This is a genomic window from Burkholderia sp. WP42, assembly GCF_000745665.1.
GTDB lineage: Bacteria > Pseudomonadota > Gammaproteobacteria > Burkholderiales > Burkholderiaceae > Burkholderia > Burkholderia vietnamiensis.
In genome coordinates, this window is sequence record NZ_JQJT01000017.1 from 1 (window position 1) to 57,671 (window position 57,671).

The 57,671-nt window shown below is 66.8% G+C and carries 43 protein-coding genes (1 of these 43 running past the window's edge); 22 read left to right on the top strand and 21 right to left on the bottom strand.

Annotation, left to right across the window (positions count from 1 at the left end):
• Nucleotides 1-375 precede the first annotated feature (375 nt).
• Nucleotides 376-2,097, top strand: coding sequence for a gamma-glutamyltransferase (gene ggt, locus EX20_RS10205; RefSeq protein WP_034193457.1), 1,722 nt, complete (start codon nt 376-378; stop codon nt 2,095-2,097).
• Between the two features lie 107 nt (nt 2,098-2,204).
• Nucleotides 2,205-3,155 carry a polyphosphate kinase 2 gene (gene ppk2, locus EX20_RS10210; protein WP_014725030.1) on the top strand — a complete coding sequence of 317 codons (951 nt, stop codon included), beginning with the start codon at nt 2,205-2,207 and terminating at the stop codon, nt 3,153-3,155.
• Between the two features lie 33 nt (nt 3,156-3,188).
• Here ppk2 and EX20_RS10215 read toward each other — a convergent pair whose 3' ends face one another.
• A complete protein-coding gene (locus tag EX20_RS10215) occupies nt 3,189-3,776 on the bottom strand; it encodes an IMPACT family protein (protein ID WP_011882035.1) in 588 nt (195 codons plus the stop codon).
• A gap of 646 nt (nt 3,777-4,422) precedes the next feature.
• Between EX20_RS10215 and EX20_RS10220 the strand changes: the two genes are divergently transcribed.
• On the top strand, nt 4,423-6,063 hold the full coding sequence (locus EX20_RS10220) for a methyl-accepting chemotaxis protein (RefSeq protein ID WP_034193458.1): 1,641 nt from the start codon (nt 4,423-4,425) through the stop codon (nt 6,061-6,063).
• Between the two features lie 189 nt (nt 6,064-6,252).
• On the opposite strand, the gene aroE is transcribed toward EX20_RS10220, so the two are convergent.
• The 5 genes from aroE to EX20_RS10245 are packed head-to-tail and all read right to left on the bottom strand — an operon-like array spanning nt 6,253 to nt 10,105.
• The gene (gene aroE / locus EX20_RS10225) at nt 6,253-7,086 is read right to left on the bottom strand and encodes a shikimate dehydrogenase (RefSeq protein ID WP_034193459.1); all 834 of its coding nucleotides are present in this window, start codon (nt 7,084-7,086) and stop codon (nt 6,253-6,255) included.
• The gene (locus EX20_RS10230) at nt 7,086-8,306 is read right to left on the bottom strand and encodes a CaiB/BaiF CoA transferase family protein (protein ID WP_034193460.1); all 1,221 of its coding nucleotides are present in this window, start codon (nt 8,304-8,306) and stop codon (nt 7,086-7,088) included. The genes aroE and EX20_RS10230 overlap by 1 nt, the downstream gene beginning before the upstream one ends.
• Nucleotides 8,306-8,764 (bottom strand): MaoC family dehydratase, encoded by a 459-nt coding sequence (locus EX20_RS10235; RefSeq protein ID WP_034193461.1) that lies wholly within the window; start codon nt 8,762-8,764, stop codon nt 8,306-8,308. Before EX20_RS10235 ends, EX20_RS10230 begins: the two co-directional genes overlap by 1 nt.
• Before the next feature lies 1 nt (nt 8,765).
• Nucleotides 8,766-9,158: a VOC family protein gene (locus tag EX20_RS10240; RefSeq protein ID WP_011882041.1), complete on the bottom strand. Its 393-nt coding sequence runs from the start codon at nt 9,156-9,158 to the stop codon at nt 8,766-8,768.
• The gene (locus EX20_RS10245) at nt 9,155-10,105 is read right to left on the bottom strand and encodes a ketopantoate reductase family protein (RefSeq protein ID WP_034193462.1); all 951 of its coding nucleotides are present in this window, start codon (nt 10,103-10,105) and stop codon (nt 9,155-9,157) included. Before EX20_RS10245 ends, EX20_RS10240 begins: the two co-directional genes overlap by 4 nt.
• 95 nt (nt 10,106-10,200) lie before the next feature.
• Between EX20_RS10245 and EX20_RS10250 the strand changes: the two genes are divergently transcribed.
• Complete coding sequence (locus EX20_RS10250; protein WP_034193463.1) at nt 10,201-11,106, top strand: LysR family transcriptional regulator; 906 nt, start codon at nt 10,201-10,203, stop codon at nt 11,104-11,106.
• A gap of 70 nt (nt 11,107-11,176) precedes the next feature.
• Here EX20_RS10250 and EX20_RS10255 read toward each other — a convergent pair whose 3' ends face one another.
• Genes EX20_RS10255 through EX20_RS10265 form a run of 3 tightly spaced genes read right to left on the bottom strand, consistent with a single transcriptional unit; the run spans nt 11,177 to nt 17,109 of the window.
• A complete protein-coding gene (locus EX20_RS10255; protein ID WP_034193464.1) occupies nt 11,177-12,604 on the bottom strand; it encodes an efflux transporter outer membrane subunit in 1,428 nt (475 codons plus the stop codon).
• Nucleotides 12,601-15,813: an efflux RND transporter permease subunit gene (locus EX20_RS10260; protein ID WP_034193465.1), complete on the bottom strand. Its 3,213-nt coding sequence runs from the start codon at nt 15,811-15,813 to the stop codon at nt 12,601-12,603. The genes EX20_RS10255 and EX20_RS10260 overlap by 4 nt, the downstream gene beginning before the upstream one ends.
• Before the next feature lie 12 nt (nt 15,814-15,825).
• Nucleotides 15,826-17,109 (bottom strand): efflux RND transporter periplasmic adaptor subunit, encoded by a 1,284-nt coding sequence (locus tag EX20_RS10265; RefSeq protein WP_034193466.1) that lies wholly within the window; start codon nt 17,107-17,109, stop codon nt 15,826-15,828.
• A gap of 327 nt (nt 17,110-17,436) precedes the next feature.
• On the opposite strand from EX20_RS10265, the gene EX20_RS10270 reads away from it, so the two are divergent.
• The 3 genes from EX20_RS10270 (at nt 17,437) to EX20_RS10280 (ending at nt 21,319) form a co-directional block, all read left to right on the top strand.
• On the top strand, nt 17,437-18,195 hold the full coding sequence (locus EX20_RS10270) for a response regulator (protein ID WP_034193467.1): 759 nt from the start codon (nt 17,437-17,439) through the stop codon (nt 18,193-18,195).
• A complete protein-coding gene (locus EX20_RS10275) occupies nt 18,179-19,423 on the top strand; it encodes an ATP-binding protein (protein ID WP_034193468.1) in 1,245 nt (414 codons plus the stop codon). The genes EX20_RS10270 and EX20_RS10275 overlap by 17 nt, the downstream gene beginning before the upstream one ends.
• A 327-nt stretch (nt 19,424-19,750) precedes the next feature.
• A complete protein-coding gene (locus EX20_RS10280; protein WP_034193469.1) occupies nt 19,751-21,319 on the top strand; it encodes a methyl-accepting chemotaxis protein in 1,569 nt (522 codons plus the stop codon).
• Between the two features lie 195 nt (nt 21,320-21,514).
• Here the strand turns inward: EX20_RS10280 and EX20_RS10285 are convergent, their stop codons facing one another.
• Nucleotides 21,515-23,716, bottom strand: a complete 2,202-nt coding sequence (locus EX20_RS10285) for a glycoside hydrolase family 3 C-terminal domain-containing protein (protein ID WP_034193546.1) — start codon at nt 23,714-23,716, stop codon at nt 21,515-21,517.
• A 1,016-nt stretch (nt 23,717-24,732) separates the two neighbouring features.
• On the opposite strand from EX20_RS10285, the gene EX20_RS10290 reads away from it, so the two are divergent.
• The 3 genes from EX20_RS10290 to EX20_RS10300 all read left to right on the top strand — a co-directional run bounded on the left by EX20_RS10290 (nt 24,733) and on the right by EX20_RS10300 (nt 29,332).
• Complete coding sequence (locus EX20_RS10290) at nt 24,733-26,508, top strand: serine aminopeptidase domain-containing protein (RefSeq protein WP_034193547.1); 1,776 nt, start codon at nt 24,733-24,735, stop codon at nt 26,506-26,508.
• A 342-nt stretch (nt 26,509-26,850) separates the two neighbouring features.
• Entirely contained in the window at nt 26,851-28,041 is a 1,191-nt protein-coding gene (locus EX20_RS10295; protein ID WP_034193470.1) for a glycosyltransferase family 4 protein, read from the top strand.
• A gap of 37 nt (nt 28,042-28,078) precedes the next feature.
• Nucleotides 28,079-29,332, top strand: a complete 1,254-nt coding sequence (locus tag EX20_RS10300; protein WP_034193471.1) for an oligosaccharide flippase family protein — start codon at nt 28,079-28,081, stop codon at nt 29,330-29,332.
• A gap of 127 nt (nt 29,333-29,459) precedes the next feature.
• Here the strand turns inward: EX20_RS10300 and EX20_RS10305 are convergent, their stop codons facing one another.
• Nucleotides 29,460-30,641, bottom strand: a complete 1,182-nt coding sequence (locus EX20_RS10305) for a polysaccharide biosynthesis/export family protein (protein WP_034193548.1) — start codon at nt 30,639-30,641, stop codon at nt 29,460-29,462.
• A gap of 590 nt (nt 30,642-31,231) precedes the next feature.
• Between EX20_RS10305 and EX20_RS10310 the strand changes: the two genes are divergently transcribed.
• The 4 genes from EX20_RS10310 to EX20_RS10325 all read left to right on the top strand — a co-directional run bounded on the left by EX20_RS10310 (nt 31,232) and on the right by EX20_RS10325 (nt 37,815).
• Complete coding sequence (locus EX20_RS10310; protein ID WP_034193472.1) at nt 31,232-33,547, top strand: GNVR domain-containing protein; 2,316 nt, start codon at nt 31,232-31,234, stop codon at nt 33,545-33,547.
• Nucleotides 33,548-33,695: 148 nt separating this feature from the next.
• A complete protein-coding gene (locus EX20_RS10315) occupies nt 33,696-35,120 on the top strand; it encodes a DUF6418 domain-containing protein (protein WP_011882057.1) in 1,425 nt (474 codons plus the stop codon).
• A 220-nt stretch (nt 35,121-35,340) separates the two neighbouring features.
• Nucleotides 35,341-36,486, top strand: coding sequence for an acyltransferase family protein (locus EX20_RS10320; protein WP_034193473.1), 1,146 nt, complete (start codon nt 35,341-35,343; stop codon nt 36,484-36,486).
• Nucleotides 36,487-36,582: 96 nt separating this feature from the next.
• On the top strand, nt 36,583-37,815 hold the full coding sequence (locus EX20_RS10325) for a right-handed parallel beta-helix repeat-containing protein (RefSeq protein ID WP_034193474.1): 1,233 nt from the start codon (nt 36,583-36,585) through the stop codon (nt 37,813-37,815).
• Between the two features lie 91 nt (nt 37,816-37,906).
• Here EX20_RS10325 and EX20_RS10330 read toward each other — a convergent pair whose 3' ends face one another.
• Complete coding sequence (locus tag EX20_RS10330; protein WP_011882060.1) at nt 37,907-39,427, bottom strand: mannose-1-phosphate guanylyltransferase/mannose-6-phosphate isomerase; 1,521 nt, start codon at nt 39,425-39,427, stop codon at nt 37,907-37,909.
• Nucleotides 39,424-40,008, bottom strand: a complete 585-nt coding sequence (locus tag EX20_RS10335) for a GNAT family protein (protein ID WP_034193475.1) — start codon at nt 40,006-40,008, stop codon at nt 39,424-39,426. The genes EX20_RS10330 and EX20_RS10335 overlap by 4 nt, the downstream gene beginning before the upstream one ends.
• A gap of 278 nt (nt 40,009-40,286) precedes the next feature.
• Between EX20_RS10335 and EX20_RS10340 the strand changes: the two genes are divergently transcribed.
• Both EX20_RS10340 and EX20_RS10345 read left to right on the top strand, forming a co-directional pair.
• Entirely contained in the window at nt 40,287-41,519 is a 1,233-nt protein-coding gene (locus EX20_RS10340) for a glycosyltransferase family 4 protein (RefSeq protein WP_034193476.1), read from the top strand.
• Between the two features lie 689 nt (nt 41,520-42,208).
• Entirely contained in the window at nt 42,209-43,600 is a 1,392-nt protein-coding gene (locus tag EX20_RS10345; RefSeq protein ID WP_011882064.1) for a sigma-54 dependent transcriptional regulator, read from the top strand.
• A 45-nt stretch (nt 43,601-43,645) separates the two neighbouring features.
• On the opposite strand, the gene EX20_RS10350 is transcribed toward EX20_RS10345, so the two are convergent.
• From EX20_RS10350 to EX20_RS10375, 6 genes are all read right to left on the bottom strand, one after another.
• On the bottom strand, nt 43,646-46,102 hold the full coding sequence (locus tag EX20_RS10350) for a glycosyl hydrolase 2 galactose-binding domain-containing protein (RefSeq protein WP_374702166.1): 2,457 nt from the start codon (nt 46,100-46,102) through the stop codon (nt 43,646-43,648).
• Nucleotides 46,103-46,116: 14 nt separating this feature from the next.
• Nucleotides 46,117-47,172 (bottom strand): DUF1839 family protein, encoded by a 1,056-nt coding sequence (locus EX20_RS10355; RefSeq protein ID WP_034193550.1) that lies wholly within the window; start codon nt 47,170-47,172, stop codon nt 46,117-46,119.
• Nucleotides 47,169-48,149, bottom strand: a complete 981-nt coding sequence (locus tag EX20_RS10360) for an amino acid--[acyl-carrier-protein] ligase (RefSeq protein ID WP_011882067.1) — start codon at nt 48,147-48,149, stop codon at nt 47,169-47,171. Before EX20_RS10360 ends, EX20_RS10355 begins: the two co-directional genes overlap by 4 nt.
• Nucleotides 48,146-49,342 carry an acyl-CoA dehydrogenase family protein gene (locus EX20_RS10365; protein ID WP_014725002.1) on the bottom strand — a complete coding sequence of 399 codons (1,197 nt, stop codon included), beginning with the start codon at nt 49,340-49,342 and terminating at the stop codon, nt 48,146-48,148. The genes EX20_RS10360 and EX20_RS10365 overlap by 4 nt, the downstream gene beginning before the upstream one ends.
• Entirely contained in the window at nt 49,339-49,590 is a 252-nt protein-coding gene (locus tag EX20_RS10370; protein ID WP_011882069.1) for an acyl carrier protein, read from the bottom strand. The genes EX20_RS10365 and EX20_RS10370 overlap by 4 nt, the downstream gene beginning before the upstream one ends.
• 168 nt (nt 49,591-49,758) lie before the next feature.
• On the bottom strand, nt 49,759-50,499 hold the full coding sequence (locus tag EX20_RS10375; RefSeq protein ID WP_011882070.1) for a Crp/Fnr family transcriptional regulator: 741 nt from the start codon (nt 50,497-50,499) through the stop codon (nt 49,759-49,761).
• Nucleotides 50,500-51,456: 957 nt separating this feature from the next.
• On the opposite strand from EX20_RS10375, the gene EX20_RS10380 reads away from it, so the two are divergent.
• The 3 genes from EX20_RS10380 to EX20_RS10390 all read left to right on the top strand — a co-directional run bounded on the left by EX20_RS10380 (nt 51,457) and on the right by EX20_RS10390 (nt 54,984).
• Nucleotides 51,457-52,239, top strand: a complete 783-nt coding sequence (locus tag EX20_RS10380) for a Crp/Fnr family transcriptional regulator (RefSeq protein WP_011882072.1) — start codon at nt 51,457-51,459, stop codon at nt 52,237-52,239.
• Nucleotides 52,240-52,250: 11 nt separating this feature from the next.
• Nucleotides 52,251-53,657: an undecaprenyl-phosphate glucose phosphotransferase gene (locus tag EX20_RS10385; RefSeq protein WP_034193551.1), complete on the top strand. Its 1,407-nt coding sequence runs from the start codon at nt 52,251-52,253 to the stop codon at nt 53,655-53,657.
• 154 nt (nt 53,658-53,811) lie between these two features.
• Nucleotides 53,812-54,984 (top strand): glycosyltransferase family 4 protein, encoded by a 1,173-nt coding sequence (locus EX20_RS10390; protein WP_034193478.1) that lies wholly within the window; start codon nt 53,812-53,814, stop codon nt 54,982-54,984.
• 152 nt (nt 54,985-55,136) lie between these two features.
• On the opposite strand, the gene EX20_RS32495 is transcribed toward EX20_RS10390, so the two are convergent.
• Nucleotides 55,137-55,310: a hypothetical protein gene (locus EX20_RS32495; protein ID WP_014724999.1), complete on the bottom strand. Its 174-nt coding sequence runs from the start codon at nt 55,308-55,310 to the stop codon at nt 55,137-55,139.
• 34 nt (nt 55,311-55,344) lie between these two features.
• On the opposite strand from EX20_RS32495, the gene EX20_RS32830 reads away from it, so the two are divergent.
• Nucleotides 55,345-55,587 carry a hypothetical protein gene (locus EX20_RS32830; protein WP_043292200.1) on the top strand — a complete coding sequence of 81 codons (243 nt, stop codon included), beginning with the start codon at nt 55,345-55,347 and terminating at the stop codon, nt 55,585-55,587.
• Nucleotides 55,588-55,645: 58 nt separating this feature from the next.
• Nucleotides 55,646-56,038, top strand: a complete 393-nt coding sequence (locus EX20_RS10400; RefSeq protein ID WP_011882075.1) for a TraR/DksA family transcriptional regulator — start codon at nt 55,646-55,648, stop codon at nt 56,036-56,038.
• Between the two features lie 66 nt (nt 56,039-56,104).
• Here EX20_RS10400 and ald read toward each other — a convergent pair whose 3' ends face one another.
• Nucleotides 56,105-57,220: an alanine dehydrogenase gene (gene ald / locus EX20_RS10405; protein WP_011882076.1), complete on the bottom strand. Its 1,116-nt coding sequence runs from the start codon at nt 57,218-57,220 to the stop codon at nt 56,105-56,107.
• A gap of 322 nt (nt 57,221-57,542) precedes the next feature.
• On the opposite strand from ald, the gene EX20_RS10410 reads away from it, so the two are divergent.
• A protein-coding gene (locus EX20_RS10410) for a DUF3995 domain-containing protein (RefSeq protein ID WP_011882077.1) crosses the window boundary here: on the top strand, nt 57,543-57,671 show its 5' portion. 288 nt of this gene lie beyond the right edge of the window; the window shows 129 of its 417 coding nt (coding positions 1-129); its start codon is at nt 57,543-57,545; the stop codon falls past the right edge of the window.

Here is a 57,671-nt window from a genome sequence, read left to right on the forward strand (position 1 = left end):
CGGCAGACGGCACTCGGCAGACGGCAGACGGCACTCGGCAGACGGCACTCGGCAGATGGCACTCGGCAGATGGCACTCGGCAAACGGCAAACGGCAAACGGCAAACGGCAAACGGCAAACGGCAAACGGCAAACGGCAAACGGCAAACGGCACTCGCCCACCGCGCCCCGACCCGCCCCCACACTTCGCGCGCGCAGCCCCGCCAACATGTACCCAACCCCACACAGCCCATCGCAATCCGTAGCCACCGACGACTTCTTCCTGCATATTCCCATCTCGACTACGAAATCGACATATCGGCGCCGCCGCGGCTGCGGCTATAAGCGGATCAGGGCCTGATCCCGGCCCCCCGCAACTCAACATGGGGAACATCCAATGACTACGCTGAACCGGTTCAAATCATCCGCCGCGGTGCTGGTAACGGCAGCGGGCCTCGGCTTCGTGCCGGCCGCGCCGGCCTGGGCGAAGGCGCCCCAGCCGGCGCTGCTGACGAGCTCGGCGGTGGCGGTGGCCGACAAGTACAGCGCGGACGCTGCGGAGCAGATCTTCAAGGAAGGCGGCAATGCGATCGACGCGGCCGTGGCGATCGCCTTCACGCTCGCCGTCACGTATCCCGAGGCCGGCAACATCGGCGGCGGCGGCTTCATGACGATCTACAAGGACGGCAAGCCGTACTTCATCGACTACCGCGAGCGCGCGCCGCTCGCCGCGACCAAGGACATGTACCTCGACAAGAGCGGCAACGTCGTCGAGGGCATGAGCCTGTACGGCCCGCGCGCGGCCGGCGTGCCGGGCACCGTGGCCGGCATGTGGGAAGCGCAGAAGCGCTTCGGCAAGCTCAAATGGAAGCAGGTGCTCGCGCCGGCGATCCACTATGCGCGCGACGGCTTCGTCGTCGACGAGCAGCTCGCGCAGCGCGGCGTCGACGCGTCGAAGGAGTTCGGCGGCAAGACCAACTTCGACAAGTACTTCTCGACGATGAAGGCCGGCGAGAACTTCAAGCAGCCCGATCTCGCCGACGTGCTCGCGCGCATCGCGAACGACGGCGCGAACGGCTTCTACAAGGGCAAGACGGCCGAGCTGATCGCCGCGTCGATGAAGACGGGCGACGGCAACGGGCTCATCACCACCGAGGATCTCGCGCAATACCGCGCGGTGTGGCGCCAGCCGGTGCAGGCGAAATGGAACGGCTACGACGTGATCACCGCGCCGCCGCCGAGCTCGGGCGGCATCGGCCTCGTGCAGCTGCTGAAGATGAAGGCCGACCTGAAGCAGGACTTCGCCGGCGTGAAGCTCAACTCGCCGCAGTACATTCACCTCGTCGCCGAAATCGAGAAGCGCGTGTTCGCCGATCGCGCGCAGTATCTCGGCGATCCCGACTTCTACAAGGTGCCCATCGCGCGGTTGATCGACGACGCGTATCTCGCGAAGCGCGCGGCCGAGGTGAACCCGTCGCGGATCAGCGATACGAAGAGCGTCCAGCCGGGGCTCGGCACGTCAATGCCGGAGAAGGCCGAGACGACCCACTTCTCGGTCGTCGACAAGTGGGGCAACGCGGTGTCGAACACTTACACGATCAACGGCTATTTCGGTTCGGGCGTGATCGCCGACGGCACCGGCATCGTGCTGAACGACGAGATGGACGACTTCTCCGCGAAGCCCGGCGTCGCGAACATGTTCGGCGTGGTCGGCAGCGACGCGAATGCGATCGAACCGAACAAGCGCCCGCTGTCATCGATGTCGCCGACGATCATGACGAAGAACGGCAAGGTGTCGCTCGTGATCGGCACGCCGGGCGGCTCGCGGATCTTCACGTCGATCTTCCAGGTGATCAACAATATCTACGACTTCAGGATGCCGCTGAAGGACGCGGTGGCCGCGATGCGCTTTCATCATCAGCTGCTGCCGCCGAATACGATCTACTGGGAGCCGTATCGCCCGATCGAAGGCGAACTGGCGGCACAGCTCGAAGCGCGCGGCTATACGCTGAAGGGGCAGGATTTCAGCGGCGACATCCAGGTGATCAAGATCGACGGCAGGACGCCCGAAGCGATGGCCGACCCGCGCGGGCGCGGCGTCACGCGCATCATCCGCTGACGGCGCGGGCCGGTCCGCCGGCGGACCGGCCCCTTTTTCATCAATTTGACGCGCGACGCTGGGATAATGGAAGCGTTTGCTTGCGTCAATTGATGGAAGGAGGCCCCATGGGCGACAACGACAACCGCACCGAGACCGACGACTTCACCGCTCCGGAAGCGCGCGAGGACCGCCGCCGCCGTCTGGAGGAAGATCTCGTCGACGCGTACGACGAAGAGCTCGAAATGGAGCTCGACGATCGCCGCTTCGACAATGCCGACGATCTGCTGTTTTCGCCGGAGCGGCGCGAAGTACGCAAGCAGTATTTCCGCGAGCTGTTCCGGCTGCAGGGTGAGCTCGTCAAGCTGCAGGACTGGGTCGTCAGCACCGGGCACCGGCTCGTCGTGATCTTCGAGGGGCGCGACGCGGCCGGCAAGGGCGGCGTGATCAAGCGCATCACGCAGCGGCTGAATCCGCGCGTATGCCGCGTCGCCGCGCTGCCGGCGCCGAACAACCGCGAGCGCACGCAATGGTATTTCCAGCGCTACGTCGCGCATCTGCCGGCCGGCGGCGAGATCGTGCTGTTCGATCGCAGCTGGTACAACCGCGCGGGCGTCGAGCGCGTGATGAACTTCTGTACCGACGACGAATACGAGGAGTTCTTCCGCTCGGTGCCCGAGTTCGAGAAGATGCTCGTGCGCAGCGGGATTCAGATTGTCAAGTACTGGTTCTCGATCACCGACCCCGAGCAGGAGCTGCGCTTCCAGAGCCGCATCGAGGATCCGCTGAAGCAGTGGAAGCTGAGCCCGATGGATCTCGAGAGCCGTCGCCGCTGGGAAGCCTACACGGCCGCGAAAGAGGAGATGCTGCAGCGTTCGCACATCCCGGACGCGCCGTGGTGGGTCGTGCAGGCCGTCGACAAGAAGCGCGCGCGGCTGAACTGCATCCACCATCTGCTGACCCAGGTGCCGTATCACGAGGTGCCGCGCCCGACGATCGATCTGCCGCAGCGCGAGCATCACGAGGATTACATCCGTCGTCAGGTGCCGGACAGCATGATCGTCCCCGAGGTGTATTGAGCATTCGCAGGCCGCCGCGCGCGGCCGCCTGCGTCACAGCGCCGGGAAGCCCGAGCGGCCCTGCGTCAGGTCGAACAACGCCGTTTTGGCCGCGGCGGCGGCGGTTTCGGGGAGCTTGATGACGAGCCGCACCGTCATGCCGTACGCGCTGTCGACGAGCGTGTAACCGGCCTGTTCTATCCAGCGCCGCACGCGCGCCTCGTCCGGGTAGCCGATTTCGATCGCGAGCCGCGTGTAGTGAATCCGTTCGACGCGCTCGGCATCGAGCAGCGTCGATGCGATCGCATCGGTGTATGCCCGCACCAGGCCGCCCGCGCCGAGCTTCACGCCGCCGTAGTAGCGCACCACCGCCCCGAGCACGCCGTCCAGATCGTGATGGCGCAGCACTTCGAGGATCGGCCGGCCCGCGGTGCCCGACGGCTCGCCGTCGTCCGACATCCCCGACTGTCCGCCCGCGAGCAGCGCCCAGCAGACGTGGGTCGCGGCCGGATGCGCGTCGCGCAGCTGCTGCAGCGCCTGCATCGCGGCGTCGCGGTCTTCGACGGGAATCGCGAATGCGATGAAGCGGCTCTTGCGGATTTCGAGTTCCCGGGTGTAGGTGGTGGCGAGCGAGTAAGTCATGGTCCGGGACACGATGAAGGGGTGAAACGCGGCGAGACGGCGGCGCCGATGCACGGGGTCGTCGATCGTCGGAAAGCGGCGCCGGACGTCATGCCCGGTGCGGCGCCGCAATGCGGCGAGCACGAATTTTACCGTGCCGCGCGTCAGTGCCTTTCGTTGCGGCCGGATGCGTGTCGATGAGGGTAGGGATGCGCGCGTGTCGAGGGCGAAGCGGCGGGGGCCCACGAGGCGCACGAGCGCAAGAAGCGGCAGCAAGTTGTCGCGATGGGTGAGAGGCTTCGGATCGCGGCAAGGCTCGACGCTGCCAGCGGCAACTCGCGAAACTTCATTCGATGCTCCCAACGATGCGGCAGGCCTTAAGCCACACGCAATGATCGGGCTGAAGGACGTGGCCAAGTGTTGTCGCTCAAAGCAACGCGTCACGGTGTCGCAAGCGTTGGAAATCTCTCCGCAGTCGCCTATCACAACCGGTCAAGTCAACACATTGCAATCGTAGGAAGGCACTGTTCCTGGAGCGAGCGCTAATCCGGGCCGGCGTTCAAGCCGTAAATCAGTTGTGTCAGTGGGCGCCGCGTCGGCAGGCGCTGGCCCATGCCCGCTGCGCGGATTTTGCCGCTTGATCGATCACTCTCTCCATTCATTGCCCATGAAACTCCTTGCGCGATTCAGCCTGACTCATCGACTGTACGCAGTGTCGGCCACATTGATCGTTGCCTTGACGGCAGTTGCCGCCATCTCGTGGATCCAGTTGACCGACGCGCAGCGTATTGCAGCCGCTGCGGGCAATGTGCGAATGCAACAGCTGGAGCGCATTGCAAGCACTGAACTCAGCGTGACGCAGGTATTGCTGAATTTGCGGCACGCGATGCTGGTGTCGTCACCTGGCGACGTACTGGCCGCCGCGCAGAGCATCGATGCGGCGCGCCAACAGATTCGTCGCAACGATGATGCGTTCTTGAGCAACATTGCCACCGAGGAAGGAAGGGAAGCCTTTCGGAATGTCTGGCTCAAAATGCAAGCCGATGCATGGCCGGTGGCGGATGCCAATCTTCGGCTGGTTCAGGAGGGCCATCGTGATGAAGCGTTCCAGATGTTGACAGCGCAAACGGCCCCCACCTTCGCGCGTATTCAGAAATGGCTGGGCGAGGAGCGGGCGAGACAAGGCGAGAAACTCGGCGACCAGGTCGCGGCAATCGAGGGAGCCTTGCGGTCGATCCGGGTGCTGCTGGTGAGCCTGGTGGCGATAATCGCGAGCGGCCTCATTGCGTTCTCCTGGTATATCGGAAGCAGCCTTCGCAGCCGTATTGGCGAAGCGCAGAAAGTGGCTGAACGCGTTCGCGATGGCAACTTTACCGTTGCAGTCGTCGATTCCCATGCCGACGAAATCTCGCCATTGCTGGCTGCACTTGGCGCCATGCAACGTTCGCTCGCCGACGTCGTGCGCAGTGTCCGCAGCAATGCGGAAAGCGTGGCGACGGCCAGCGCGCAAATTGCGAGCGGCAACACCGACTTGTCCTCCCGCACCGAAGAGCAGGCAGCGTCACTGGAGCAAACGGCGTCGAGCATGGAAGAACTGGCCGGCACGGTTCGTCACAACGCCGATAACGCAAGGCAGGCGACCTCGCTGGCAAATACCGCGTCAGACATCGCGCAGCGCGGCGGCGAAGTGGTCGGGCGGATGGTCGAGACCATGCACGGCATCTCCGACAGCTCGGCCAAAATGGCGGAGATCATCACGGTCATCGAAGGAATCGCATTCCAGACCAACATCCTCGCGCTCAATGCGGCGGTCGAGGCAGCTCGCGCCGGTGAGCAAGGGCGGGGGTTTGCCGTCGTGGCAGGCGAAGTCCGCACGCTTGCCCAGCGCAGTGCCAGCGCAGCCAAGGAAATCAAGGATCTGATCGGCGACTCGGCGAGCCGGGTGGACGCGGGTTCGAAGCTCGTCGAGGAAACGGGCAGCACGATCAGCGAGGTCGTTCAGTCGGTGAAGCGCGTGACGGACATCATGAGCGAAATGGCTGCCGCCGCGGCGGAGCAGAGCACGGGTATCGAGCAGGTCAGTCAAGCGGTCAGCCAGATGGACCAGGTGACCCAGCAGAATGCCGCGCTGGTCGAGGAGGCATCGGCTGCTACGCAGTCGATGGCCCAGCAGGCCCAGGCGCTGCGTGACGCGGTGTCCGTCTTCAAGATCGACGACGTGAGCGCATCCGCGCCGCGCGTCGCTGCCCCCCAAACGGCAGCGCCTCGTTCGGCAACCGCCGCTCGCCCGCCCGCGGTTGCAGCGTAGACGGCGGCGACGTCCACGCCGACCGCAGTCATGAACACCCCGGTTGCGCGCGGCACGCGATGGCGAGGCCGGTTCACCACGAGTCGATTGCGTCATTGAATTCGCCCCGACCTGGGTTCGGACCCAGGTCATGGGGGAAATGCATCCGACGGATATCGAACGGGAGCGACTGCTGTCGATCGCGCCCGTTCAATCGAGCGGCACGGTCAGCCGGTCGATCACCGCGCGCGTCTCAGGCCGCACGCCGCGCCACCATGCGAATGCTTCGGCCGCCTGCTCCACGAGCATCCCGACCCCATCCGCGATACCCAGCACGCCGGCGTGGCGCGCGTGCCTCAGGAACGGGGTGAGACGCTTGCCGTAGACGAGCTCGTAAGCTGCTCCGCGCGGATCGAATACGCTCGGCGGCACTGGCGGGAGTTCGCCGCTGAGGCTCGCCGACGTCGCGTTGACGACGAGGTCGAAGCGTCCCATGGCTGCGAGGTCGTCGTACCCGCAAGCGACGAGAGAATTCCCGGTCGCGACTCGTGCGATCAGCGCCTCGACCTTCGCGACATCCCGGTTCGCGACGACGAGTTCCGCAGGACGCGCCGCGATGAACGGCAGCAGTGCGCCGCGCACCGCGCCTCCCGCGCCGAGCACCAGCACGCGCTTGCCGGCCATCGGGAGGTTCAGGTTGACTTCGATGTCGCGTACCAGGCCGACGCCATCGAAGTTCTCCGCGATGATGCGGCCGTCCCTGAAGCTCAGCGTATTCGCCGCGCCGGCGAGTGCGGCGCGCTCGCTGCGTTCGTCGGCCATCGCGAACGCCTTCAGCTTGAACGGGGCCGTCACGTTCATGCCCTTGCCGCCGGCGGCGAAAAACGACCGCACCGTCGCCGCGAAAGCGTCGTCCGGCTCCAGCGGTCCTTCGATCGCCGTGTACGAAATGTCCTGATGCGATTCTTCAGCAAACAACCCGTGAATCAGCGGCGATTTCGTGTGTCCGATCGGATTGCCGATCACTGCGTACTGGTCGCTCATCACGGCCTCGCTTTCGAATACAACACGCCATCGGTCTGCATGGCGTCAATCTCTGCCGCAGTGAAGCCCAGCGACGTTGCCACTTCCGCATTGTGCTGACCGAGGTCCGGCCCGACCTCGCGGATGGTCGTGTCGCAGTCGGAAAAGCGGAACGGCAGATTGGGCAGGCGCAAGGTGCCGAAGCGGGGGTGTTGCTGCTCGAGCACCATGCCGCGCGCGATGATCTGCGGGTCGGCGAGCACCTCGTCGATGCGCTGCACCTTCGCGCACGGTACGTCGATGCCGTCGAGCAGTTCCAACACCGCCGCGACCGCTCGTCCGGCAATCCACGGCTTCACCACCGACAGAATCTCGAGCCGGTTGGCATTGCGCCCGTTCAGCGTGTGGAACCGCGGGTCCGTACCGAAGCCGGCAGGCCCGCCATGCGCCTCCACCAGGGCCGCGAAGCGTTTCCACGCGTCGTCGACCTGGGCGGCGATCACGAGGTCGCCATCCGCCGCACGAAACACGCCGTAGAGCGTCGAGGCAGGCATGTCCTGACCGGTCTGTTCGGGAACGATGCCCTGCATCGTGTAGCACTGCACCGCGTATTCGTGCATCGAAACGAGCGTGTCGTACAGCGCCATGTCGATGTGCTGTCCCCGGCCGCTCTTCACGCGACCGAACAGCGCGGCATTGATGGCCGCCACCGCGTGAATGCCGGTGTACATGTCGCCGAGCGAGATGCGCATCAGCGGCGGCGGTTCGCCCGGATTCCCGATCATCTGCATGATCCCGCTCTTGGCCTCGGCAATCAGGCCGAAACCGGCGCGGTGCGCGTCCGGTCCGGTGTGGCCGTAGGCGGAGATCGAGCAGTAGACGAGGCCTGGATTACGCGCCGACAGTTCGTCGTAGCCGAGTCCGAGCCGGGTCAGCGCGCCGGGCCGGTAGTTCTCGACGAACACATCGGCCGAATCGCACAGGCGCTGCATGAACTCCTTGCCGCGCGGGTCGCGCATGTTGACGCTGACGCCGCGCTTGCCCATGTTCATCTGCAGGAAATAGGCGCTTTGCTCGTCATCGAGCACGGTCGCATGCTGACGCCCTGCGTCGCCGGTGACGGGGCGTTCAACCTTGATGACTTCGGCGCCGAGCGCCGCAAGACAGCGCCCGACATACGGACCGGCGAGAAAGTGGCTGTAGTCGACGACGCGAATACCTTCGAGCGGACGTACCTGCATCAGAATGCTCCCGGTCGGCGCGGCACCATCAAGCGGTGCTCGCCATGCTGGACGACCTGGCCGTCCTGATTGATCAGCTGCGACGGCAGCACGACGATGCCCCAGCCCGGACGGCTCTTGCTGGCCCGCATCGTGCCGACGCGGAATTTCACGTGCAGCACGTCGTTCACTTTGATCGGCAGATCGAAGTCCCAGGTCCAGCCGAGCGACATGCCCGGCAGAAAGCGGTACGCGCTTTGCGTCTTGAGGCCGTCCGCAATCGACAAGCCGAACAGGCCGTGCGCGACGATCGAGCCAAAGTGGCTCGCGTTCGCGTAGTCCTCATCGACGTGCACCGGCGTGTGATCGCCGGTCAATTCCGCGTAAGCCAGGATGCGCGCTTTGGTGACGGTGTAAGTCGGGCTGACGCACTCGTCGCCTTCGCGGGCGTCGTCCCAGAATTTGTCGACGATCGTCATCTCAAGCCTCCGCACGCGGGTCGATGGCCAATGCGCGCGCCACGCACGAGGCGGGCCTTGCCTGGATCAGTTCGATGGCGAGACCGTCAGGCAGTCGCAACCAGTTGCGTCCCTGCGGCATCTCGGTGACGCCGTACCTTTGCGCGGCGGCGAGCGCGGCTTCCATGTCTTCGCACATCACGCCGAGATGGCCGAGCCGGCCTTCCGGGGCATCGTGGTCGGGGGCGTGGATGAATTGCAGACCGCCGAGCGTCCAGTACTGGCGCGGTGCGTCGACGGTGCCGTCGACCTCGCGCATCGTCATGCCGAGCACGTCCTCGAAAAAGCGGATATGCCAGTGGATATCCTTGACCCAGATCGCCACGTGTTCCAGATAAGCCTTGCTGCCGTTCATGCGGTTGTCTCCTGTTTTTTCCGGTCGGCCATGCCGCGCTCGATGCCTTTGATGCAGGCGACCAGCGTCGCGTTGACCGGGGTCGGCACACCGTGCCGTTGCCCCCAGCGCACGACCGCGCCGTTGATGAAGTCGATCTCGGTGATGGATCCTTTCTCGAGGCTTTGCAGCATCGACGTCTTGAAGCCCGGCGAAAGCCCTTCGCCGGCGAGCGTCCAGGCGCGCTCGGGATCGTCCGTGGAAAGGGTCACGCCGGCGGCGTGGGCGACCGCCATCGCTTCTGCGACTGCTGCGAGTGCAGTCGCCTTCAAGAGCGGTTCGTCGTAAAGCTGGCCGTAGGTGAGGCCGGTCGTGCCGGTCAGTGCGCCGGTCGCGACGTTGACCAGCAGCTTGTCCCACATCGTGCCGACGATATTGGCGCTGACCGTCGTGTCCAGTCCGGATGCGTTGAACGTGTCGGCGATCGCGTTCGCGCGAGGGGTGATGCGACCGTCCAGCTCGCCAATGTGAGTGGCTTTGCCGGCGACGCCCGATTCGATGTGTCCCGGATTGCGCATGACGCCGCCGACATAGGTCTTGCCGGCCAGCACGCGTTCGCGCCCCACGATGTCGGCCAGCACATCTTCATGTCCAAGGCCGTTCTGCAACGACAGCACCAGCGTTTCCGGCCCGATCAGTTCGACTGCGCCGCGCATCGCGGCGTCGGTATCGAACGACTTGACCAGCACAATGACCAGATCGACGACACCGGCCTCAGCGGCCCGCGTCGTGGCGTGAACTTTCACGTGACGCGAGCCGTTCCTGTCGTCTACCCGTAGACCGTCGCGCCTCATTGCCTCGACGTGCGCCGCCGAGCGGTTCAGCAACCAGACTTCATTGCCGCCTTCGGTCAGCGCGGCCCCAATCGCACAGCCCAATGCGCCGGCGCCCAGAATTGCAATCTTCACTGCCGTCTCCTTAACGTGCAGATCAAGATACGAGCGGACGCCCATTCTCGCAATGCTATGATCGCAATGACGTCATTACGTAGAGCAATAGTGATATGAACTCGGCCCCACTTCCTGATTTGAAGCTGCTGCAGCTGTTCGATCTCCTCTACGATGTCCGCAGCGTGACGCGCGTGGCCGAACAGCTGGGACAAAGTCAGCCGACGATCAGCATCTGGCTGGGGCGTCTGCGGGAACATCTGCAGGATCCGCTCTTCATACGAACGCCGACCGGCATGGCGCCGACGCCGCAGGCCGATGCGCTGATCGGCCCTTGCCGGGAAATTCTGGAATCGCTGCGGCGCTTTGCGGCGTGGGAAATTGCGTTCGATCCGGTCACCGCGAAGCGGCGCTTCCGAATCTGCATGACCGACGCCAGTCACATCACGCTACTGCCGCGAATGCTGGCGCACGTGCGCGAGCAGGCGCCCGGTATCCGGCTGGAAGCGGCGCGTATCGACGGCAACACGGAACGGGCGCTGGAGTCCGGCGAAGCTGACCTGGCCATCGGTCACGTGCCCTGGCTTGGCGGCGGGATTTATCAGCAGCAGCTGTATCTGCAGGACTGGGTCTGTCTGACGAATCGCCATCATCCGCGGCTAAAGAGCCGACTGGGGCTGAAGCAGTACCGCACCGAGGGGCATGTCGCGATCACGGCCGGCACGGGCGCGCAGCTACTCGAACAGGCACTGTTGCGCGAGCAGATCGAGCGCGAAGTCGTGCTGGAGTTGCCGGGGTTCCTTGGGCTCGGTGCGATCATCGAAAGCACCGATCTGATCGCGACACTGCCGCGCCACATCGGCGAGACGCTGGCGAAAATCAACGATCTGACCGTGCACGCCTGTCCGGTTCCCGTCGATGGATTTGCGGTCCGACAGCATTGGCATGCCAGATATCACCACGAAGCGGGAAACCGGTGGCTGCGGAGTCTGGTCGCGCAGTTGTTTTGCAGTGGGGGGTGATCCGACGGGGCGTGCGGCCGAACGGAATGCCCCCTCGTCGACGCACGCGACCCATAGCCGATTCGCCCGACTACCGCTGCGCCACCGCGCTCGTCTCCGACCAGCCGCCGCCCAGTACCTTGTACAGCGTGATCAGGTTCGACTGCTTGGCGAGCATGTCGGTGACGAGCTGCTGTTGCGCCGTGTAAAGCGTGCGCTGCGCGTCGAGCAGGGTCAGGAAGCTGTCGGTGCCGCTGCGGTAGCGTGCCTGCGCGAGGTCGTAGTACTGCTGCGCCGAGCTCACGTAGTCGCGGTCCGCGGCCACCTGCGTGACGTACGTCGTGCGTCCCGCCAGCGCATTCGACACTTCCTTGAACGCCGTCTGAATGGCCTTTTCGTAGTTGGCGACGTCGATGTCCTTTTCGACTTTCGCCACGTCCAGCGACGCGCGGTTGTAGCCGAAGTCGAAGATGGGCACCGAGATGGACGGCGCAAACGCCCACGCGCCCGTGCCCGCCTTGAAGAGGTTCGAGAGGCCGCTGCTCGTGGTGCCCGCGGAAGCCGTCAGCTCGATCTTCGGAAAGAACGCGGCGCGCGCCGCGCCGATGTTGGCGTTGGCCGCCTTGAGCGTGTGCTCCGCTTCGACGATGTCGGGCCGGCGCGCGAGCAGATCCGACGGCACGCCTGCGCCGATGTCCGCGAGGGTGTGCTCGCTTTCCATCAGCGAAGGGCCCTGGGGCAGATCGTCGGGCAGCGGCGCGCCGATTTCGGCCACCAGGTCGTTGCGGTCCTGCGCCACCGCACGCGTGTACGAGGCGAGGCTCGAGCGCGCGCTCGCCAGCGAGTTTTCGGCCTGACGCACGTCCTGCAGCGACGCGCTGCCCAGCTTCATCATGTTCACCGTGAGGTCGTAGGTGTGCTGGTCGGCGGCCACGGTGTTCTGCGTGATCTGCAACGAAGCCTCGTCGGAGAGCAGTTGCAGATAGTCGGTGGCGACGGTCGCGATGAGGCTGATCTGCGTGCTGGTGCGCGCGGCATCCGTGGCGAGGTACTGTTCCAGCGCCTGGCGCTTCAGGCTGCGCAGGCGGCCGAAGAAGTCGATTTCCCACGACGTGAGGCCCACGCTCGCGCTGCTCGAACTGTATGCGCTCGTGGAGCCGGCCATGTGTTCGCGCGTGAGCGACCCCGACGCGTCGATGGCCGGCGCGAGGTTGGCGCGCGCGATGCGGTACTGCGCTTCGTACTGCGCCACGTTGAGCGCGGCCACGCGCATATCGCGGTTGTTCGCGAGCGCGAGTTCGATCAGCTTTTGCAGGCGCGGGTCCTTGAAGAAGTCGCGCCAGCCGAGGTCGGCACCCAGCGGTGCCGCAGCGGTGCTCTGCGTCGCCTGCGGCTGCGCCGGCGCGGCCACGGTGGACCACGTGTCGTCGATCGGCGCCGCGGGCCGCTGGTACGTCGGGTCCAGTGAGCAGGCGCCGAGTGCGCCCGCGCAAAGAAGGGCGATCAGTGTGCGTTTCATGCGTTGCCCTCGTTGATTTCAGCGGAGTCGGTGGCGTGACCGTGTTCCTTGAACAGCCTGCGCACCACGACGAAGAAGACCGGGACGAAGAAGATGGCGAGCACCGTGGCCGCGATCATGCCGCCCGTGACGCCCGTGCCGATCGCATGCCGCGCCCCGGCGCCGGCGCCCGTGCTGATGACGAGCGGCAGCACGCCGAACACGAACGCGAGCGAGGTCATGAGAATGGGGCGCAGCCGCAGGTGGGCGGCTTCGAGCACGGCGTCCACGAGGCCGTGCCCCTCGGCCTGCAGGTCCTTTGCGAACTCGACGATCAGAATGGCGTTCTTCGTGGAGAGGCCGATGGTGGCCAGCAGCCCGACCTTGAAGTAGATGTCGTTCGACAGACCGCGGCCGTGCGCGGCGAGCAGCGCGCCGAGCACGCCGAGCGGCACCACGAGCACCACCGCTAGCGGAATCGACCAGCTTTCGTAGAGACCCGCCAGGCACAGGAACACGACGACGAGCGAGATCGCATAGAGCGTCGTGGCCTGGGAGCCGGCCTGCTTTTCCTGGTAGGACTGTCCCGTCCATTCCAGGGCGAAGCCGGGCGGCAGTTTGCGCGCGAGCTGCTCCACGGCATTCATCGCTTCGCCGGTGCTGACGCCGGGCCGCGTGGCCGCCGAAATGCCCATGGCGAGCTGCCGGTTGTAGCGCTCGATCTGCGGCGGGCCGAACGTCCAGCGGCTCGTTGCGAACGACGAGAAGGGCACCATCGTGGCGTCGTAGCCGGTGGTGTTCGTCACGGTGCTCGTGCCCGTGGTGCTGCCCGAGGACGAAGACGACGAACCCGACGAGCTGCTGCCCGCCTTCACGTACCAGTCGCCGAGGTCGGAAGGCATCATGCGATACGGCGCATCCGCCTGCACATAGACCTTCTGCACACGCCCCGTGTCGATGTAGTTGTTCACGTAGGACGAACCGAACGCGGTCTGCAACGTGTCGTTGAGGTCGGCCACGGAAAGCCCCAGCGCGTTGGCCTTTTCGCGGTCGATGTCCACCTGGAGCTGCGGCGTGTCCTCGAGGCCGGACGGGCGCACCATCGCGAGCGTCGGCTCCTTCGACGCCATGCCGAGAAACTGGTTGCGCACGGCGAGCAGCTTGTCGTGGCCCGCGCCGCCGCGGTCTTCTATCTCGAAGTCGAGGCCGCTTTGGGTCCCGAGCTCCTGAATGGCGGGCGGGTTCAGCACGAAGATGCGCGCATCGCGATTCGCGGCGAAATGCTGGCTGGCGCGCGCGATGATGGCCTGCGCGCTGTCGCGCGAACCGCGCAGGCTCCAGTCCTTGAGCGTCACGAACGCGATGGCGTTGTTCTGTCCTTGGCCGTTGAAGCTGAAGCCGTTGATGGCGATCACCTGCTTGACGCCCGGTTCGTCCTTCAGCACGTACTGCTCCACGGCCTCCACCGTCTTCAGCGTGCGCGATGCCGGCGTGCCCGCCGGCGCGCTGATCGACACGATGAAGTAGCCCTGGTCTTCGTCGGGCAGGAACGAGGAGGGCAGCGTGACGTAGAGCAACGCCACGATGCCGGCGATCGCGCCGTAGACCAGCATGTAGCGCGCGGGCTTCGCGACCACGCGGGCGAGCGAACTGCTGTAGCCCGCGTTGCCTTTCGCGAAGCAGCGGTTGAACCAGCCGAAGAAGCCGCGCTTCTCGTGGTGCTCGACGTCCGCGCGCTTGAGCAGCGTGGCGCACAGGGCCGGCGTGAGCGTGAGTGCGAGCATGACCGACAGCAGCATCGCCGAGACGATCGTGATGGAGAACTGCCGGTAGATCGCGCCCGTCGAGCCGGAGAAGAACGCCATCGGAATGAACACGGCGGTGAGCACCGTCGTCACGCCGATCAGCGCGCCCGTGATCTGGCCCATCGCCTTGCGGGTGGCTTCCTTCGGTTCGAGCCGTTCCTCGCTCATGATGCGCTCGACGTTTTCCACCACCACGATCGCATCGTCCACCAGCAGGCCGATGGCGAGCACCATCGCGAACATGGACAGCACGTTGATCGAGAAGCCGATCATCGACATCACGCCGAACGTGCCGAGCAGCGCGACCGGCACGACGATGGTGGGAATCAGCGTGGCGCGCACATTCTGCAGGAACAGGTACATCACGAGGAACACCAGCACGACCGCTTCGAGCAGCGTCTTCACGACCTCTTCGATCGAGATGCGCACGAACGGCGTGGTGTCGTACGGATAGCTGATCGCCACGTCCTTCGGCAATTGCGGCTGCAGTTCCGCGAGCTTCGCGCGCACGGCGTTGGCTGCTTCGAGCGCGTTGGCGCCGGTCGTGAGCTTGATTGCGAGCGCGGATGCCGGCTTGCCGTTCAGACGCGACGACGTTTCGTAGCTGTCGCCGCCCACTTCGACGCGCGCCACGTCCTTGAGCAGCACGCGCGAGCCGTCGCTGTTCACGCGCAGCAGGATGTTGGCGAACTGGTCGGTGCTCGTGAGCAGGCTCGACGAGCGGATGGTCGCGTTGATGGCCTGCGAATCCGTGGCCGGCGCGCCGCCCACCTGGCCGGTGGAAAGCTCGACGTTCTGGTTCGTGATGGCCGTGGTGACGTCCGAGGTCGCGAGTCCGAAGCTGTGCAGCTTCACCGGGTCGAGCCAGATGCGCATGGCGTGCTGCGCGCCGAACAGCGTCACGTCGCCCACGCCGTTCAACTGCGAGAGCGGGTCTTCGATCTGCGTGGCGATGATGTTGCCGAGGTCCACCGAATTCCAGGTGCCGCCCGGCGACGACAGCGCGACGATCATGAGGAAGCTCGTCGACGCCTTCGCCACCTGCACGCCTTGCTCCTGCACCGTTTGAGGCAGGGTGGGCGTGGCCTGCGACACCTTGTTCTGCACCTGCACCTGCGCGATGTCGGGGTTGGTGCCGGGGTTGAACGTCAACGTGATGGTGGCCTGTCCCGCGGAACTGCTCGTGGATGACATGTACAGCACGTTGTCGATGCCGCTCAGTTTCTGCTCGATCACCTGGGTCACGGTTGCGGCCACCGTGTCGGCGGAGGCGCCGGGGTAGGTGGCCGTCACCTGCACCGAGGGCGGCGCGATGGTGGGGTACTGCGCAACGGGAAGGGTCGTCACCGCCGCCGCGCCCACCAGCATGATGACGATGGCCATGACCCACGCGAGGATGGGACGCTTGATGAAGAACTCTGCCATGCCGCTCTCCGCCTAGTGTTGCGCCGACACGGGCGAGGCCGTGCCGGCTGCGGATGTGTCGGTGGCAGCGGACGCCGCAGATGCCGCAGATACCGCGTTCCCCTGCGTCTGCGGCGTATCGGCGGCCACCTTGACCGGCGCGCCCGCATGCACGCTCTGCAGGCCGCTCACGATCACGCGGTCGCCGGCGTGCAGGCCCGAGGTCACGATCCATTGGTCGCGGAATGCGTTGTCGGCCGTCACCTGCACCTGCTGCGCGTTGCCGGCCGCATCCACCACGTAGACGCTCGCCTTGCCGTCCGACGCGCGTGTCACGGCCATCTGCGGCACGAGTATCGCGTCGTCGTTCTCGCCTTCTTCGAGGCGGGCGCGCACGAACATGCCGGGCAGCAATTCGCGTTCGGGGTTCGGGAACGTACTGCGCAGCGTGACCGAGCCCGTCGTGGCATCCACCGTCACGCCGGAGAACTGCAGCGTGCCGGCGTGGGCGTATTCAGTGCCGTCCTCCATCACGAGCGTGACGGCGGCGCTGTCGCTGCCCGTCTTCTTGAGGCGCCCCGAAGCGAAGGCCTTGCGCAGCTTCAGCCACTCCGTGCTGGGACGCGTGACGTCGAGATACATCTGATCGAACGCCTGGATGGTGGCGAGCGCAGTGGTCTGGGCGGACGTGACGAGCGCGCCTTCGGTCACGGTGGAGGCGCCGATGCGTCCTGAAATGGGCGCCCGCACGCGCGTGTATTCGAGGTTCACGCGCGCCGATTCGAGCGCGGCCGCGTCGGCCGTCACGGTGGCGGCGTCCTGGTGGACGGCGGCGACGGCGTCGTCGTAGTCCTGCTTGCTCACGGCGTTGATCTTCACGAGTTCCGTGTAGCGGTCCGCTTTCGTCTTCGCATCGGCCAACGTGGCGCGGGCGTTTTCGAGCGTGCCGCGCGCCTGGTCGTAGGCCGCCCGGTAGGTGGCCGGATCGATCTGGTAGAGCACCTGGCCGGCCTTCACGTCACCGCCTTCCACGAACAGGCGCTTGAGGATGATGCCGCTCACCTGCGGTCGGACGTCGGAGACCTTCTGCGAGGAAAGGCGGCCAGAGAGTTCGGTGGTTTCGACGATGCGCTGCGGCGCGAGCGTGAGCACGCCCACCTGCGCGGTCTGCGCGGCGGCGCCGCCGGGCGGCCCGCCTGCTTGCCTGTTGCAGCCGGCGGTGCCGACTATCGCCAGTATCGAGAGGGCGGCAAACAGCTGGCGCGGCCTGCACGTCATGCGGCGGTGCGCGTGGTTGGGGAGGATTGGCGTTTTCATCTTGGACCTGTTTGGACATCGCGACGTCGCGCGATGCGAGAACGGGACGGCACCGGACGCTTCCGGCGCACCTTGGTGGCGCCCCGACGGAACCGGTACTGGGCAAGGCGTAACGCTACCGACGGCGCATTTTTTCGTGCTTACGGAAACTTACTGTCCCGTGACGCGCGAATACGGCCGAAAGAGAACCGGGCTTTCGGCGTACGAACTACCGTCGCGGCCGGGTCTTCGTGCGGGTTTCGTCAGCGGGCGCAATTCTCGGTAATATTCCGAAAGCCAGCCGGGCCCTCTCCGGGCTACCATCATTTCGTCCTCACGCCGCCCTGAATGCCCGAAGTGCACGCACCTTCCATCCCCGACTCCGCGCTGCAAGTCCTGCTCGTCGACGACGACGCCGAACTGCGCGACCTGCTGCGCAAGTTCTTCCAGCAGCGCGGCATTGCGTTCTCCGTTCTGCACGACGCCACGAATCTCGCGCGGCGGCTGGAGCGCGAACGGCCGTCCATCATCGTGCTGGATCTCATGATGCCGGGCGTCGATGGCCTCACCGCGCTCAAGCAGTTGCGCGCGCGCGGCGACACGATTCCGGTCATCATGCTGACCGCGCGCGCCGAAGGCGTGGACCGCGTGCTGGGGCTCGAACTGGGCGCGGACGACTATCTGGGCAAGCCGTTCATGCCGCAGGAACTGCTCGCGCGCATCCATGCAGTGCTGCGCCGGCAGGGGCCGCCGCCGCCCGCCGTGGTCCAGGAGAAGCGCGCCCCGTGCCGGTTCGGCCGTTTCGAGCTGGATTTCTCGACGCGCACGCTGCTGTGCGAAGGCGCGCCCGTCAAGCTCACGGGCGGCGAGTACGCGCTGCTCGAGGTGCTCGCCTCGCATCCGATGGAAACGCTGTCGCGTACGCGGCTCATCGAGCTGCTCCACGGTCCGGACGCCGACGTGACCGAGCGCGGCATCGACGTGCCGGTATGGCGCCTGCGCCGCCTGATCGAGGACGACCCGTCCAATCCCCGACGGCTGCAGACCATGCGCGGCATCGGCTACATGTTCATTCCCGACAACCCGACCGATGAAGAATCCGTTTGATTCGATGTTCGGGCGGCTCGTCGTCACCACGGTGGGCCTGCTCGTGCTGGTTCACCTCACGTCGCTGCTGCTGATCGAGCAAAGCCGCGCGAGCCTTGCCGCCTTCCATATTTCGCGCGTCGTGGAGGCTGCCGCGAGCATGGGCGGGCGGGAGAGCGGCGGCGATCGGTCGGTGGCCGACATCCTCGGTATTTCGTTCGCGGACCTGAAGCAATTGCCGGCCGCCGACGCGCAGCGCTTTCGCGGCGACACCAATGGGCCGATCGAACGGCAATTGCGGCACGTGCTGCCGTCGGGCACCCACGTGGCAATGGACGGCGACGGCACGCTGCGCGTGCTCACCGCGGGCAGCGCGCGCGGCATCGTGCTGCCGCAGGCCGATGTGCCGCTCTACCGCTTCACCGGCGCGCTGGCGTTGACGCTGGCGTTTGCCGTCGTGGTCGCGGTGATGCTCGCGTGGCGGTTCAACGGGACGGTGCGCGACCTCGCTGCCGCGGCGCGCGAGCATCGTACGGGCGTTCATGCGAGCCTCGTGCGCAAGCGCGGACCGCGTGAAGTGCGCGAACTGATCGACGACTTCAACGACATGACGCGCGAACTGGCCGAGGCCGAACGCGAGCGCGCCGTGATGCTCGCGAGCATCGCGCACGACCTGCGTACGCCGCTCACGCGCATGCAGGTGCGTGCGGATCTGCTGACCGATCCGGGCGATCGCGACGGCTTTCTGCGCGACACCGAATCGATGTCGCGCGTCATCACGCAGTTTCTGGACTTCGCCCGCGAAAGCCCTGAAAGTTCGCCGCAGACGAGCGTGGACGCCCACTGCCGGCGCGATTACACCGACGCGCTCGTGACGCTCGATCTGCGCGCCGGGCCGGACTTCACGCTGCCCATCGTGGATATCGACCGCATTCTCTCGAACCTCGTCGAAAATGCGCTGACCTACGGCGAGCCGCCCGTGGAAATCGCCACGCGAGCGCATGACGGGCACTACGAGCTCGTGGTGCGTGATCACGGGCCAGGCGTGTCCGAGCCGGACCTCGACCGCTTGCTGCGTCCGTTCGTCCGGCTCGATCCGGCGCGCGGCGGCACCGCGCACAGCGGCCTCGGCCTCGCCATCGTGCGCCGCCTCGTTCGCCATCACGGCGGCACGCTGCAGATTGCCAACGCGGCCGACGGCGGGCTCGTCATCACGATGAGGTTTCCGAACAACAGTGGCGCGCGGTGATGCGTGATGAAGCGCCGCATGCGGTGCCTTCTCCCGTTTGCATGCCCGCCCGCGGCGGCTAGTCGAGCTTCCATGCGCGCATCGCGTCGGCAAGCGTGCGGGGCGCGTTCGTTGAGGTCCTCGGTGGTGCGGCAACCGATAAAAAGACTATACGTCGTGGATCGTTTGCGAGGACGGATAGTCACCGGATTCGACCCCGTGTCAGGGCGAGTTGACCAATATATTCAGACATCTTGAGGAATACTTCCTCAGGCACGGAAAGCGCGAATTACAGTAAGTCTTCCTGCTTGCCGACATAACGAAACAACACAAGGGGAGGAAGAACGTATGGGCTCCATGACAGTCGGCAGGAAGCTGGGCGCAGCATTCGGTATCGTCGTACTAATTGCGTTGATCGGCAGCGCCATCTCGATCGTCAATTTTCTGAAGCTGAACCAGGCGAACGGCTGGAACGTTCATAGTTATCAGGTTCTGCGAGCGAACGACGACATGTTGACCAGCATGGTCAACATGGAGACGGGCGTGCGCGGCTACGTGGCTGCGGGAGACGACCGGTTTCTGGAGCCCTATAAGGCCGGCCTCAGGCAGTTCGCCAAGTCGTTCGACGTCGTGCGCAGCCTCACATCGGACAATGCCGCGCAACAGCGCCGTCTCGAGACGCTGCGCGACATGCATCGGAAGGTGGCGGAGGTCGACGACAAGCTGATCGCGATGCGGCGTGACGTCAATGCCGGTACGCAGCCTGCCAACGTGCTGATCGACTACTTCAAGCAGGGCGACGACAAGCAGTTCATGGATCGCTATCGAGCGGTAGCCGCCGAGTTGAACGAGGCCGAGCAGTCGCTGCTCGATCAACGTTCAGGAGAGGTGGCCAGCTTGACCGCGTTGACCAAGGTGACGCTCGCGGCAGCGGGCGTCATCACCGTCATCCTGTCGATCGTGCTGGGAACCGTCATCACCCGCGGCATCATGCGGTCGCTGGGCGGCGAGCCTGCCGACGCCGCGGCCGTGGCCGGACGTATTGCCGAAGGCAATCTCGAAGCACCGGTGCCGGTCGCGCCGAATGATCGCGGCAGCCTGATGGCGTCGCTCGAATCGATGCGGCGGCAACTGAGCGGCATCGTGTCGGAAATTCAGTCGACCGCGGAATCGATCACGACTTCGGCCGGCGAAATCGCGCAGGGGAACCTCGATCTCTCGCAGCGAACGGAAGAGCAGGCGGCGTCGCTCGAGGAAACGGCGGCCAGCATGGAGCAGTTGACCGCGACGGTTCGTCAGAATACGGAAAACGCGAAGCAGGCGAATGCGCTTGCGGGTAGCGCCTGCGAGGTCGCGATGCGCGGCGGCGAGGTGGTGAACGAGGTGGTCGACTCCATGCGCGCCATTTCGAGCAGTTCCGGCAAAGTTGCCGAAATCATTGCCGTGATCGAAGGAATTGCGTTCCAGACGAACATTCTCGCGCTGAACGCGGCAGTCGAGGCCGCGCGTGCGGGCGAGCAGGGGCGCGGGTTTGCGGTGGTGGCCGGCGAGGTTCGCACGTTGGCGCAACGCAGCGCGAATGCGGCGAAAGAGATCAAGGACCTCATCACGGGTTCGGTCGAGAGCGTGGCGCTGGGGTCCCAGCAGGTCGAACGCGCGGGCTCGACCATGTCGGATATCGTGCAATCCGTGCGGCGAGTGACCGACATCATGAATGAAATCGCATCGGCCTCGGACGAGCAGGGAACGGGTATCGAGCAGGTCAATGTCGCCGTGGGCCAGATGGATTCGGTTACGCAGCAGAACGCGGCACTCGTCGAGCAGGCGTCGGCAGCCGCGCAGGCGATGGCGCAGCAAGCGACCACGCTGCGCGACGTGGTCGGGGTATTCAGGATCGGACGCGTCGCCGCGCGCTGAGGACTTGGCCCTCGGTGCTTCGCCGGAAGTCGATGCGAGCGGGAGCCGAGCCGCTCGCGTGGCGATGCTTTCGTAGATCCGCAGCGGCCGGTCCGCGCGGACCGGCCCTGCGCACGACGCACGGCAATCGCGCACGTCGGGGCGGGCAGTCGGACGCCGATCACCCCCCGGCGTCCGCCGCTGCCAGCCGCTTGCTCAACTGCCCTGCAAACGGATATCGCGCGACGACGCACCGACATACACCGTGCCGCGCGCGACGTAACGCCAGCCGTTGTGCGACGTGTCCCACACGCTCTGCATGCGCGGCGTCACGGTGATGCTGACGCGTCGCGCGTCGCCGGGGTTGAGCTGGACCTTGTCCCAGCCGACCAGGCGTTTCGGCGGTTCATCCTTGTACGGCACGCCGAGGTAGACCTGCGGCGTTTCCGTGCCGGCGACGCGCCCGTCGTTGCGCACGGTGAACGCGACGTTGAGCGAGCCGTCCGGCTGCCGCGACACCGACAGCCCCGAGTACGCAAAGTGCGTGTACGACAGCCCGTGGCCGAACTCGAACAACGGCGCGATGTTGTGCGCGTCGTACCAGCGATAGCCCATGTTCAGCCGTTCCGCGTACAAGGGATCGTTGTCGAACCCGCCGTTTTGCACCCACGCCGGCGAGTCCTGATCGCGCGCGGGGAACGTCACGGGCAGCTTGCCGGACGGATTCACCGCGCCGAACAGCACGTTCGCGATCGCATTGCCGCCGCCTTCGCCCGGATACCACGCTTCGACGATCGCCGACACGCGATCCTTCCACGGCATCAACACCGGATTGCCGCTCTCGACCACGACGATCGTGTGCGGATTCGCGCGCGCGACCGCTTCGACGAGCGCATCCTGATTCGACGGATTCGCGAGGCGCAGACTCTGCAGATCGCCGAAGTCCTCGCCGGCCGGCTGCGCGACCACGACGATCGCCACGTCGGAATGGCCCGCGAGCGTCGCGGCCTGATCGATTTCCTGCTGCGTGTAGGCGCGGAACGGCGACTGCTGATCGCTGTTGCCCGCGAACGTCACGCGTGCGGACGGCGCGAGCGCGCGGATCGCCGCGACGATCGGCACGTCGACCTTCAGCCACGGATTGCGCCACCAGCTGCAACCGGTCGAGGATCCGAACACCAGCCCGCCGCAGCCGGCGAACGAACCGGTGACGGGGTCGCGCGTGTTGCCCGAGCCGCCGCCGGACAGCACGGCCGCATCGGCGTGCCCGCCGATCACCGCGATGCGCGACAGCGCGGACGCCACCAGCGGCAACTGGTTGCCGTCGTTCTTCAGCAGCACGATCGACTGCTCGGCGACCCGTTGCGCGAAGCGGTTCGCGGCCGCGAAATCGATCGTGCCGCCGGCCTTCGCTGGGTCATCCATCACGCCGACGCGGATCATCACGGCCAGCTTGCGGCGCACCATGTCGTCGAGGCGCGCGGTCGATACCGAGCCGTTCGCGATCGCCTGCTTGACGGCCTCGGGCGTCAGGTAGACGGTCGGCCCGACGTCCTCTTCCTCGTCGAGCCCGGCGTTGATCGCGGCGGCGGTGCTGTGCGCCGCGCCCCAGTCCGATTGCACCTGCCCCTGGAAGCCCCATTTGTTCTTCAGCACGTCGTTGAGCAAATGGTTGTTCTCGCACGCATACGTACCGTTCAGGCGGTTGTAGCTGCACATCACGCTGCCGGGTTGTCCGCGTTTCGCGGCGATTTCGAACGGCAGCAGATAGAGCTCGCGCAGCGTGCGCTCATCCATCTGCGTGTTGCCGCCCATCCGGCCATGCTCCTGTTCGTTGCCTGCGTAGTGCTTGATCGTCGCGATCACCTTGTGCTGCTGCGTCGCGATCGTGCGTTCCGCGAGCAGCTCGCCGGCAAGCATCGGGTCTTCGCCGAGATACTCGAAGAGCCGGCCGCCGCGCGGCTCGCGGGCGAGATTCGTGCCGCCGCCGAGGCCCATGCCGAACCCTTGCGCGCGCAACTGAATCGCGACCTGCTTGCCGAAGTCGTACGACAGCCGGCGGTCCCAGCTCGCGGCGAGCGCGATCGTCGCGGGGAACGTCGTGCTCGGCTGCGACGTGCTGCCGGAGCCCGTTGCCGAGTCGACCATGTTCAGGTCGGGAATGCCGAGCCGCGGCACGCCCTGGATATAACCGGCGCCGCCGCCCGGCACCTTCGACATCTCGTACTGGGAATGGATGAACTGCAGCTTTTCGTCGAGCGTCATCTTGCGCACGAGCAGGTCGGCGCGCTGCTGCGCGGCCGACGACGCGAACGCGTCGGCTGCACTGCCCGGTGAATCGAAATCGGCGTTGGCCGCATAGACGCTGGTGCAGAGGGTCGCTGCCAGCACGGCGGCCGGCCAGAGTTTGTCCCGCATGTTGCTCTCCATGATCGTATTGCCGGTTGTTCGGATGATGTCTGGAGCTGCACACGTTCGATCGATTCGCATCGAACGCCTTCGGCCGGCGATGCACGGTGATTGCGCGTCGGCACGCCACGCCGGGCGGGGAATCGTTACGGCCGGTTGGGCGCGAACGGCACCGACGACGGCGACGCGGACCGTCGAACGCTGCCGAATCGTATGTAGCGATTCTCTGCAGCGACCAATCCTACGAATGTAGTTTGGCTACAGAATCGGTGTTTGTACCGATACGTACGATCTTTTTTTGACGCGGTCGTGCGGGGTCGCGAAAACGCGGTCATCGTTCCCGAGTGCCGCGATGCAGCGTCGTAACAACTACCTGCATTCCGGCGGTTGCGTCGAAAACGCTGCACATTGCCGCGCACTGAACCGGCCGCCGAAACGCCGTTGGTGCACTGCGACGAACGTAAGTGAGGTGGCTCACATACGCATCGCGCGGGACGGTATTCAATCGCGTGATGCCGCGTCGCCGTGTGCGCGCCGGAGGGCGTGTTTTGAAAATGTAATGTGCCGTACCGAATGCGGCGGCATCGAATGGCCTAATCGCCGCGTGGGAGCAGGCCGAGTGCCAGGCCTGCGACGCCGATTCCGCGAGCGCGTAACGGCCAGGTGGCGCAGCACGAATCAAACAATTGCAAAGACCAAGCTCAACCCAGAGGCGCCTGCACGTCAGGTGATGCTCGACAGACACGCGCGGCCCGCTCGGGCATGCGGGTGTTTTCATATACGGGTGTATTCGTGGGAACCCAAATCGATACGCAAGGACGGAGCCGGCTACGGGGATACGGCTCAACGCGTCGCAACGTCAGTCGTTCCCGATCCGTCGAATGCGGCCGCCCGGGCATGCGTGTGCGCTGCGCGCGCACGCTGCGGCTGCGCCCGCCGATGTACGTGCAATGCTTTTCGCAGTCCGGCTGCTCGCCCCGTGGCGGAGCGCCGGCGCATCGGGCGTTCAGCAGAAGGACCGCATCATGATGCCGATTCAGTTCGACGGATGTGTCGGCTGGCTTCACGCGGGCGATCGGTCGCATGGGATCGTGATCTGCGAGCCGCTCGGCCACGAGGCGCTGTGGCTTCACAAGCTCGTGCGCTCGCTCGCCGAGCACCTCGCGGAGCGCGGCTTTCCGGTGCTGCGATTCCATTACCCGGCGAGCGGCGACTCGCTCGGCGACGAACACGATGCCGAACGCTTCGACCGCATGCTCGCGAGCGTCCGGCATGCGGTCGACGCACTGCGCGAGCGTGTCGCCGTCGATACGCTGTCCGTCGTCGGCATGCGCGCCGGTGCCACGCTGGCGTTGCTGGCCGCGGACGGCATTCCCGAATTGACGCGCTTCGTCGCGCTGGCGCCGGTGGTGCGCGGACGCGGCTATCTGCGCGAGCTGTCGCTCGTCGCACAAAGCTGGCTCGACAACGTATCGCCCGCGGTGCGCGACGCGGTTCGCGACGAACGGCCGCTGCGCGTGCTCGGCCATGTGTATCCCGAAGATCTCGTCGCGCGCCTGCGCAGCATCAATCTGAGCGAGTGCGTCGCACGCGCGCGCGTGTTGCCCGCGCGCGCATTGGTCGTCGATGCGCCCTACGGCGATGGCTCCGCGCTCGCGGACGCGCTGCAGGCGCGCGGCGTGTCGGTGGAGATGCGCACCTGCGCCGACTGGGGCGGCATGATGCGCGAGCCGGTGTGGTCGCGGCTGCCCGCCGGCTTGCTCGACACGGTCGTGAACTGGATCGACGACGGCACCGACGGCGGCGTACGCGGGCCGCTACCCGGCGCAGGGCCGGGCGTGACGTTGACGGCGCAGAGCAGCGTCGAACGTATCGTCGCCGTCGAGCCGGCTCGAATGATCGGCGTGCTGTGCGAGCCGGCCGGCATGGTCCGGCGCGCTGCCGCACCGACGCTGCTGATCGCCAATACGGCGACCAATCCGCGTGTCGCCGACGGTCGCTTCGCGGTCCGGCTTGCGCGCTCGCTCGCGGCGGCGGGGATCAGCAGCCTGCGCATCGATTCGACCGGCGTCGGCGACAGCGGCCCGCGCGCGACGGACGATCAGTCGAACATTCCGTATTCGGATCAGGCGATCGCGGATGTCGTCACGGCGGCGCGCTGGCTGAACGCGCACGGGCATCGCGAGATCGTCGCGTTCGGCATCTGCTCCGGCGCGTATGCGTCGCTTCATGCGGCCGCGCGCGAGCAACTGGCCGGCGTGATCGCGGTGAATCTGCCGGCGTTCGTCTGGCCGCGCGGGCAAACGCTCGCCGATGCATTGAACAACCAGACGAATTCGATGCGCGGCTACTGGGCGTCGCTACGTTGCGGTCGCAAGCTGCGCCGGCTGCTGACCGAAGGACGCGACCTGCGGCCGGTGCTGCGTGCGATGTTCCGGTTCGCCGCGGGGGTCGCGACGGGGCCGCTCAAGCGTGTCGGCGAACATCTCGGCTGGCGGCCCGGCAAGGACACGCCGCGCGGCTTGCTGCGCGACATGTCGGCGCGCGGCATCCGCACGCATCTGGTCTACGGCACTTTCGACCCGGGCGTCGACGTGCTCGTCCGCCACTTCGGTCCTGCGGCGCATGCGTTCGCGCATCTGCCGAACGTGTCCGTCGACATGAAGGACGCGCTCGATCATTCGTTGCACGGCGATGTCGCCGCGCAGTACGTCGTGACGCGCTGCGCGACGCTGCTGTCCGGCTGGGATGCGCCGGCCGAACTCGCCATGCCCGCGCAGCCCGAGCACGCACCGCTGTAGCGCGCTTACGGCACGTTCGCGCGGCATGCGGCGATCGCATCGTCGCAGCCGCCCGTACGCTTCGCGAGCCGCATCGCCGCAGCACGGCGCCTGCCGCCAACGTAACCGGACGAACAGATCGCGCGCGTCGGCGGCCGTATCCTGACGCTGTCGAATTTTCATGCGAGCCTGTTCGCAGGCGCAGCCGCGACCCCGCCCAGGAATGACAATGAAGCAAGCGTGCCGGAAACATCGGAAGTGGAAAGGCCGTCACGGCGAGCGCGCGATGCGCGCGCGCTTCGACGCGTCGGCGCACGACGCGGCCTCGCGCGCCCGGCATTGCGGCGGCCGGGGGCGAGCGTGATGCGCGTGCTGGTGATCAACGACTTCGCGCGCAAGGGCGGCGCGGAGGAGGTGTACCGGCTGTCCGCCGACGTGCTGCGCGCACGCGACGGCGTCGCAGTCGAGACGTTCGATCAGCAGGCGGTGCCCGAGCTGGCCGGCAGCGCGCGCGCGCATGCGTGGTCGCCTGCCGCCGCCCGCGCGCTCGACGCGCTGCTCGACCGGTTTCGCCCGCAACGCATCCTCGTGCACAACTACCACAACCTGTTGTCGAGCGCGATCCTGCCCGTGCTCGCGCGCTACAAGCGCCACGCAGATTGCGGCCTGTTCATGACCGCGCACGACTACCACCTGCTGTTCTACAACCCGAGCCTGCTCGTCTACTCGCGCGGCCGCGCGCAGCCGTTGTCGATCGAACGATTGCGCAGCCGCCGGCGCATCGCGATGACGGCCAGCCCGCGCGGCTTCGTCCACGACGTCGTGAAGAAGCTGCACTGGCATGCGGTCGATACGCTGTTCGATCCGCTTGGGCTGTTCGACGAGATTCTGTGTCCGAGTCCGTTCATGCGCGATCTGATCGCGCAGCGTGGTCGCGCCCGCGCGACGCTCGTGCGCAACCCGATCGATTCGACGCTGGTGCCGCGTCCGCCGAAACCGCCGCGCGGCGAGCGGCTCGATCTCGCCTTCGTCGGCCGCGTGGACTGGGACAAGGGCCTCGCGCCGTTCCTCGCGCTGATGAGCGGGCCGGCCGGCGATGCGATCGCGTCGCTGACCGTCTACGGCGACGGAACGGAGCGCGGCGAGCTGGAGCGGCAATACGCGGCGCTCGTCGTGTCGGGGCGGCTGCGTTTTGCCGGCCGCGTCGACCATGCCACGCTGTTTGCCGCGCTCCCGCTCCATGACGCGCTGATCTTGCCGTCGATCTGGGCCGAGAACGCGCCGCTCGTGATCGTCGAGGCTGCGATGCTCGGTTTGCCGGCGCTCGTCCACGACATCGGCAGCCTGTCGACGTTCGGCGACGAGATCGGCCACAAGATTCTCTATCGCAACACGCCCGACGGCTTCGCGCGTGCGCTCGCCGAATTGCGCACGCATCTCGCTATCGCCGATCGTCGCTACGACTGGTCGCCTTACTCGGTCGAGTGCTACGCCGCGTCGCTGTGTGCGGTGCTCGGCATCGACGCGCACGCACCGCGCGCGTGTGCGCCTTGACGGTCGGCACACCGTTCTCTCACCGCCAGAAAGCCCGATGACCGCTGTTCGAAAAAACTTTGCGTTGTTGTTCGCGCTGCAAATCTCGACGTATGTCGTGCCGCTCGTGACGCTGCCGCTGCTGACGCGCGTGCTCGGGCCGCAGCAGTATGGGCGGCTGTCGTTCGTCCTCGCGGTCACCACGTATTTCATCAATCTGGCCAATTACAGCTTCGACCTGACGGCGACGCCGCGCGTCGCGCTCGCGGACGGCAAGCTGGAGCGCTCGCGCATCTTCTGGGCGACCGTCAGCGCGCAATGGGCGATCACGGTCGCCGGGTTCGCGGTGCTGCTCGCGTTGACGCTGCTCGTCCCGCATTTCGCGGCGGAACGCACGGCGCTGCTGATCGGGTTCGGGATGGCGGTCGGCGCGGCGCTGACGCCCGGCTGGTACTTTCAGGGCATCCAGAAGTTGAGCGTCTACAGCGTCACGGTGGTCGTGTACCGCGCATGCAGCGTCGTCGCGTTCTTCGCCTGGGTGCGCACGCCGGACGATCTGCTGCACGCGGTCGCGATCAACGCGGCGGTGCCGGTGCTGTGCGGCGTGACGTTGCTCGCGTACCTGTTCCTGCGGCGCGAGGTCGACAGCGTGCGCGTCGGCGTGGCCGATATCGCCGCCGCGCTGAAAGGCGGCTCGCAGGTGTTTCTCGCCTCGACGTCGATCTCGTTCTACGCGTCGACCAACACCGTGTTGCTGAGCATCGTCTCGGGCAGTGTCGCGGCCGGCTATTTTGCCGCCGGCGACAAGCTGATCCGCGCCGCGGTCGGGCTGCTGCAACCGCTGAGGGCCGCCACCTATCCGCACGTCACGTACTTGATGCACCACGCGCGCGACGACGCGTTCGCGTTCCTGCGCAAGCTGATCGTGCTGCAGGGCGCGCTGGTGCTGGTGATGTCGGCGACGATCTACGTATGCGCGCCGTTCGTCGTCAGGATGCTGTACGGCGGCGCGTTCGCGCCGACGGTCGGCGTGCTGCGCTGCCTCGCGCTGGTGCCGTTCATGGCCTGCATGACCGATCTGTTCGGCGTTCAGACGATGCTGCCGATGGGCATGAAGCGCACTTTCAGCATCATCCTGATTTCGTCCGGCGCGCTGAACGTGACGCTGCTGCCGCCGCTCGCGATGCTGTTCGCGGAACGCGGTGCGGCCATCGCGGTGCTGATCGCCGAATCGGCCGTGGCGGTCGCGCTCGCATACGTGCTGTGCCGCGAACGCGTGGGCCTGCTGAACCTGTCGGCGCGTTCGGGATGACGCGATCATGCGCGGGGTGGGGTGGTAGGGAGAGCGGTGAGGGTGTGACGCGCCGGATCTCCATGCAGCCGCGGTGCTGCGCCGGAAAGGCGGCGCGCACTGCCGCCGCCTTTCCGCGATCTGCCGCCTACTTCGTGATGAGCGCGCCGGTCAACCCGGCGCTGATGGCCGGCAGCAGCAGGTTCAGCACGCGACTCGCGCGGACCAGTCCGGTATTGTCGACGTAGACGATGTCCTTCGACGCGAGCGGAAACTGGTTCGCGAGCAGCATCGAAACGGGCGATTCGAGGTCGAGGTGATAGATGACCGGCGGGCTGTCGGCATCCTTGCGCAGCACGAATACCTGTCCGGCGTTCGACGTCTGCTGATTCAACTGGCCGGCCTCGGACAGCGCCGCGCTCAACGTGAGCGTGCCGTCGCGCTGCGGCGGCACGGCCAGCGGCTTGTTCACTTCGCCCATCACGTATACGGGATTGTCGTCGCGCGCGGCCACGTGCAGCAGGTCGCCCGGCTGCAGCATGATCGCGGCGGGGCTGCGGCCGGTCTTCGTCATCTGCGCGACGTTGACCGGATAAATCGTGCCGTTGCGCGTGATCGTCACGCGGCTCTGGTCGGCGCTCGGCGCAAAGCCGCCCGCGCGATTGACGGCTTCGACGAGCGTCATCGGGATGTCGTTGATCGCCTGCGAGCCCGGCGCGCGCACTTCGCCGTCCACATAGATCTGCTCCGCACGGAACGACGCGACGCGCACGGTCACCTGCGGCTTGATGAAGACCTTGCGGAGTTCGGCGTCGAGCTCGCGCTGCACCTGCGCGGCCGTCTTGCCGGCTGCGTGAATCGGCTGCGGCACGAAGGGAAACTGCACGTTGCCGTCGCTGTCGACGACGAAGCCGGGCGCCGCGTCGGACGGCCTGGTATTCGGCGTCGGCTGGCCGACCGCGGCCGCGAACTCGGGGTGATCCCAGACGGTGATCTGCAGCACGTCGCCGGGGCCGAGCTTGTAGCCGCTCGGCTTGCCGAGCAGATTGCCGGGGATCGGCGCGGCGGTATGACCTTTCTGGGCCGCATGGATCTGGCCGATGAGCGTCAGATCGATCTGCTTGACCGCGACCTTCATGTCGCTCGTCACGTCGCCGTTGTCGGCCGTCGTGACCGGCAACGCGGCCGGCGCGGTCATGTGCTGGCCCGGCGCCATTGCGCAGGCGGACAGCAGCACGGCAAGCGCCACGGAGAGCGCGACGCGCGTCAGCCGCAGCGGCGCATCGTTGCGCGTCGGCGCGAGCGTATCGGATAGCGAGTGGTTGTTCATGTCGTCATTCGCGATGGTAGACAGAAGAGCATTGCGCGACATCCTTTGACGGCTGCGTCGCTTCGGTTCGAAGCGACGCAGCACGGACGCCGACGCGACACGATGTTGCCCGGCGCGCGATCGGCCATTCGGCTTGCCGGCCGGCCATGACCCGGATTCGAATCAAGCGGGCGATTGCACGTCGTTTGATAAAGACCGTTAAATCGAGGTGAAGCGACGGACGAACGAGATGGAATCGCGCGCTCGTGAAACGGCACCGGTTCTTGATGTCATCGCTTGCGCGCACGTTTAACAACAGGCCACCCAACATAGCATGAGACCGGTCGGCGACCCAGTGGTCGGCGCACTGAGTGGCCATTAATGTAAGCCATCGCACTTAGTGGGCGGCGGGTTTAACGCATAGTGGCTCGGGTAAACAGAGTCAATGGCGTTTCGTGGGCGGCGGCCGGCGCGTGCATGCTTCGCCGGCCCGCCATCCGGTGCGGCGCAGGCGCGCTGGCGGGCCGTGCCCGGACGAGCCGCGCGGCACGGACGGCCATGCGCGTACCGTCGCCACCCGCCTGTGTGGGCAGCAATTTGGGAGCATATGCATGACATTGGATAGAGCCGCATCTAATGAATACCGGGACGGAGCGGGCAGTATTTCCCGCGACGCGCCGCGGTTTGCGCTGACCGAATTGCTGGAGAACGTGCTCGATTATCGTTATGCATTTATTTCGGTCTTTCTGGGCTGTTTTTTATTGGCATTGATTTATGCCGTTTCGGCTGCGCCGGTTTACTCCGTCGATACGCTGATTCAGGTTCAGGAAAACAAACATAGCGCGTTGGGCGCGCTTTCCGAAATATCGAACGCACTCGACATTCAGAACTCTGCGGTAATCGGCGAAATCGACGTCGCGCGTTCGCGCACGGTCGTCACGCAAGCCATCGAAGAAACCGTCGCGCAGGCCGAGGCGACCGTCGGCAACCGGATTCCGCTCGTCGGCGGGTTCGTCGAATCGGTGTTGCCGAAGGATGCGGACGGGCTCGTCATCGCGCCGTTCAGTACGCCGTTCTTCGCCTGGGGCGGTGAGCGGATCGAATTCCGCAGGTTCGACGTACCCGAATCGCAGATCGACAAGAAGCTGGAGCTCGATTATCTGACCGGCAACCGGTTCTCGCTGAAGGACAGCGACGGACAGGAAGTGCTGAAGGGCGTAATCGGCAAGCCGAGCGAAGCGAACGGCTATCGCGTCGACATCGCGCGCATCGTCGCGCGCGCCGGTACGGAATTCCGCGTACGGCGGGTGACGACAGCCGAGCGCCTCGATTCGGTCCTGACGAAGCTGGCGGGCGCGGAAACGAAGCGGCAGTCGGGGATCATGCAGCTCAGCCTCGAAAGCCGTGACCCGGTGTCCGCCGCGCGGCTGCTCAATGCGATCGCCGCCGCTTATCTCGACGTGAACGCAAGGCGGCGTTCCGAGGACGCCGAGCACAGCCTCGCGTTTCTCGAGACGCAACTGCCGGTGGTGAAGGCCCGTCTGGAGCAGGCGGAGCAGGCGCTGAATTCGTTTCGCAACGCGCAGGGCTCGATCGATTCGCAGGGCGACGTGAGGTTGCTGATCGATCAACTGGCGCTCGTCGACAAGGCGCGGCTCGAGGCCAAGCTCGAGTATCAGGACTTGTCGTCGAAGTACGTTGCCGGGCAGCCTCAGCTGACCGCCGTCGTCAACAAGCTGAAGACGCTCGATCAGCAGTCGGCCGAGTTGAAAGACAAGGTCGCGCATCTGCCTTCTCAGCAGCAGACCTATCTGCGGCTCGCCCGCGATGTCGAGGTCAACAACCAGCTGTACGTCGGCTTGCTGAACAACACCCAGCAGCTGCAGATCGCGAAAGCAGGCACGGTCGGCAATGCGTCGATCGTCGACAAGGCGGTTCCGACCGACAAGCCGATTCGCCCGAAGCGGATGCTCGTGCTCGCACTGGGCGCCGCGGTGGGCCTGATCTTGGGCGCCGCGGCCGCGCAAGGCTACGCGTGGTTCTTCCGGCGCGTGCGCGATCCGAAGCATCTCGAGGCGGCGGTCGGCGTCCCGATGCTCGGCATACTGCCGTCGTTGCCGCAGCCGGTCGATGGCGATGCGCACGGTCGCTCGGCGTCGGTCGCCGTCAGGGACGACCCCGACACGCCGCTCGTCGAAGCGCTCGCCAATCTCGCGTTGCTGCTGCGTTGCAAGACGGGCGTCGAGCACGGCCGCTCGAAGACGGTGCTGATCACGTCGCCGGAGCCGGGGCAGGGCAAGTCGATGATCGCCGCGAACCTGGCGTGCCTGTTCGCGGAAGACGGCCTCAAGACGTTGCTGCTGCGCGCCGACGCGCGGCAATCCGACATCGAGCACGCGCTGCGGGTGAAGGCGGACCGAGGCTTGTCGGACGTACTGAAGCAATCGCTGGATCCCGAGCGGGCGATTCGCCGCGTCGACGAGAACCTCGACGTGCTGCCGGCCGGAACCCACGCGCAGCCCGCGCGCAATTTGTACGGCGCCGACAAGCTCGACGCGCTGCTCGCACGACTGCGCAGTCAATACGACATGATCGTCGTCGACGCGCCGCTGACCCGTCCGGCCGCCAACGTCGCCATGTTGGCGCGGTTCGCCGACATCACGCTGATGGTCGCGCGGCAGGGCTCGATCGGCAGCGCCGACGTTGCGGAAGCGGTCGAGAACCTGCAACGGATCGGCGCGAAGGTCGACGGCCTCGTATTCAACGGTTTCGATCCTTCGCCGCTTCGCTACGGTTATTACGCGAACGCGTATCGCGATGCGAAGGGGCCGCGCGCGCAGCCGGACCGTCGCGACGTTGCGGCCGAGACGTTCCTGTTCAGGGCATGGACGCGCGTAAGAAAGGAACTGCTCGGCAAGGCTGCGTGACGGCGATCGCCACGGAGCGCGACACATGACCGATCGCAACGGGATGGACCGCGCGCGGCAGCCGGGCGCGCCTTACCGGCCGCAACGCGCGGCGCCGACGGTCGAACGCAACTTCGGGTTGCAGCAGCATGAATCAGCATGAGCCAGCATGAATAGAACCACGGGAACGATGGGCGGCGGCCGCGGCGTCGCTTCTGCGAGCGGCGTGATGTTGCTGACGCTGTTCGCGCTCGCGCTGCTGTTCAATGCGGCGATGCCGGCGCTCGGCCTGAAAGAATCGAGCGCGCTGTGCACGCTGCTGTTGGCGACGGCGGCGCTGGTCGGCCTGGTCAGGTCGCGGCCGGTGTTCGCGGTGTCGATGCTGTACGTGCTCGCGATCGGCATGACCGCGTTCCTCGCCGGCGTGGGGCTGGAGAACGGCGGCTATCTGACGGAAACGGACGTGATCGGCGACGCGACCGGCGCGTTCAGCCGGCTGCTGTCGTTCTATGTGATTTTCGTGGTCTGTGCGCTCGTTGCGTTCGACCGGTTCCTGGACGAGCGTCCGGTGCGCGTACCGATCAAGGCGCGGATCACGTTGCAGCCGCACAGCATCGCGATCGGATTCGTGCTCGCGGCGACGATCATCGCGATCGGCGTGCTCGCTGGGCTGACGTCCGGGTTCTCGCTGTTTTCCGGCATCAACCGCTATGCGCTGCGCAACGACTCGTCGAACGGGACGATGTTCAACCTGTTCCTGAACAACCAGTCGTTCATGGGCTTCCTGCTGGGCACGATCGCGACCAGCCCCGACAAGCGCATCCGGGCGGCCGCGATCCTGACGATGGCGGTCGATCTCGCGCTCAACGTGATGCACGGCGAGCAGTTCATGGCCGTGCTGCACATCGGGCTGTGCTCGCTCGCGCCGTTCATCGCGATCCATGCGATGAACGGCAAGCCGGTCGTGCGTTATCTGGGCATCGGCGCGGGCCTCGCGCTGTTGCTCGGCGCCGTGTCGATCATCTACTCGTATCGCGGTCAAGGGCTGGAAGTGGCCGACATGCTGTCGTCGCGCTTCCTGCTGCAAGGGCAGCCGTGGTACGTGGTCGACAACGACGCCCATATGTTCACCGCGCCACGGCTCGGCGGCACCGATGCGTTCTGGCGTTTCGTGAGTTCGCTGCGCTCGTGGACCATGCCGACCTTCTTCGACGAATCCGAGCCGAGCGGCTTGCGCGATCTGATGATGTCGTACACCGAGCCGAGCGTGCTGCGCGCGTACATGTTCGACGACGTCACGTTCACGATGGGGAACATGGCCGTGCCCGTGTACTGGTTCGGCTATGCGGGCGGCGCGCTGTTCGTCGCGATGACGGGGCTGGTGTATGGCGCGCTCGGCGCGCTGCAGATCCTCGTCGCGATGCGCGGCGGCGTCGTGATGCTGTGGCTCATCGCCAAGGTGTTCTCCTATGCGACGTTCGCCGTTCAGCAGGGCGAGTACTGGATGATGTTCGGCTCGCGCACGGCGTTTTACGCATTGCTCGCGCTGATCTGGTGGTATTGCGTCGACGCGAGACACGCGCACGCCAGGTGAAGCACGGCGGGCGATGCCGGACGTCGCCGCCGCGCTCGTGTCGTCGTCGTCGCCACGCGGCGTGGCGCGACGAAGTTTTCGAAGCACGCTCGGCCATGGCGCGCAGGTGATCCGCCTGCGAACGGGGCGGGCGATTCCGTCTGCGTTGTCGGTGATCGGCGCCGGATGTTCCGATTCCCGTACGGGCAGCCCCGTGTGTTGAGCCGTCACCATTCCAGTCATGTCAACAGCGAAAAATCCGGAGCGATTTCAGCATATCGACGCGATGCGCGCGATTGCGGTGATCCTCGTCATATGGACGCATTACGCGGAGCGGTTCGTCGAGCTGGCCGGCTCGCAGCAGGCGCTCGACGCGCTGCAGCGGTCGGTGAACTTCGGCCGGATCGGCGTCGTGATCTTCTTCGCGATCAGCGGCATGCTGATTCCGACCAGCCTGCACGGCGACCTCGGCCCGGGCACGAAGCGGTTCGTCATTCGGCGCTTCTTCCGGCTGTATCCCGCGTATTGGCTCGCATTGCCGGCCGGCTACTTCGTTCACTGGGTGCTGTTCGACAAGACCATGGACGCGCACGGGATGCTGGCGAACGTGACGATGATCCCGGCTGCGTTCGGCGCGAGCCTGATCCTGCCGCATGGCTGGACGCTCGAGACCGAGCTGTATTTCTATGTCGTGTGCCTGCTTCTGTTCTGGTGCGGCTGGCTGCATCGGATGCTGCATTTGTGTGTCGTCACGGTCGCGCTGTGTGCGCTGTTCGCGTCGACGGTCGCGCTGCACGTGTTCCCGGCGGAGATGCTCAGTCAGTACAAGACGATGCCGTATCACCTCGGCATCATGTTCTGGGGCGCCTGTTTCCGCCAGGCCTATGACGCTCCGTCGAAACTGCTGCGTCTGCGGCTGGCCGCAAGCGGGCCGTTGTCCCGGCTGTCGATGACGTACCGGGCGGCGCTCGCGTACGTGACGATAACGGTGGTCGGCGTCGCGCTCGCGGGCGCGATCGACGACTGGCGGCATCACAACGCGTTTCATCTGCCGATCTCGCTCGCATACATGATCGGCATCGCGGCGTTCGCGATGCTGGCGACTGTGCTCAAACTGCGCAACCGTCCGCTCGCGTGGATCGGCAAGATCAGTTACTCGGTCTATCTGTTGCACAGCCTTCCGCTGTTTGCGGCGTTCTGGTTGTGCCAGCGCTTTCATCTGGTCGGATGGCCGCTCGGCGTTTACATGATCGTGCCGATGCTGCCGTTGATCCCGTTGTCGTGGGCCGGTTACCTGCTGTGCGAAGCGCCGTTCGTGAAGCTCGCGCATGCACTCACGTCGCGGCGCGCGAGCGGTGTGCTCGCGACCGGCGAAGCGAATGGCTGAGCGGATCGAATGGCGGATTCGTCGAGGCGTCGGTTGAGCGGCGCTCGATCGTCTCGCCGACCGCCACGCGCGGCCGATACGGAGAAACGTTTCGATATGCGCAGACCGGGATGCTTGTCTCGCGTGCTGGCCGGCATGACGCTGGCCGGCGCGCTCGGTGCACCGGCGCACGCGGACGATGTGTCGCGCGCGCCGGCACGCAGCGCGCGTCCCGCCGACAGCGCCAACGTTTACGTTCGTCCCGCGCCGAATGCGACCGACCAGGCGGACGAGCTGCAACGCGCGCTGGACGCGCTGCGGCCCGGTCAGCGATTGACGTTCGTGCCGGGGCGTTATGTCGTCGGCCGTTCGCTCGTCGTGCGGCAGCCGCACGTCCTGGTATCGGGTTACGGCGCGACGCTGAGCGCAACCGATGCCGCCGATCAGACGATCGAGCTGCGCGGCGACGGCACGACGCTCGCCGGCTTCCGCCTGAGCGGAACGGGCGCGACGCGCCTCGATACACCGGCGTCGACCAAGGTCGAAGTCACCGGGCGCGACGTGCAGGTGCTCGACAACGTGATCGACGGCGGCGCCAGCGCGGGCATCTTCGTGTTCGGCGGCGCGGACGTCGCGATCGTCGACAATCGCGTACTGTCCACGCTCGCGGACGGCATCCACATCACGCACGGCGCGCGCAACGTGCTGGTCCGGCACAACGTCGTGCGCGACACCGGCGACGACATGATCGCCGTGGTCAGCTACGTTGCCGACGGCGCGTTGAGCCGCAACGTGCTCATCACCGGCAACGTGCTCGAAGGCAATGCATGGGGCCGCGGGATCACGGTGGTCGGCGGCGCCGACGTGACGATCTCGGACAACGTCGTGCACGACGTGCAGGTGAGCGCCGGCATCCTCGTCGCGCAGGAGGACAGTTACCACACCTATGGCGCGTCCAACGTCCGCATCGAGCGCAACGTGATCGCATCCATCCAGACCGCGAGCGGGCGCAGCGATCCGCGGCCGCTCACGCAGCAGGCGGCGATCGACGTCAGCACGTGGTCGGGCACGGTGACGCGCGTGGCCGTGATCGGCAACCGCGTGTCGCATGCGCGGTTCGACGGCATTCGGCTGTGGGGCAACGTGTCGGGTGTTCAGCTTGCCGACAACCGCTTGTCGGAGATCGGCGGGATGCCGGTGCGGGTCGGTCCGGGACGCGATTGCACGGCCGCCGACGCGACGGCCGCGCCGTGTGCGGGCGCACTGCGATCACGAGCGATCGCGCCTGACGTGGTTGGCGCGAACGTCGCGCTGCTGCCGCATGTGCGCACAGTCGCGAAGCGCGAATGACGGCGGCAAGCACGGGTCGAGCGCCAGCGCGTAAGCAGCGTTAGCGGCGTTCGACCGCGCGCCGCTCACGGCGCGCGGTATCGCCGCCGCGCTATGCCTGCTCCGCAGGCAGCGCGTCGACCGGCCGGCCGTACTGATCGTCGAACCGCACGATATCGTCCTCGCCGAGATAGTCGCCCGATTGCACCTCGATGATCTCGAGCGGAATCCTGCCGGGATTCTCCAGGCGATGCACTTCGCCGACCGCGATGTACGTCGATTCGTTCTCGCTGAGCAGAAACGTCTCGCTGCCGCGCGTGACGCGTGCGGTGCCGCGCACGACGATCCAGTGTTCGGCGCGGTGATAGTGCATCTGCAGCGACAGCCGCTTGCCCGGCTCGACGACGATCCGCTTCACCTGGAACCGCTCGCCGAGGTCGATCGAATCGTAGTGCCCCCACGGCCGCTGCACCTTGCGATGCTCGATCGCCTGCGGCCGCCGGTCGTTCTTCAGCCGCGCGACGATGTTCTTCACGCGCTGCACGTCGTGCTTGTTCGCGACCAGCACGGCGTCGGGCGTTTCGATCACGACCACGTCCCTCATGCCGACGCACGCGACGAGCCGCCCTTCGGAGCGCACGAAACTGTCCTGCGTGTCCTCGAACACGATCGGGCCGCGCGCGACGTTGCCGTGATCGTCCTTCGGCATGATTTCCCAGATCGCGTCCCAGGTGCCGACGTCCGACCAGCCGGCCGCGAGCGGCACGACGATCCCTTCGATGCCGAGCTCGCCGTGTTCGGGCAAGCGCTCCATGACCGCATAGTCGATCGAATCGGACGGGCATGCGTCGAACGCGGCCGCATCGATCCGGAAGAACGGATCTTCGGCGATACCCGCGCGCCATGCCGCCTCGCAAGACGCATGAATCGCGGGCGCGAGCGCGCGGATCGCCTTCAACCAGACCGACGCGCGCGTGACGAAGATCCCGCTGTTCCACCAGTAATCGCCCGATTGCAGATAGCGCTCGGCGAGCGCCTCGTCGGGCTTCTCGACGAAACGCCCGATCGAATAGCCGCCCTGGCTACCGTGGCAGCCGTTGCGCGGCGCGCCGACCTGGATGTAGCCGTAGCCCGTTTCCGCGCGGCGCGGCAACACGCCGAGCGTTACGATCGCGCCTTCCTCTGCGTAACGCGCCGCGCGTGCGATCGCGTCCTGGAACGCGCCGACGTCGACGATCACGTGATCGGCCGGCATCACCGCGAGCACCGGATCGTCCGCGAACGCGCTCGCGTCGAGCGCGGCGAGCGTGAGCGCGGGCGCCGTGTTGCGCGGCGCCGGCTCGAGCAGGATGCGCGCCGGCGCGGCACGGTCGGTCACCTGCGCGGCGCTGAGCGTCCGATGCTGTTCGCTACAGACGAGCAGCAGCGTGTCGTCGAGCGACGCGTTCGCGATGCCGTTCAGACGACGCGCGGTCGCCGACAGCGGCGATTCGTTCGACGTCAGCTCGATCAGCTGCTTCGGAAACTGCTCGCGCGACAGCGGCCAGAGGCGCGTGCCGGAGCCGCCGGCGAGGATCACGGGAAGGATGCGCGGCAGCGCGGGATCGGGGACTTGGCGAAGGGTGCGGATCATCGGTTGGCTCCGGAATCGGCGGCCAGTCGGCCATGAGCGCGGCCGTCGGCGCGCGCCTCTTCGTTGCGGTCGCGCTGTACCGACACCGCGCGAGACAGCAGCTGACGCAGCGCGCCGGCAGCGCGTTGCGCCGGGCGGATCATGCCGATGAACGGCGCGCCCTGATGGAGAAACGGACCGTAAGCCTTGCGGAATCCGAACTGCTTGTAGAACGCCTGCCGCGCGGCGGGCACGTGCGTGCGCAGCGCGGCATCGGGCCACGCGGCGTGCGCGGCGGTCAGCGCGCGTTCGAGCAGATGCTCGAGCGTATCGTCGTCGCGACACGCCTCGCTCGTCAGCACCTTGTCGATCACGACGTCGGGATCGATGTCGTCGCCGGGCAGGATGCGCGCGTAGGCCGCGACTTCGGCCGCGTCGCCGTGGCGCTGCGTCGCGTAGACGTGCAGTGCGCCGGCGTCCTTGCCGTCGATGTCCAGATGCGTATGCGCATCCTCGACCACCAGCACGGCGTTGCGCGCGCGCAGGATTGCGTAGAGATCGACGGCGCTCAGATGTTCGAATTCACAACAATGCCATTCCATGATGCGGTCCTCGCGTGAAGCATTCAACACGCAGTGCCGCACGGGCCGTGCGGCGCGTGCGGTGCGGCAACGTCGATGATCCGGATGCGCCGTATGCCGGTCTGTTCGAAAGCGTACTGACGCTACGTATACGTGCAGGAGCGCGCAGCGCGAACGGCGCAGTGTGCGGCAGCACACATCGGCCGCGCTGCTCCCTTCGGATAATTGCTGCAGACGGCCGGCGCACGAACCGTGTGGCCGGCTCATGGCGAACGTGAAGGAAGAACCAGGGGCCGCACTTGAAGATAGCGATCGTTCACGACTGGCTGGTGTCGCCCGGCGGCGCCGAGCGCGTGCTGGCACATATGATCGACTGCTTTCCGCAGGCCGACCTCTATAGCCTCGTCGACTTCCTCGACGATCGCGAGTGCCTGCGCGGCCGCGCGGTACGCACGTCGTTCATCCAGAAGCTGCCGTTCGCGCGCACGCGCTATCGCAGCTATCTGCCGTTGTTTCCGCTGGCGATCGAACAGTTCGACCTGTCTGACTACGACGTCGTGCTGTCGAGCTCGTATGCGGTCGCGAAGGGCGTGCTGAGCGGCCCCGACCAGTTCCATGCGAGCTACGTGCATTCGCCGGTGCGCTACGCGTGGGATCTGCAGCATCAGTATCTGAACGAAGCCGGCCTCGCGCACGGCGCGAAGTCGGCGCTCGCGCGCGCGTTGCTGCACTACATCCGCAACTGGGATGCGCGCTCGGCGAACGGCGTCGATCGCGTGGCCGCGAATTCGCGCTTCATCGCGCGGCGCATCCGCAAGACCTATCGGCGTGACGCGACGGTGATCTATCCACCGGTCGACGTCGAGCATCTCGCGTTGCGCACCGACAAGGAGGCGTTCTACCTGACCGCGTCGCGGCTGGTGCCGTACAAGCGGATCGACCTGATCGTCGAGGCGTTTTCGCGGACGCCGGAGCGGCGTCTCGTGGTGATCGGCGACGGGCCGGAGATGGCGAAGATCCGCGCACTGGCCGGCCCGAACGTCACGCTGCTCGGCTATCAGCCGTTCGACGTGCTGCACGACCACCTGCAGCGCGCGCGCGCCTTCGTGTTCGCGGCCGAAGAGGATTTCGGCATCTCGCCGGTCGAGGCGCAGGCCTGCGGCACGCCCGTGATCGCATACGGCAAGGGCGGCGTGCGCGAGTCGGTGCGCGCGTGGCCGGGCGCGGGCGCTACCGGCCTGTTCTTTCGCACGCAGTCGGTCGACGCGCTGCTCGACGCGCTCGCGCGCTTCGAGGCGCTGCCGCGCGGCTCGATCAGCCCGCACGCATGTCGCGCGAATGCGGAACTGTTCGGCGCGGCGCGCTTCCGGCGCGAGCTGACGCGCTTCGTGCTGGACGGCCATGCCGCGTTGCTGGACGAGATGGCCGGCGCTCCCGGCCTTGCCGATCTGGCCCAGCACGACGACGTGGCGGTCGACGGCCTCGCGCGCGACGGGCAGGCCGGGCGGCCCGCGGCGCTGGGGAGGGTCTGAGCGGCCGGGCGGCGGAGGCGATACGACGTGTAACAGTCGTGCGCGCTGCGCGCCGCCTGGCCTCGAAGCGGCGGCCCGGCCACGCTGGCAATTATGTGACGTGAGGGCGATGGTGGCGGTCGTTCTTGGGTATTTCGACAAAAATCGCGGATAATCCGCGGCGCGTAGGTTGCGAAAATGTGGTATTCGCCACTAAACCTCTCGATTGTTCATGGATAATCAAAACTGGTGATCGAAAGTCGGCTGGAGGCGGCGTGCCGGCGCGGTTACCGCCGGATTCAGCATTATCTTTTGGTAACACGACCGTCCGGCGACCGGGTGTAAATTCGGGGCGGATGCAACGAGGCGGCCAGTCCGGGAGCGATATGGCGGCCGGCGGTTCGGTATCGAGCACGGCTGTCGTGTACGACTCGACGCGACTGCAAGCGGAAATTCCGTTTACCGGCGTGCCCATTGGTAATGGCGCGTCGCATGTAAGCCGGGACGTCGTGGCTTCGCGGCCGCACGTTCCTCTTCAAGTTCGATGAAAACGAGGCCGGATGACATTCGGCTCGACCTCCGGGGGTTCTCGCCGTGTGCAGTTTCGATCTTCGCCAAGGCTGCGGCAACGCAGCGCGGACCGGTGGCTATGCGCCGCCGCCCGGAGCGCACGCGAACGATTCGCGGAGAGGAGAAAGTGATGGTGCGCTATGAATATCCCAATAACGCGCGATAAAAGTGCCGGCGAAGGGAGGGCCAACGGGCAGCGTCCGCTGATCTACTGGACCCAGTCGCCGTCCGTCATGCTTCGCAAGGAACTGACGCGGCGCAACTGGAAGGTCACGGTAGTCGCGAACGCGAGCCAGTTGCGCGACACCTCCGGCGAAATCACCTGCGGCATCCTCGACCTGAGCGGCGGCCATGCCGACGCGATCGGCAGCATCGCGTCCACCTGTGCGTCGATGCGCGGCGTCGTGTGGGTCGCGCTCGTCGAGACCGGCCAGACGGCGTCGGCGAACGTGCGCGCGCTGTTGCGCGACTATTGCTTCGACTACATCACGTTGCCCGCGTCGCACCAAAGGATCGCGGATACCGTCGGCCATGCGTACGGCATGGAATGTCTGTTCGCGCGCGATCGTGAGCGGCTCGAATCGCAGGAAAACGGGATCGTCGGCACCTGCAGCGCGATGCTGAGGCTGTTCGACACGGTGCGGCGCTTCGCGCGCACCGACGCACCGGTGTTCGTGTTCGGCGAGACCGGCACCGGCAAGGAGCTGACGGCGGTCGCGATCCATCGTCATTCGGAACGCCGCAACGGCCCGTTCGTCGCGGTCAATTGCGGCGCGATTCCGCCGCACCTGTTGCAGTCGGAGCTGTTCGGCTATGAGCGCGGCGCGTTTACCGGCGCGAACGCGCGCAAGGTCGGCTACGTCGAAGCTGCGAACGGCGGCACGCTGCTGCTCGACGAAATCGGCGACCTGCCGCACGAGAGCCAGGCCAGCCTGCTGCGATTCCTGCAGGAGCGCTCGATTCATCGGCTCGGCGGCAGCGATCCGGTGCCGGTCGACGTCCGCATCGTGTCCGCGACGCACGTCGACCTGCGCGAAGCGATGGAGGAAGGGCGGTTCCGCGCGGATCTGTTTCATCGCCTCTGCGTGATGCGGATCGACCAGCCGCCGCTGCGCGCGCGCGGCAAGGACATCGAGCTGCTCGCGCATCACATGCTCGAGCGCTTTCGCAGCGACGCGCGCCATCGCGTGCGCGGCTTCTCGAGCGATGCGATCACCGCGCTCTACAAGCATGACTGGCCCGGCAACGTCCGCGAGCTGATCAACCGCGTGAGACGCGCGGTCGTGATGACGGAAGGACGTTTGATCACCGCGCACGATCTCGAGCTCGAATATTGCCTCGATGCGGCATCGCCGTCCGTGGCCGACATCCGCAAGTCGATCGAGCGCGAAGCGATCGAAACCGCGCTGCTGCGCACGCGCGGGCGCGTCGCCGCGTCCGCGCGGGAGCTCGGCGTGTCGCGCGCGACGCTGTATCGCTGGATGGAAGCGTACGGCATCGAGCGGCCGCGCGGCACGGGCTCGTCCGACTGACGCGCGACGGCCGCCGCTGCAGCGGGCGGTTCATTTCTCTCGGCGTCAAACGGCCAACGCTGCGCGTACCGTTCGCGCGGCGTTGACCGCGCGAATGTCGACGCTCGGCGGCGCGTCGTCGATGCGCGGCGTGCCGATAGGTTGCGGGATCAGCGCGACGCGCGCGGTCGCGCCGGGCGCGAGATGGAACCAGTCGTCGAGCGGCATGAAGCCCGGTGCATCGATCTGCACGTGACGCGCGACGTGGCGCGTGTCGATGTCGACGTGCCACGCGTCGCCGGCGCGCGACACGCGCGCTTCGATGCCCGGATCGCGTCGCGCGAACACGGCCGGATGCGTGCGCGACGGAAAGTGGAACGCCTGCGACAGCAGCGCGCCGTCGTCGCCGCGCAGCGACGCGACGACGGTGTCGTGCTCGCACGGTCCGAAGCGATACGCGTAGGTCCAGTCGAAGAAGCGCCCGAGCAATTCGGCCGAGCCGAGCCGCACCGCATCGTGCGCGGCGAGTCGAACCTGCCCGCCGCAGCGCGCGACCGGCGTGCGGCCGTCGCGCAACGCCACCAGCTCGACGCTCGCCGTCAGCGGCGCCGGGCGTTCGTTGATCACGTGCACGTCGAGGCCGTTCAGTCCTTCGTCGACCACGACGATCTGCACCGGCTGCAGCACCTGGCGCAGTGCGTACCATCCCGATTTCGGCAGATGCGCGGCATCGAGCAAGCCCCATCCGGCGCCCGGCATCACGTCCTGGAACTGCCACACGAGCGCGCCCGCGCAGCGCGAGCCGCTGCGTCGCCACTCGGAGAACGTCTCGCGCATCACGTCGGCGATCACCGCGCGCGACAGTTCGAAGTAGCGCGCCGGGTCTTCGCGCCGCAGGCGCTCGGGCGCCACGTCGTACAGCGTGCGCAGATAGTGGTCGCGGACGTCGTCGAAGTCCCACGACGCGCCGGGATCGCGCGGGACGGCCGCCTTCCATCGCGGTTCGTGCGGATGCGGCCGGCCGATGCGCTCCAGCGTCGCATCGCACGGCACGTTCGCGAAGGCGAGGCATTCGCTCGCGAACCGCACGTCGGCGCGCCGCGCATCGTCGAGCGGCCGCAGGTACGCGCCGACGCCGTAGTAGTGCGACACGCGCTCGCGCGGCACGAACGGCAGCACGCCGCCGTCGGGCGAATCGGAGACGTACGGTACGTCGGGCCGCCATGCCGCGGCGCGGGCGGCGAGACGCTCGGCCGTCAATTCGACGGCGCGTTGTTTCGGGCCGAGCCCCGACATCGCCGCCTGTTGCGCGATCTCGCTGCCGCCGCACAGCACCGCAAGCGACGGCGATGCGCGGCGCCGCGCGAGGAACTGGTCGGCTTCTGCGTCGACGGCGTCGGCGAACGCGCGATCGTCGAGCGCGTAGTCGAAGTTCGCGAACATGAAGTCCTGCCAGACCATCAGCCCGAGCCGGTCGCACCAGGCGTGGAAGGCGTCGGCTTCGTAGGTCATCGTGCCGCCGACCCGAATCATGTTGAAGCCCGCGTCGCGCGCGAGGCCGAGCAGGCGCGCGTAGGTCGCATCGTCCGCATGCAGCGCGAGCGGCGCCGCGCTGCTCCAGCATGCGCCGCGCGCGAACACGGGCGTGCCGTTCACGCGCAGCCCGAAGCCGTTGCCGTCGTCGCCCGCGTGCTGCTCGATCGTGCGAAACCCGGTTGCACCGAGCACGATGCGCTCGGCGCCGACATGCAGCGCGATGTCGTACAGCACCGGTTCGCCGTGCGTGTGCGGCCACCAGAGCCGCACGTTCGGCACGGCGACGGTCGCAAGCAGCCGGTCGGCGCCGGCGCGTTCGAGCGTCGCGTGGTGCTCGCCGCAGGACAGCCTGGCCGCGAACGCGTCGGGCAGCGGTGCGGCGAACGTGAGCTCGGCGTCGAGCCAGCCGGTGTCGCCGTCGACGCGCGCATGCAGGTCGCAATGCGCGGGCACGGTGCCCTCGGCCGGGTCGAGCACGTCGACGGGCCGCCACGGACCGGTCGGCACGTGATGCGGAAACCAGCCGGGCATGTGTCCGAGCAGCGACGTGCGTACCGTGCGCAGCGTCGCCGGCTCCGCGAGCCGCGTGCGCCAGCGTGCGCGCCGCGCCGCGCGTGCGGTGCGCAGGTGCGGCGCGAGCGCGCGAAAACAGACGAACAACGTGTGCTGGCCGGCGAGCGTCACGCGCACGTCGTGCATGACGAACATGCTGTCCGAGTGGAGGATCGGCGTGTCGTCGAGCCACGCTTGCGCGAGCGTCGCGAGACCGTGAAAGCGCAGCAGGCGCGCGCCGTGCCCGCGCAGCTCGACCCGATACCAGTGGTCGCGCTCGTCGAGCGACGCGGCCTCGTCGAGACGGCCCGCGACGGCGAGCGCCTGCGCGACGGTGCCCGGCACCGGCGCCGCGATCCACCCGGCGCCGGCCGGAAGATCGGACGGCGCGGGCGCCGCGCCTGCCGGCGTCGCGAGCATCGACCACGCCGGCATTGCCGACGCGCGCGTCACCGCGTCGCCGGCACGGCGGCCGCTTCGCAGCGAACGGGCGCCAGGTGCCGCAGCGGCGGGCTGATCTGCTGCGCGCATGCGATCAGGTCGGTATAGGCCGCTTCGATCGCGTCGAGCGGCGCATCGCCGCGCTCCTCCTTGCCGCGCGAGCAGGCACGCGCAAGCCGGAATTCGAGCACCATCGACTCCGCCGCGATGCGCTCGCACGCCGCGCGTATGTCGGCGAACGGGCCGATGCAGCCGCTCGCCTGCAGCCAGCGCGCGTAATGACCGAACAGCTCGAAGTTCGCGCCGAGCTGCCGCACCGAATTGAACGAGTACCCGTGGAAGCGCTCGAGCGGCGACGCGGCGAGCGACTTCGCATCGGCCTGCAACTGGCGGCGGAACGCCGCCACCGGATTGACCAGCGGCAGGCGCCGCAGATGCCGCTGCAAGGCGGCGAGCGACACGTCGCACAGCACGCGCTCGTCGAGCGGCGCGAAACGCCGCTTCGCGCACTCGACGTACGGCGGCAACGGCATCGGCGAGCTGCCGCCGACGAGCCCGTCGTAGTCGATCTCCTCGGCCACGTAATAGCCGCTGTTGTGGAAGTAGCCGAGCTGGCGGCGCGCGCGGTCGATCGCGTCGATGCCGATCGTCGTCTTCGTATGCTGCGTGCGATAGGCGCTGCCGTGCGTATCGGGCAGGAACCACGCGTCGACCTCGACGATCATCAGATGGCCGCGCGCGACCTGCGTCTCGATGTGCTGGGCGAGCGGCTCGTAGATCGAGTGTTCCTGCACGACGATGCCGTACAGTCGTTCCAGCTCGTCGTGCGGAAACTTGAAGAACGTGAACTGGTCGCCCTCGAAGTCCATCGCGATCGTAAACGGCAGCGCCGCGTACGGATTGAGCCCCCACCAGCGCAGCACCTCGAGCCACATGTCGACGTAGCAGTTGGTCTGCTTCCAGACCATCTCCTGACTGTGCAGCGGGTGCGGCCGGTAGTGGCGCGCGCGATGACGCACGTCGTCGAACGACGCGTCCTCGCCGTCGCGTGACACGAAGCTCATCGCGTGCCCCACAGCGCGTCGCGCACGTCGGCCGGCCACGCGTCGAGGTCGAAGCCGTGATGGCGGAACAGCGCGAGCGTGAGGCGCTCGAGGCCGAAGCCGACGCAGCCCGTGTGCGCGACGTCGCCGCTCGCGGTGCGGATGTCCCACAGCAGCCCGAAGTGGTCCATGTGGTAATTGAAGCTCAGGCAGGCGGTCTGACGGCCGTCGTGCTCGATCGGGATCAGCAGCTCGAACTTGAGGTTCTGCTCGCGCTGGCTGTCGGCGACGATCTTGCCGCCGCGTCCGAAGAACGGGTCGTTCGCGAGATCGATTTCGTTCGGCAGGCGCAGCGCGTCGATCATCCGCGTACCGCGCTCCATCCAGGTGCGGCGGAACGCGACGATCTGCTCGGGCGTGCCGATTCGCACGTACTCGCGCATCCGGAACAACTGCATGCGGGTCGGGTCGAGCGACGGTTCGTGGCGGAAGCAGTACGAGAACACGTCGACGATGCGTCCGTCGTCGGGCAGCGCCCCGGCGCGCGCGACGACCGGATAGACGGGATAGCAGGCGGCCGGCGTCATCACGACGTAGGTCGGCTTCTGGCTTTCGGTCCAGTCTTCGCCGCGATCGAGGCATTGCAGCACGCGCTGGTGCCGCTGTTCGTCGCCGCAGAACGCGTGAACGCTGCCCGCGAGTTGCGGGAAGCTCTTCATGTATTCGCTGCGCTCGAACTCGGTGCGGCTCATCGCCGGCGGGAAGCGCAGGACCTCCGCATGCTGGTCGGCGCCGAGGCGCGTGACGAATGCGTCGAGCGCTTCGACGACGCGCTCGAACCGCTCGCTGCGGCCGAACAGGCCCTGGATGCCGGTCGACACCAGCAGGCCGGCGTCCACCAGTTCGTCGCGCAGCGGGTTCACGCCGGCGCGGTCGAGCGGCGCGTCGGCGGGCGCGGCGGCGGAGCCGGCCGAAGTCACGGAGAGGCGATCGTTCACGAGAGTTTCTCCAGCGTCGACGGACGCAAGGCGAGCAGCAGGTTCGAAGTGTTGGCGGCGATGCGGTCGTTGCTGATCATCAGCGGCGCGGCCTGCAGGTCGCGCAGATGGCGGCCGACGCTGTACGGTGTGCCGTTCTTGTAGCCGGCCATCCCGCAGATCATCATGGCCTGCTGCACGACTTCGAGCGCGGCCGTCGATACGTAAGTCTTCAGCGTGTTGACCTCGGCGGCCCACGCCATGCCGGCCGACCACGAACGCGCCGACGCGCAGCCGTAGAGGCGCAGCACGCTGTCGACGCGCGCCTGCATCGCCTGCATCAGGTCCAGCGATTCGGCGATCCGTCGTGCCGCGGGCGACGGCGCTCCGTCGGACTGACGCGCCTGCGCGCGGAAGAACTGATGCGCGCGCTGGAACGCGTCGCCGGCCACGCCGATCCACACGGCGGCCCACAGGATGTGCGACACCGGCACCATCGTCTGTTCGGCGATCTGCGCGAACGGCACCGGCGCGCATTGGACCGTCGCGCCTTGCGCCTCCAGCACGAAGCCGTTGCTGCAGGTGCCGCGCAAGCCGAGCGTGTCCCATTCGTTGCGGCGCGTGAGCGTATAGCCGTCGCGCAGCAGCGTCACGAGCACCTGTTCGGACGCCGGTGCGTCGGCGTCGCGGCGTGCGGTCGCGAGGATGCCGTCCGCGTAGTCGCCGTACGAGATCGCCGGCGCCGCTTTGCGCAGCCTGAACTCGCCGCCGTTCGTCTCGAGCGCGCACTGGCTCGTGCGCAGGTTGCCGCCGACGCCGTCTTCGGACGTCGCCGATGCAAGCAGCCATTGATGGCGCACGAGCTGCTGCAGGAACAGCCGATGCCATCCCTGGTCGGCCGCGTGATCGACGATGCAGGCAACCTGGATCTGGTGCATCGCGAACACCATCGCCGACGACGCACAGGCGCGGCCGAGAATCGAGCAGGCCGATGCGACGTCGGCGAGCGATGCGCCGGCGCCGCCCAGATGGGTCGGCACCATCGCGCCGAGCAGGCGGCGGGCGCGCATCGCCTCGATGGCCTCGACGGGACAACGGGCGTCGCGATCGACCGCATCCGCGTGTTGCGCGGCGACCTGCGCGACGGCGAGGGCGGCCTCGTCGAGCCGATACGCTTCGTCGGGGGGCGCGAGTTCGGGAAGGAGCGCGCTCATGCGGAATGCTCGGAGCGTTGGAGGCTGGCGACCGCGTCCGCGAGCGCGTCGACGCTGCGGAACAGGTTGCGGTTCAGCATCTCGTCGGGGATCTCGACGTTGAAGTGCTTCTCGATCGCGAGCATCAGCTGGATCGTGTCGAGCGACGAGAGGCCCGCGTCGTAAAGATCGTCCCCGTCGCCGATCGAATCGATCGCGGCTTCGAGATTGGCGACGTGCTTCAGGATGGTTCTGATTTCGTTTTTCACGTGCTGCTCCGGCGTGCGTGGTGTCGTCCGCTCGGGCGAACGCGCGCAGCGCGCTGACATCCCCCCGGCAGTCCGGCATCAGTAGACCATCCGCATGCACGACGTTCTGTTCGCCACCCTACAGTCGGCTGAACGCGATCGACCGGGCGCGCCGAAATGCCGAATCGGTCAAGCGCGCGCGGCGGTCGTCACGCCCGAGTCGGCCGACAGGATCCGGTTGATCTCGTCGCGCACGATCGCGCGGCAGCCGCACGACATCTTCTCGAGGCCGCCGAGATTCGCGAGCACGATCGAGCTTCGATACTGGCGGATCAGGCCGAGCTTCTGGACTTCGCCCGCCGCGTCGGTGACCGTCTCGCGCCGCACGCCGAGCATCTGCGCGAGCATGCTGTGGGTCACTTGGATCTCGATGCTGCGCGAGCGGTCGTACGCGAGCAGGAACCATCTGCACAACTGGTGCTTGAGCACATGGTGGCGGCTGCAGAACGTGATCTGCGACACCTGCGCCATCAGCAGCCGCACGCACACGAACACCAGATGGCGAATCACCGGGGACGCGTCGAACGCGCGCGCGAACACGCGCCGGTCGAGCCGATAGACGAAGCCGTCGCGGCATGCGACCGCGCGGCACGGCATGCTGCCGCTGCCGCCGATCACGTCGTCGCACACGATGCTCTCGCTGCCGATCTCGGCCACTTCCAGCGTCATGCCGCCCGACGATACGTACTGCAACGAAACGGCCGTCGTGACGGGTAGATAGACGGCGCTCAGCATTTCGCCGGGTTCGCACAGCACCTGACCGGATCTCAGGTGAACCAGCTGCAGGTGAGCGACCAGCGCCGCGCGTTCGTCGCGGTCGAGCGCCGCGATGAACCGGTTCGCGTCGAAGCTGTGGGAGAGCTCGATCATGCCGCTCGGGGCGGCGACGGCGTCATTGGCCTGAAGAGTCACGGCGCATCCTCATAGGGTGGGCAATCGACTTCGTGCCGTGTATCCGCGCGGATTCGGCACGAACGTTCGATTTTTGTTCGTCGGAATTGGAATGTCTATGGCTAAAAAAGCTAGCACGCAATTGAATTCCCTCAATTGCGTATTACGTCACTTCACAAAGTTTGACGCTTCGGACGTCGGTAAGGAACTGTCATATGGAGCCCAAGATTTGGTTATCCATAATTTGCCCGTCGCGCACGAATTGGGATGCTCGCTCCGGAATGAAGTACCGATCGTGAATCAATTGAGCGTCGCTTCGCATGCTACAGGAAAAAATATAAAAGGCGTTGAACATTGTTTGACAATTGAGATATTGACTTGAAGTTCAACAATAGAATCAATGTGTTGCGATATGTATGTGCGCTAGGTTACAAGCCCGTAAATCAAGCGATCGAATCAATTTTGAGACAGTTTCAAACGACCTTTCGAGTCGCGTGATGGCCGCCTGCGGGTCGCCCGGACATCATGGAATCAAATGAAAACGCGTCGTAAGTATTTGACCGGCAAGCCGTCGCGGAAGCGCGTCGGCCACCCGGCCGCGCGCGGCGCTTATTGATCAGTCGAATCACCTGCCGCGTCCGCGACGCGTGGGGGTGTCCGGAAATGAGACATTTTTTGAAGTTTCAGCGCGATTAATCCGTCGTTCTAATGCGGTCGTCATTCATATATTAAGGATGGACGGGTATTGGCACGTAAATCGCTTATTCGAGCGGGCGTGTCGAAACGGGATTGCCGATTTCCGGAGGCGGTGGAAAGCCGAGGGTCGATCGGAGCGAGGGTTGTGGGCCTCAACCTGCGTCGCCGTCGATGCGCATCGCGATAACGAGCTTCGCTGCCGCGGCTGCGCGCGGCGCGGACAATAAAAGGAATACAGCCATGCTTCATCTTCACTCGAGTTACTCCGCCAATGCCATTCTGGATGCGCTGCCGGAGGACACCCTTCATGCGATCGCACCGCACCTCGAACTGGTCAGGATCAAGGCCGGGATGCTCGATCGCGTCGGCGAACCGATGCGTCATCTGCACTTTCCGACGACGGCGATGATGTCGGTTCAGCACCTGATGGAGGACGGTGCGATGGTGGAGGTGGCGGTGGTCGGCCGCGAAGGCGCGGTCGGTCTCGCGACGCTCGTCGGCGGCGTGGCCGTGTCGAGCCGCGTCGAAGTGCGCGCCGCCGGCATGGCGTATCGCGTGCCGACCTGCGTGATGCGCGCGGAATTCGAACGGTCCGCGGCGACCTATCGCCTGATGCTGAACTACAGCCAGGCCACGATGGCGCAGATCTCGCGCAGCGCGCTGTGCAACCGGCATCACTCGGTCAGCGAGCAATTGAGCCGCTGGCTGCTGCTCGCGCACGACCGCATCGACGGCGACGAGCTGGCCGTCACGCAGCAGACGATCGCGAACATGCTCGGCGTGCGGCGCGAAGGCGTGACCGAAGCGGCCGGCGACCTGCAGGAAGCCGGGCTGATCCGGCAGCGCCGCGGCCGTATCACGGTGCTCGACCGCCATGGTCTCGAACATCACGCGTGCGAATGCTACGACCTGATTCGCGCCGACTATCGGCGCCTGCTCGGCACGCGCACGAATGCAACGCCCGCGCCGCTGCGCGCGCGCATGCCGGAACTGCAGAGCCGTTATCCGGCGCACGGTGCGTGACGATGCAGTCGATGTCCGGAGGAGCGAATGCGTTGCGGCGTGCCGCGATCGCGGCGGCCGACGTTGCGCTCGTGCTGGCCGGGGCGCTTGCCGCGCAGCAGGCGGCCGGCCTCGGATGGCGCGACCTGTCCGATGCGCAGCACGGCTCGATCGCGCTGTTGTGCGTGCTGACGGTCGCGTTGCTGCCGCGCTACGTGCGGACCGTGCGCAATGGGGTGGCCGTGCCGGACGGCCCGCACGTGCTCACGCGCACGGCGCTGGCGCTGGTGTGCGCGAGCGCGCTCACGGTGGCCGGCACGATGTGGCTGATGAATCGCAGCGCAACGGTGAACACCCGCTGGATCGTGCGCACGGTGCTCGCCGGCGACGCCGCCGTGCTGATCGGCCGCGCGATGCTGCTCGCGTTCGTGCTGACGCGCGACGACTCGCACGTGCACCGGCGCCGCGTCGCCGTCGTCGGTGCGACCGCATACGGGCGCGTGGCGGTCGAGCGGATGCAGCTGACGCCGGGCGGGCCGTTCGTCGCCGCATGCGTTTTCGACGACGAAGCGCCGGCCAATGCGGCAGGCATCGGCGGCGTGCCGGTGATCGGCGATTGGGATACCTTGCGCGACATGATCCGCGGCGCACGGATCGACGAGGTGTGGCTCACGCTGCCGATGTCGCATGAGTGGCGGATCCAGCGCATCGTGCGCGAGCTGCGCGACGAATTCGTGCAGTTGCGGCTGCTGCCCGACGTGCGGCAGATGGCCGTGGTCGAGCGCTCCGCGACCGACGTGCTCGGCATGCCGGCGATCAATCTGGCGACCACGCCGCGCGCCGCGCCCGAGCTGTGGGCCAAGTTTGCGTTCGACCGGCTGTTCGCGCTCGGCGTGCTGATTCCGTTGCTGCCGCTGCTGTCGGTGCTGGCGCTCGCCGTCAAGCTGTCGTCGCCCGGGCCGGTGTTGTTCAGGCAGCGCCGCAAGGGCGTCGACGGCCGCGAATTCGACATCCTCAAGTTCCGGACCATGCGCGTGCACCGCGTACAGCCGGGCGTCATCCGGCAGGCGTCGCGCCACGACGCGCGTATCACGCGCGTCGGCGCATTCCTGCGCCGCACGTCGCTCGACGAGCTCCCGCAATTCTTCAACGTGCTGTGCGGGCAGATGTCGGTCGTCGGGCCGCGTCCGCACGCGGTCGAGCACGACGACTTCTACCGGCAGCTGATCGACTGCTACATGTACCGCTATCGCGTGCGGCCCGGCATCACCGGATGGGCGCAGGTGAACGGCTATCGCGGCGAGACGCGCAAGGTCGAGGCGATGGAGGCGCGCGTGAAGTTCGATCTCTTCTACATGCAGAACTGGAGCTTCGCGTTCGACATGAAGATCATCGTGCTGACGATCGTGCGCGGCTTCATCGGCCGCAACGCATTCTGACGCCTCGAAAATCCGCCCGGAACCGCGGCGTTGTGAGAGCGAACGTACCGACCGGCGCGCGCGCGGCGCACACACTGGCCGTATAGCAGCATCCCGCCCGGCGGGATGTCCGGCGGCGCGCTGGTGCGCCGCCGCCATCGGAACAGTCACGATCATGTCAACGTCGATTCGGGAGCGCAACGGGGCCGTGCTGCAGGACGCCCGCACGGAGCGGGGCATTGGTGCAGCAGCGCATGCCGCGCGCGCGCGCGGCCTCGTCATCAACGGAAAATTCACGGCCCAGCGCATGACGGGCGTGCAGCGCACCGCGTACGAGCTGACCTGCGAGCTCGCGCGGATCGCCGACGATGCGCCGTCGCTGATCGTGCCGCCCGATCACGACCCGGCCGCGTTGCCGGCCGGCGCGCGCGCGCAGCCGTCGACGCACCTGCGCGGCACGCTGTGGGAACAGTGGGCGCTGCCGCGCACGACGCGCGGCCGGACCTTGCTGAGCCTGTGCAACATCGGCCCGCTGTTCAAGCGCGATCAGCTGGTCATGATTCACGACGCGGCGATTTTCGACCTGCCCGACGGCTATTCGCTCGCGTTCCGGCTGTGGTACCGCTTCGCGTTCTGGATGATCAAGCGACGCGCGCGCCACCTCGTGACGGTGTCGCATTTCTCGCGCGCGCGGCTGGCCGCAAGGTTGCGCATATCGCCGGCGCGCGTGTCGGTCGTGCCGAATGCGGTCGATCATATCGACCGGATCGACGCCGACCCCGGCGTGCTGTCGCGATTGAACCTCGAACCCGACCGCTATGTGCTGTTCGTCGGCTCGCTCGCGCCTGGCAAGAATCTCGTGCGCGCGCTTGCCGCGATCGCGCTGATGCGCGAGTCGCACCCGACGTTGCGCTTCGTGATCGCGGGCGGCGCCAACGCGAAGATATTCGGCGTGCGAGAGGCCGGCCTGCGCGAAGACGACCCTTGCGTCACATGGGCCGGCTACGTGACAGACGGGGAACTGAAGGCGCTGTATGCGAACGCCGGCGCGTTCGTGTTTCCGTCGCTGTATGAAGGCTTCGGTTTGCCGCCGCTCGAGGCGATGCGATGCGGTTGCCCGGTCATCGCGTCGCACGAGGGATCGCTGCCGGAGGTGTGCGGCGGCGCGGCGCTGCTCTGCGATGCGTATTCGCCGCCGGATATCGCGGCGGCGATCGCGTGCGTGATGGACGATGCCGAACTGCGGGATCGACTACGCGTACTGGGTCGCGAACACGCGCAGCGATACAGCTGGCAGCGCTCGGCGCGGGCTTTGCTCGAGATCCTGCGGGCGGATGCGGTGACGTGATGCAGCTGCGGTGCGGTGCGCTCGTGGGTGGATCACACGGTGCGCTGGGAATTCGCCGAGACCGATAGCCATCCGAATGATCGACGCGACGTGACGTGTTGCGTTGCGTCGCGAACCGCCGAGCGTCGGCGTAACGAGCCGACGCGTTCGCGTCAGCCGTCCTCGTTCGACCGCCCGCTCGCCGGCAGCACGGCGGGCGCGCCTGCGGGGCGCGCGTCGGGCGCGGCTTGCGGGCCCGATGGCTGCACCGCGTGCTGCACCGTCGGCACGACCACGGTCGGGACGAAGACCGCGAGTGCCACCCAGACCACGACGCCGAACAGCATGACGTTCTCCCGCAGAGCCGCGGATATACCGCACATGCTGTCAATCTATGTCGCAAGTTTCAGCAGGGAATTGATCGACCTCAACGGCGGGAGCGTCATACGAATGGCGCGCATCGGCCCGTCGCCTCCGGCCCCGGTTTCCGTGCAACGCGCGCGGTTGCAGATGCAGGTCAACACGTCCGCGTTCAATGGGTTTATGCTGCGTCGAACGTCCGGCGCTTCGAGCGCCCGGGCGCACCTCCGGGCGCGGCATACGGGGCAATCCGGCCCGCCGTGACCGGCGACCGCCGCGCGACGTGCAGCGTCGCGCGGAACCCGGAACAGGAGACACGGCGATGGCGCTCGACCCCCAACAACGGCAGACGTTGCAGCAGCGGCTGACGGAAAGCGAACAGGCGTTGCGCGCGGAAATTCGGACGAGCGAGGATCAGCGCGCGTCGACCTCCTATGCGGACCTCGCCGGCGCCGCGCCGGACGAAGGAGACGAGGCCAACGCCGATCTGTTCGTCGACGTGGATCACGCACTGATCGGGATGAAGCTGGCCGAGCTGCGTGCGATCGACCGCGCGCAGCAGCGCATGCGCGACGGCAGCTACGGCGAATGCGTCGATTGCGACGCCGCGGTCGGCTATGAACGTCTGCTCGCGCGGCCGACGGCCGAGCGTTGCACGCATTGCCAGTCCGTATACGAGCGCCGTTACGCCACGACACCGCGCGCATCGCTGTGACGTCGGCGGCCGATGGCGGCGAAGAGGGCGACCGCCGGCACCCGGTTGCGTCGCCCGATTCCGCGATCAACCCAGCATGTCTTCAGCAGGGACGTACGGCAGCCCGAGCGCGAACGCGACGGCCTCGTAGGTGATGTGTCCGTCGCATACGTTCAGGCCCGCGCGCAGATGCGGGTCGTCGGTCATCGCGCGTTTCCAGCCCTTGTCGGCGAGCGCGAGCGCATGGCCGAGCGTCGCGTTGTTCAACGCGAACGTCGACGTGCGCGCGACCGCTCCCGGCATGTTCGCGACGCAGTAATGCACGACGCCGTCGACCACGAAGGTCGGCTGCGCATGCGTCGTCGCATGTGACGTCTCGAAACAGCCGCCCTGATCGATCGCGACGTCGACGACGACGGCGCCCGTGCGCATCGTCGCGATCATGTCGCGCGTGACGAGCCGCGGCGCCGACGCGCCCGGCACGAGCACCGCGCCGATTACCACGTCGGCGTCGCGCACGGCTTCTTCGACGGTGTGCGTGTTCGAGCAGACGGTCGAGATCCGGTTCGCGAACACGAGATCGAGTTGGCGCAGCCGCGCGACGTTGGTGTCGAGGACGGTGACGCGGGCGCCCATGCCGACCGCCATCTGCAATGCGCCGGTGCCCACGACGCCCGCGCCGAGCACGACCACGTGCGCGGCCGGCACGCCCGGCACACCGGCCATCAGCACGCCGCGGCCGCCACGCGGGCTCTCCAGGCAGGCGGCCGCGACCTGCATCGACATGCGCCCCGCGACCTCGCTCATCGGCGCGAGCAGCGGCAGTCCGCCGCCGACGCCGGTCACGGTTTCGTACGCGATGCAGACCGCGCCCGACTTCACGAGCGCGGCCGCCTGTTCGGGATCGGGGGCGAGGTGCAGGTACGTGTACAGCATCTGCCCGCGGCGCAGCATCGCGCATTCCGCCGGTTGCGGCTCCTTCACCTTGATGATCAGGTCGGCGCGCGCGAAGACGTCGCGCGCGTCGTCGCAGAGCGCGGCGCCGGCGGCTGCGTAGTCGTCGTCGAGCAGGCCGATCGCCGTGCCCGCGCCGCGCTGCACGAGCACGCGATGGCCGTGGCGCACCAGCTCGCGTGCGCCGGCCGGAGTGAGGCCGACGCGATATTCATGGTTCTTGATTTCCTTCGGCACGCCGATCAGCATGAGTCGTCTCCATGATCTTTCGTCATCGCGGTCGTGCCGGGCGCGCGGCGGTTGCGCATGCACCGGCGCGATTGCGCGATTGCAATCAAAGGGTAGTGGTGGCCGGTGGGAAGTCAAGTGCCGGCCCCGCGCGCGCGGATGCGCACCGCATCGCAGCATGCGCGTGTCCGCGTGTCCGATTGCGACCGGACGCCACACTGCAGGCCGCGCGCGATTTCGGTATCGTCTCGGGGGCACGCGCAGGCGCGCGCGTGCGGGCAGGTCCATGCCCGACCGATACACGACCACACGACGACCAGATGAGACAGGGGACCCTACCGACATGACCGGCGCGTACTTCAGCGTGCCGACGCTTTGTGCGATCGCACTCGTTCACGTCTACTGGGCGCTCGGTGGACAGCGCGGCAAGCGCGCGGCCATTCCGGAGCAGGACGGTGTCCCGCTGTTGCGT

Coding starts and splice junctions, on each gene's coding strand:
- ggt (WP_034193457.1), top strand. CDS start 376: ATGACTACGCTGAACCGGTTCAAATCATCCGCCGCGGTGCTGGTAACG.
- ppk2 (WP_014725030.1), top strand. CDS start 2,205: ATGGGCGACAACGACAACCGCACCGAGACCGACGACTTCACCGCTCCG.
- EX20_RS10215 (WP_011882035.1), bottom strand. CDS start 3,776: ATGACTTACTCGCTCGCCACCACCTACACCCGGGAACTCGAAATCCGC.
- EX20_RS10220 (WP_034193458.1), top strand. CDS start 4,423: ATGAAACTCCTTGCGCGATTCAGCCTGACTCATCGACTGTACGCAGTG.
- aroE (WP_034193459.1), bottom strand. CDS start 7,086: ATGAGCGACCAGTACGCAGTGATCGGCAATCCGATCGGACACACGAAA.
- EX20_RS10230 (WP_034193460.1), bottom strand. CDS start 8,306: ATGCAGGTACGTCCGCTCGAAGGTATTCGCGTCGTCGACTACAGCCAC.
- EX20_RS10235 (WP_034193461.1), bottom strand. CDS start 8,764: ATGACGATCGTCGACAAATTCTGGGACGACGCCCGCGAAGGCGACGAG.
- EX20_RS10240 (WP_011882041.1), bottom strand. CDS start 9,158: ATGAACGGCAGCAAGGCTTATCTGGAACACGTGGCGATCTGGGTCAAG.
- EX20_RS10250 (WP_034193463.1), top strand. CDS start 10,201: ATGAACTCGGCCCCACTTCCTGATTTGAAGCTGCTGCAGCTGTTCGAT.
- EX20_RS10255 (WP_034193464.1), bottom strand. CDS start 12,604: ATGAAACGCACACTGATCGCCCTTCTTTGCGCGGGCGCACTCGGCGCC.
- EX20_RS10260 (WP_034193465.1), bottom strand. CDS start 15,813: ATGGCAGAGTTCTTCATCAAGCGTCCCATCCTCGCGTGGGTCATGGCC.
- EX20_RS10265 (WP_034193466.1), bottom strand. CDS start 17,109: ATGAAAACGCCAATCCTCCCCAACCACGCGCACCGCCGCATGACGTGC.
- EX20_RS10270 (WP_034193467.1), top strand. CDS start 17,437: ATGCCCGAAGTGCACGCACCTTCCATCCCCGACTCCGCGCTGCAAGTC.
- EX20_RS10275 (WP_034193468.1), top strand. CDS start 18,179: ATGAAGAATCCGTTTGATTCGATGTTCGGGCGGCTCGTCGTCACCACG.
- EX20_RS10280 (WP_034193469.1), top strand. CDS start 19,751: ATGGGCTCCATGACAGTCGGCAGGAAGCTGGGCGCAGCATTCGGTATC.
- EX20_RS10285 (WP_034193546.1), bottom strand. CDS start 23,716: ATGCGGGACAAACTCTGGCCGGCCGCCGTGCTGGCAGCGACCCTCTGC.
- EX20_RS10290 (WP_034193547.1), top strand. CDS start 24,733: ATGATGCCGATTCAGTTCGACGGATGTGTCGGCTGGCTTCACGCGGGC.
- EX20_RS10295 (WP_034193470.1), top strand. CDS start 26,851: ATGCGCGTGCTGGTGATCAACGACTTCGCGCGCAAGGGCGGCGCGGAG.
- EX20_RS10300 (WP_034193471.1), top strand. CDS start 28,079: ATGACCGCTGTTCGAAAAAACTTTGCGTTGTTGTTCGCGCTGCAAATC.
- EX20_RS10305 (WP_034193548.1), bottom strand. CDS start 30,641: ATGAACAACCACTCGCTATCCGATACGCTCGCGCCGACGCGCAACGAT.
- EX20_RS10310 (WP_034193472.1), top strand. CDS start 31,232: ATGACATTGGATAGAGCCGCATCTAATGAATACCGGGACGGAGCGGGC.
- EX20_RS10315 (WP_011882057.1), top strand. CDS start 33,696: ATGAATAGAACCACGGGAACGATGGGCGGCGGCCGCGGCGTCGCTTCT.
- EX20_RS10320 (WP_034193473.1), top strand. CDS start 35,341: ATGTCAACAGCGAAAAATCCGGAGCGATTTCAGCATATCGACGCGATG.
- EX20_RS10325 (WP_034193474.1), top strand. CDS start 36,583: ATGCGCAGACCGGGATGCTTGTCTCGCGTGCTGGCCGGCATGACGCTG.
- EX20_RS10330 (WP_011882060.1), bottom strand. CDS start 39,427: ATGATCCGCACCCTTCGCCAAGTCCCCGATCCCGCGCTGCCGCGCATC.
- EX20_RS10335 (WP_034193475.1), bottom strand. CDS start 40,008: ATGGAATGGCATTGTTGTGAATTCGAACATCTGAGCGCCGTCGATCTC.
- EX20_RS10345 (WP_011882064.1), top strand. CDS start 42,209: ATGAATATCCCAATAACGCGCGATAAAAGTGCCGGCGAAGGGAGGGCC.
- EX20_RS10350 (WP_374702166.1), bottom strand. CDS start 46,102: ATGCCGGCGTGGTCGATGCTCGCGACGCCGGCAGGCGCGGCGCCCGCG.
- EX20_RS10355 (WP_034193550.1), bottom strand. CDS start 47,172: ATGAGCTTCGTGTCACGCGACGGCGAGGACGCGTCGTTCGACGACGTG.
- EX20_RS10365 (WP_014725002.1), bottom strand. CDS start 49,342: ATGAGCGCGCTCCTTCCCGAACTCGCGCCCCCCGACGAAGCGTATCGG.
- EX20_RS10375 (WP_011882070.1), bottom strand. CDS start 50,499: ATGATCGAGCTCTCCCACAGCTTCGACGCGAACCGGTTCATCGCGGCG.
- EX20_RS10380 (WP_011882072.1), top strand. CDS start 51,457: ATGCTTCATCTTCACTCGAGTTACTCCGCCAATGCCATTCTGGATGCG.
- EX20_RS10385 (WP_034193551.1), top strand. CDS start 52,251: ATGTCCGGAGGAGCGAATGCGTTGCGGCGTGCCGCGATCGCGGCGGCC.
- EX20_RS10390 (WP_034193478.1), top strand. CDS start 53,812: ATGTCAACGTCGATTCGGGAGCGCAACGGGGCCGTGCTGCAGGACGCC.
- EX20_RS32495 (WP_014724999.1), bottom strand. CDS start 55,310: ATGCTGTTCGGCGTCGTGGTCTGGGTGGCACTCGCGGTCTTCGTCCCG.
- EX20_RS32830 (WP_043292200.1), top strand. CDS start 55,345: ATGCTGTCAATCTATGTCGCAAGTTTCAGCAGGGAATTGATCGACCTC.
- EX20_RS10400 (WP_011882075.1), top strand. CDS start 55,646: ATGGCGCTCGACCCCCAACAACGGCAGACGTTGCAGCAGCGGCTGACG.
- ald (WP_011882076.1), bottom strand. CDS start 57,220: ATGCTGATCGGCGTGCCGAAGGAAATCAAGAACCATGAATATCGCGTC.